This is a genomic window from Pleomorphochaeta caudata (genome assembly GCF_055395745.1).
Window position 1 is genome coordinate 1,095,761 of the sequence record NZ_AP042458.1, and the last position, 57,671, is coordinate 1,153,431.

Here is a 57,671-nt window from a genome sequence, read left to right on the forward strand (position 1 = left end):
AATGTTTCTGGTGGTCAAAAGCAAAGAATTTCTATAGCAAGAGCTGTTTGCCGTAATCCAGAAATCTATATATTTGATGATTCTTTTTCTGCCTTAGATTATAAGACAGATAGAGTTTTGCGAAGTGTTCTTAAAAAAGAAACCTCTAATGTAACTAGCATTATAGTTGCTCAAAGAATTGGAACTATAATTGATGCTGATCAAATCATTGTACTTGATGAAGGTAAGATTGTAGGAACTGGAACACATAAAGAATTATTGAAAAATTGTGATGTTTATAAAGATATTGCAATGTCTCAATTAAGTGAGGAAGAGTTAGTATCATGAGTGAAGATAAAGTAAAAACATCAAGCCATTCTCAAACAAGAGTCATGCGTGGCCCAGGTGGTGGTCATGGTGGTATGATGGCAAGTGGAGAAAAGGCAAAAGATTTTAAAGGCTCTTGGAGTAAATTAATTAGTTTTAGTCATAAATATTTACCAATAATTATAACAGCACTAGTTTTAGCTGCTATTAGTACAGTATTACAAATTGTTGGTCCCAATAAATTAAAAGATATGACTAATGAAATAGTTAAGGGCTTGCCTGCCTTAGTTAACGGAGCTCCAATAGTTGGTTCTATAGATTTTACTGCAGTATTTAATATAGGAATTATTCTTGCAATATTTTATGCAACATCAGGGATTTTAGCTTTTTCTGAAAACTATATTATGGCAACAATAACTGCAAAAATAGCTAAAGAATTAAGAACTGGAATTTCAACAAAAATTAATAAATTACCTTTTAAATATTTTGATAAAGTTAGTTATGGGGACGTTATAAGTAGAGCAACAAACGATGTAGATGCTATTGGGCAAACTCTTTATAGAAGTTTAGATAGCTTAGTTAGAGCAATTACAATGTTTGTTGGTGCTTTGATAATGATGTTCTATAATAGCTGGATCTTAGCTTTAGTAGCAGTAGGTTCTATATTATTAGGCTTTGTTTTAATGGCATTAATTATGTCTAAGTCTCAAAAATATTTTAATGTTCAACAAAAAGGTCTTGGTGATATGAATGGTCATATCGAAGAAATTTATACAGGCCATAATGTAGTTAAAGCATATAATGGTGGAGAAAAAGCAAAAGCTGAATTTGAAAGAATTAATACTTCTTTATATGAAAGTGGTTGGAAATCCCAATTCTTATCAGGCCTTATGATGCCAATTATGAACTTCATTGGGAACTTTGGTTATGTTGCTGTATGTATCGTTGGTGCAGTATTAGCTATGAATAATACAATTTCATTTGGTGTTATTGTAGCTTTTATGTTGTACATTAGACAATTTACACAACCTTTATCTCAAGTAGCACAAGCTATGCAACAATTACAAAGAACTGCAGCAGCAAGTGAAAGAGTTTTCGAATTCTTTGATGAAGAAGAATTAAGTGATGAAAGTCAAAAACTAGTAAGATATGAAAATATCAAAGGTGATGTTGAATTTAAAAATGTACATTTTGGATATGAAAAAGATAAACCAATTATTAAAGATTTCTCAGCAAAGATAAATGCAGGACAAAAGATAGCAATCGTTGGTCCAACTGGTGCCGGTAAAACTACAATGGTAAATCTTCTTATGAGATTCTATGAAGTAGATAGTGGTGAAATTTTAATTGATAATGTACCAATAAGTCATGTTCCAAGAGAAAGTGTTCATGAACAATTCTGTATGGTATTACAAGATACCTGGTTAATTGAAGGTTCTATTAAAGAAAACATTGTTTATAGTAAAAAAGGTGTAAGGGATGAAGAAGTTGTTGAAGCTTGTAAATTAGTTGGCTTGGATCATTTTATAAATACTTTGCCAAATGGCTATGATACAATTTTAAATGATAAAGCAAATTTATCAGCTGGACAAAAACAATTAATCACAATAGCTAGAGCTATGATTCAAAATGCTCCATTATTAATTTTAGATGAAGCAACTAGTTCCGTTGATACTCGTACAGAAAAACATGTACAAGAAGCTATGGACAAATTAACAGTTGGTAGAACTTCATTTGTAATAGCACACCGACTATCAACAATTAAAAATGCCGATTTGATTTTAGTTATGAAAGATGGTGATATTATTGAAAGTGGAACTCATACTCAATTATTAGAAAAAGATGGTTTCTATGCTGATCTATATAATAGTCAATTTGAGTTAGCTAGTTAATAAAATTATTATACTTATTTAGATATAATATGCTTTGCTTTTGCAGAGCATATTTTTTGCCGATTACAAATATTAATTTTTCCTTGACAGTTGAGATATATAGAGTAGAATATAAACATATACACACGTATGTATATTTTTTTTAACAATTATATACACACGTATGTACAAAACAAAAAGGAGTCGATAAATGAAAAAGGTATTAAGTATTTTTTTAGTAACTTTAGTTTGTATGGCAACCATATTTGCTTCAGGAGAAAAGGAAGGAACTGTTGAGGGAAAAACAGTAATCAAAGTAGCAAATTATGCCTTACTTGAAAGTGGTTATGAACAATTTTGGAAAGATGTAGAAACTAATTTTGAAAAAGCAAATCCTAATATTGATATTCAATGGGTTAGTGCACCATATGGTGAAATTATGAATCAAGTTATAAATATGGCAGGTGGCGGTGATAAAGTTGATGCAATATTTAGTGAAATAGATTGGATTCCTGGGTTTGAAGATGCAGGATTAGCAGCTCCAATTAGTGATATTTTACCAAAAGAATTTTTAGATCAATTATATCCTGATGTAATGAAAGCTTTTGAAATAGATTCAGTTGCTTATGGTGTTCCATTATATATATCCCCATATGTATTATATTATAATAAAGCTTTATTTGAAGCTGCTGGATTAGATCCAAATAAGCCACCAAAAACTTATGATGAAATGCTAATGATGGCTAAAGAATTATCAAAATTAAAAGATTCAAATGGAAATAAAGTATATGCTTTTGGTCAAACTACAGCTTCTGTTCCTGTATCAGGAAGTAGTATTAATGCTATGATTTTTAATTTTGGTGGAAGTGTTTTAGATGATAATGGTAATCTTTCTGTAGATAACAAAGGTTTTAAAGATGCTATCACAATGTTAAAAACATTAGATGATTATTCTTATAATCCTCAAAATGCTAAATTAAAAGACTTAAGAAATTTATTTGCTTTAGGCCAATTAGCTATGTATTATGATCAAAGTTGGGGATTCAATGGAGTTAGAACAATTAACCCTGATGCAGAAAATTTCTGTGCAAGTGCAGCACCTCTATCAGGTGGAAACGGTTCAGGACAATCCCTATTACAATCCCATTGTTTTATTTTGGTTGATAATGGTGATCAAAGAAAAGCTGCTTTAAGTAAATTTGTTCAATATGTTATTTCTGCTGATGTATTAGGCGATTATTTATCTAATTTAACTCCTGCATATCCTGCTATAAAGAGCATGGAAAACATGGATAGTATTATAAATAATCCAGTATTAAAAGGTGCAGCAGAATCTGCAAGTAATGTAAAAGCACAACCTTTTATTCCTCAATTGAAAGATGTTAATTTAGAATTATGTACTTTAGCTCAAGCTGTAACAGTTGGTGATGAAGATGTACAAACTGCTATTGAAGAATTCAAGAATAGAACTCAAGTTAAATTAAGTGAATAGATTATATAAAGGGTTCTTTGGTTTTCTTAGAACCCTTTTTTGGAGTTATAATGAGAAAAAGTAATCAGAAATTATCAAATAATAGTTATTCATTTGTACTGACAATACCAGCAACATTTTTAACTTTTATTTTTATAATTATTCCCATAATTCAATCATTGATAATGAGTTTTCAAAAGTATGGGGTAAAAAATATAATTAGTGGCAAGCCAGGAGTTTGGAATAATTTTAGAAATTATACAAAGTTGTTTGAATCTCATCAAATTCCTGAAGCAGCTTATCATACTTTATGGTTTGTGCTATTTGTTATAATTTTTCAATTTATTATTGGAATGGCATTAGCTTTAGTTTTAAATAAAAATTTTAGAGGTTCAAGATTTTTCAGATCAGTTATGATGACACCTTGGGTTGTTCCAACAGTTATCTCTGGACTTATTTGGATGTGGTTATTTCAACCTCAATATGGATTTATTAAATATTTTGTTTCAATAATTAGTGGTGGAACTATAACTGACCTAGCAGTATTGAATAACCCTAAAACAGCTTTAGGTGGTATTGCAATAGCGGCTTTATGGAAACAAATTCCTTTAACAACTTTATTATTGTTAGCGGGGTTACAAAATGTTCCTAATAGTACTATTGAAGCGGCAACTATAGATGGAGCTGGAGCAATAAGACGTTTCATATCAATCGTTTTACCTTATCTTGCTCCAGTAATTAAAATCGCAATGTCTATGGCCATTATAGAAAATTTCAAACAATTCCCATTGTTTTGGACTATGACAGGTGGAGGCCCAAATGGATCCACTACAAACTTTGCAATTTTAAGTTATAGGGAAGCATTTGTTTCAATGGATTTAGGTTCAGGTGCTGCAGTAACAACAATTTGGATGTTGATGATGATTCTAATTGTTGGAATTTATCAAAAGAGCTTTAAAGTTCAGGATATGAGTTAGGAAATTAAATTATGAAAATGAATAAATTATCAAAGGCTATAAGAGCAATTGTTTTATTAATAATTATGCTTTTTTTATTATTTCCTATTTATTGGATGCTTGTAACTTCATTCAAAACTAATATGGAAGCTTATTTATATCCACCTTCTTTTTTCCCAAAGAATTTTGTGTTAGATGGATTTAGAAATTTATTTACAGAAAACAATGAATTTTTTGTATATTATTTTAACAATTTTTTAGTTTCTTTTATTAGTGCTATTATAACTTGTTTCGTTGCAATTTTTGCTGGTTATTCTATTGCAAGATTTAATACAAAATGGTCAAAAGTTTTTGTAGCAATTTTATTATCATCACAAATGTTTCCTATTATTTCTAGAATGATTTCTCTTTATTCCATGATGTCAAAAATGGGAATTATAAATACCAGAACAGGCCTTATATTAGCAATTGTTGCGGCTCAAGTACCTTTTTGTTGTTTGTTGTTATCAAGCTTTTTTATAAATATTCCAAAAGAAATTGAAGAAGCAGCAGAAATTGATGGTGCTTCTCGTAATACAATTTTATTTAAATTATTAACACCTTTAGTAACACCAGGTATTTTAGCTGTTGGAATATATGCTTTTTTGATGACTTGGGATGATTATCTACATGCAGCTACATTAATCCAGAGTGACAATTTAAGAACTTTGTCTGTTGGAATAAGTTTAAGATATTTAGGTGAATTATCATATGATTGGTCTTTGATTAATAGTATTTCTGTAATTGGAACTTTACCAATGGTTCTAGTATTTTTCTTTTTCCAAAAGTATATGGTTAAGGGTTTAGTTGCAGGTGCCGTTAAAGGTTAATTTTTAATTTGGAGAATATGATGAAAGAGAAAAGACAAATAGTATTTGTAATGACTGATACAACTAGATGGGATATGCTTGGATGCTATGGAAATAAAAACATAAAAACTCCGAATCTAGATAATTTGGCAAAAGAAGGCGTTAAGTATAATAAAACTTATACTACACAACCTGTTTGTGGTCCTGCAAGAAGTGCAATATTTACTGGTTTATATCCTCATTCAAATGGAGGAATTACTAATACAGTTGAATTAAGGGCTGGAGTAAAAACAATAGGAGAATATTTAAAACCAAAAGATATTTGTAGTGCTTTTATTGGTAAATGGCATTTAGATGGTGGAGATTATTTTGGAAATGGTATCTGCCCAGAAGGATATGATGAAGATTATTGGTATGATATGCGATGTTATATCAATGAACTAAATGATGAAGAAAAGCTTAAAAGTAGAGACGAGGGGACATCATTAAGAGATGGAGGAATTAGTGAAGACTTTACATTTGCTCATAGAGTAAGCAATCGAGCTTTAGATTATATAGATAAACATTGTGATGATGATATGTTTTTATGTGTAAGCTACGATGAACCTCACCAACCATATTTATGTCCAGAACCTTATGCTTCTATGTATGAAAATTATGATTTTCCTAAAACTCCAAATTATTATGATAATTTAGAAAATAAACCCATGTATCAAAAATTATGGGCTGGAAAAACTCTATATGAAGATAAAGATGACTTAGTATTACGACCTCAATTATTCTTAGGCTGTAATAGTTTTGCTGATTATGAGATTGGTAGAGTACTAGATAAAGTTAAAGAAAAAATGCCTAATGCAATGGTAATTTTTACAAGTGATCATGGAGAAGCTTTAGGTTCTCATTCCTTAAACTTAAAAGGAGCTGCAGTATATGAAGAGATATCGCATGTTCCATTAATAATAAAGGGTGGGAAATATATGAAATCTCCTACTAATTTTGAATATGATCATGTTACCTCTCATATAGATTTAGTTCCAACTATTCTTGATTATTTTGATATTTCTCTTCCTCCTATTTTAGAGGGATTAAGTATGAGAAGTATTATTGAAACTCCTAATGAAAATATACTTAGGGATACTGTTTTTTGTGAATTCCATAGATATGAAATTGACCATGATGGGTTTGGTGGAATACAATTTATGAGAAGTGCTATAAGTGATGATAGAAAATTAGCAATACATTTATTGGACAATATTGATGAATTGTATGATACTAGTAAAGATAAATATGAATTAAATAATTTAATTGATGATGAGAATTATTTTGAAGATAGAAATAAATTACATAAAAAAATCTTAGATTGGATGAATGATACTCGTGACCCATATAGAGGCTATCAATGGAAATGCCGTTATTGGAATGATGAAAAACCAAATTGGGATTGTGATGGGTATACTAGACAAAAGCCAACAGCAAAAGATGAAATTAAACAATTAGATTATGATACAGCTCTTGAGATTAAAGAGAATGTTAGATATAAGATAAAAAAACAACTGGTTTAGAGGCGTTATGAATAAAACTATAAAAAGAGTTACTAGAAAAGATGTTGCAGAAAGAGCAAATGTATCTCCAACAATAGTTTCATATGTAATTAATAATAATAGATATGTTGATGCTGAAAAGAAAAAAAGAGTCCAACAAGCATTAATTGACTTAGGCTATAAACCTAATGCTATGGCGAGAGCTTTGAAGGGCAAACAAAGTAATCATATTTTATTTATTGTTGATGATTTACAAAGCGAACACTTTAGTAAAATTATGAAGCAAATGGATAATTGGGCTTTTGAAAATAACTATTTTATTTCTCTTTGTGAGAGTAGAAACAGTGATAGTTTTGTAAACCAGGTTTATCAAAGATATTTTGATGCAGTACTAATTGCTTCAGGTACTTTTAAACAAAAATATATTCAAGAGTTAATTGATACAAAAATTCCAGTTGTTATATTAGAGATGAGAAAATATGATAAATTAAAAGGTGATTTTGGTCTAATTAACACCGGTTTATATGAGGGATCTCGTTTATGTTGTAAGACATTAATTGAAAAATCTCGCAAGAAAATTGTTTTTGTTGATAGTTTTAAAACACTTTCTTTTGCTAAAAGTTCTAAAGATGATTTTAGATATAAAGGGTTTATTGATGAGTTAAGTGCAAATAATTATGTTGAAAATATAAATTATAAAATAATAAATAACTGCAAATCTGAAAAAGAATTATCATTAGAATTAGATAAAATAATAGAATCAGGATTTAAAATTGATGGAGTATTTGGAAGAACTGATTCTGTGGCGATTCAAGCTATGTATAAGTTAATAGAAAAAGGATATAAAGTTCCAAAAGATTGCTCAATAATTGGTGTAAATAATGCAAGAATATCAAGATATACAACACCTCAATTATCCACTTTAGATATTGATAGAGAAGCAATTGGTAAAGCTACAATAAGTATTTTAGAAAAATTATTTAATAATGAGAATGATATTGAATATAATATTTCATTAAAAACTAACTTAATTTACCGTGGAAGTCTATAAGACTTGTTTTTAATTTTATTTGTAGCTAGTATACTTCAAATATGGCTCAATTAGATAAAAATAGTTTACGATTCTCAAATAAATATTTATTTGTCTTAATTTTACCTTTGCTAGGAGAACAGTTTTTTTCCATTTTAGTTGGTATTATTGATTCAATAATGGTTTCCTCCTGTGGCGAAGCAGCTATTAGCGGGGTATCATTAATTGACACAATTTATTTCTTATTTTTTTATTTAATATCAGCTTTTGCAACTGGTGGAGCTGTTGTTACAAGTCAATATTTAGGAAGAAGAGACTATGATTGTGCAAAAGGAGCCGCTAAGCAATTAATATATATTACTTTGCTTTTTGGCCTTTTAATTGCATTAATATTTATTCCTATTCAATCACAAGTAATTTCTACAATATTTGGAGATTTAGATAAATCCGTATTTGATCAAAGTCTCATTTATTATGATTATGTATTTTTATCTATTCCTTTCTTGTGTTTATTTTCCTCTGGTTCAGCACTTTTTAGATCAGTGGGAAACAGTAAAATTTCTTTGCAAGTTTCAATATTGATGAATGTTTTAAATGTGATTTTAAATGCTATTTTTATTTATGGTTTAGGCTTTGGAGTTCGAGGTGCTGGTATTGCAACTTTAGTTTCAAGAATGGTTTCAGGCCTTTTAATGATAGTCTTTATTACAAAAATGGATACTGAGTTAAAATTAGAAAAATTATATAAAGTTAAATTTAATTGGGAATGCTTAAAGAAAATTTTTGCTATAAGTTTACCAAATGCTATTGAAAATAGTGTTTTCCAATTTGGTAAAATAGCGGTACAAAGTTTAGTTGCTAGTTTAGGAGTAGCATCAATTGCTGCAAATGTTGTTGTTGGTAATTTGTGCACTTTTGCTAATTTGCCTGGAGTTGCAATATCTTTAGCTTCCACTACAATCATTGGTCAATGTTTAGGGGCTGGAGAAAAACAACAAGCAAAACATTACACAAAGATACTATTAGCAATATCCATTATTTCTATATCTTGCTTCTCTTTTATTTTGATATTAATTAGAAATCCTGTAATTAAATTATATAATTTATCATTGAATGCTGCTTCTTTATCAAGTAATGTAAGTTTTGTTGTATTAATAATGACTGCAATTTTATGGAGTTTTGCTTTTGCTACTCCAAATATTTTAAGATCAGCAGGAGATGTTAAATATACTCTATTGTGGTCTTTAGTTAGCCTCTTTGTTTTTAGAATTTCGGGGGCATATATTTTTACTCAAGTTTTAAATTATGGGTTAATGGGTATTTGGCTTGCAATGATTATTGATTGGATATGTAGATCTACTTGTTATTTAACCAGACTAAAAGGTAATACTTGGCTGAGTAAACAAGTTATTTAATTTCATTTAATTAGCAATTTAATATTGCTAATTTTTTTTGCTCTTTTCTTTAAGAAAAAAATAATGTTGACAAATTCAAAATTGTCTATTAGTATTCAAATACAAAGTTTGTATACAAATTTTTATTTTGTATACAAATATTAAAGGAATAATATGAGTGAGTTTGTAGATAGTGCGACATTAATTTTTGAAACACTAAAAAAAGAAATATTAAGTTTAGAAATAAAACCAGGAGAACCAGTAATAGAAGCTGATATATGTAAACGTTTTTCTGCGTCCAGAACCCCTGTTCGAACAGCATTTCATAGATTATCCGATGCTGGTTTATTAGAAACTGTTAGATATAAAGGCTCTAGGGCTCCTTTGATAAATCAAGAAATCGTAAGACAATTAATCTTTATGCGTATTGCAATTGAAGAAAAAGTTTTACTCGAATATATAGACCTTTTTGATCAATATTCAATCGCTGATGCATATAACGCATTAAAGAAACAGGAATTAAGTTTAGAAATTGGTGATTTTTCAATACAACAATTTTATAAAGAAGATGCAGATTTTCATAAAATTTGGTTTCAAAGATGTGATAAGTATTATTTATGGACATTATTACAAGATTTAAGCATTGATTATACTCGATTTAAAACTTTAGATATTGTTACTAAAGAGCCTTGCGCTGAAATTTTAAAAGAACATAGAAATATGTTAGAAGCTATAGAAGCAAAAAATAAAGACGAAATAAAAAATTTAATTAAAAAACACTTAGAGGGTGGAATAAGAAGACTCGCATTAATGATGGAAACTGAATATGCATCTTATTTTATTCGTTAAGTAAAAATTTGGAGGATACAATGGATATTCGCTATTCAACTGGAAAAGAACCTTTTAAAACAATGACAACTGAACAACTAAGAGAAGAGTTCTTAATTCAAAACATTTTTATTGAAAATGACGTAACTGCAACATATTCTCATGTTGATAGAATAGTTACTATGGGTGCTATGCCTACAGACAAAGAAGTAGCAATTGATAAAAACATCGATGCAATGAGTGATTTTGGTGTTAATTTCTTTTTAGAAAGAAGAGAACTAGGAATTATCAATATTGGTGAAAAGGGCGCTGTTAAAGCAGATGGTAAAGAATATGTTTTAAATCATTTTGATGCTTTATATTTACCAAAAGGAACAAAAGAAATTTTATTCTCTAGTGCTGATAGCAAAGCTCCTGCAAAATTCTATATGAATGCAGCTCCAGCTCATACTGCTTTCCCTGCAAAATTAATTACATTAGATGATGCTAAACATTTACATTTCGGTTCAGCTGCAGAATGTAATGAAAGAACAATTAATCAATATATCCATCCAGATGTATTAGATACTTGCCAACTTTCAATGGGCTTAACTCATTTAGTTGAAGGTTCTGTTTGGAATACAATGCCAGCTCATACTCATGAAAGAAGAATGGAAGTTTATTTCTATTTTGATGTTCCTGAAGATCAAGCTGTATTCCATTTAATGGGTGAACCATCACAAACAAGACATATTGTAGTTCATAACGACGAAGCTGTAATTAACCCAAGTTGGTCAATTCACTCTGGTTGTGGAACTAAAAACTATACTTTCATTTGGTCTATGGTAGGTGAAAATAGAACTTATACTGACCAAGACTGGATTAAAACAGAAGACTTAAGATAGGAGAATTATTATGAGCGTTAACTTTTCTTTAGAGAACAAGGTAGCCTGGGTAACAGGAGCATCCTATGGTATTGGATTTGCAATAGCATCAGCATATGCAAAACAAGGAGCAAAGATAGCTTTTAATGATATTAATCAAGCATTAGTAGAAAAAGGTATTAAAGCATACAAAGAAATAGGAATAGAAGCAAAAGGGTACGTATGTGATGTAACAAAAGAAGCTGAAGTACAAGAATGTGTAAAAGCAATAACCAAGGATCTAGGAAGCATAGATATATTGGTTAACAATGCAGGTATTATAAAAAGAGAAAGCATGTTAGATATGAAAGTTGAAGACTTTAGAAAAGTAATAGACGTAGATTTAAATGCACCATTTATAGTATCAAAAGCAGTATTACCACAAATGATAGAAAATGGACATGGAAAGATAATCAACATCTGTTCAATGATGAGTGAGTTAGGCAGAGAAACAGTATCAGCATATGCAGCAGCAAAAGGCGGCTTAAAGATGCTAACAAGAAATATCTGTAGTGAATTTGGTGAATATAATATACAATGTAATGGTATAGGACCTGGGTATATAGCAACACCACAAACAGCTCCATTGAGAGAAAAGCAAGCTGATGGCTCAAGGCATCCATTTGATTCCTTTATAATAGCAAAAACACCAGCAGCAAGATGGGGAACACCAGAAGATTTGATGGGTCCAGCAATATTTTTAGCTAGTGATGCATCGGATTTTGTAAATGGTCATGTCTTGTATGTTGATGGTGGTATTTTAGCTTATATCGGCAAACAACCTCAATAAAATCTGATTTTACTCAACATATGATTTTAACTAGCTAATGAAGGATGATATTCATTAGCTAGTTTTTGTCTAAGGAGGTATGTGTGAGAAAACTCTTTATTGTTTGCATCTTTGTAGTTTTTCTGTTTAATGGTTGTAAGGAAAACTATGAAAATGAACTCTTAAGCGACGATACTGTTGTCTTAAGATATGCAGAAACAGAAAAAAAAGGGACATATTTATCTAATATAAGTGATTATTTTGCTCAATTAGTTCAACAAGAAAGTGATGGTAAAATAATTATAAAAGTATATTATGAAGGCGAATTGGGCTCAGAAGAAGAAGTTTTAACTCAATTGCAATTTGGTGGAATTGCTTTAGGCAGAGTTAATGTTTTAGCTGTATCAGAGCAAGTACCTTCTTTTATTACTAGTTTTTCTAAATTAATTGGTAACTCTTTTGATAGTTTTTTAGATTATATTGAAAATAATGATAATTATAATTTTGCTTTTCAAAATGAAAAGTTGTGTCCTTTAACAATTTTACCTCCAAGTAAAAGATGTATTTATAGTGATGAAAATATTGATTTTAATAATTATAGTCAAATAAGAGTTGGAATTGATAATTCTCAAATGTATCAGAATTTCTTACAAAGGTGGGATATTAATCCTATTTTTATAGGTAATATTGCAACATTCCCTTCTTTAAGAAATGGATTTATTGATGCAAAAGAATCTACTTTATCTTCTTTTGTTAATTGTGATGAATATCCATATATACAAGAAGTTGCGATTCTAGATCATGTTACTCTTCCTTCCATTATATTATTTAGTAATGAAGTCTTAAATCAGTTGTCTCGTGACGAAGTTAAAATATTAGAAGAGTGTGCTATTAAAACTTTAGAATATTCTAAAAATTATATTGCTCGAGAAGAATACTTAGCTATAGAGCAAGTAGCTAGAGATAAAAACATGAGGAGGTTTTAATGAAACGTACTCATGATTCAATATTTTTCTCCGTTGGTAACCAAATTAATTCTTTTTTAATATTAATATTTATTTTAGTAGTAGCTTTCTCTCTTTTTGTTAGAACTACTATGTTTGATTATATTAAAAAAAGTTCTAGTAATAATAATATTTCATATGAAATCATATCTCTTAAATCAAATATTTCAGCTTGTAATGAAAGTCTAAATATGTACCTTAGAACAGGAAATAGACAAAAATTAAATGAATTTAATATTGCAAGTGATAAATCAAAAGAAATAATTGGTGAATTAATTCAGTCTATTAATGATAGTGAGAATTTATATTTATTAAAATCAATTGAAACTTCTTTTAATAACTATTTTCTTGAAGGCTGTGCTGCATCTTTTAACTATAATACTAATAACTATGAGTATTATAGTAAAATGTACTTAGCTGAAATTATTCATGATTATTTACAAAAATATTGCGATGAATTATTAAATAATTTGATATATAGCGAAAGACAAACAAACCAATTTTTAGATAATAGTTTTCATCGTTATTCAACTTTTCTGATTTCTTTTTTAATAGCTTTTTTCATTTTCTTAATAGCCGTGTTTGTGCATATATATTCTAATATTACTCATCCTCTTATGTTATTGGTACAACAAGCGAAGAAAGTATCAAAGGGTGAATTACAAGCAAGAGTTAAAGAATTAAAACGTGATAATTCTATGGGTCTTCTAATTCATACTTTTAACAAAATGGTTGAAGATATTAAGAATATGATGCATGAGGTAGAAAAGAAGGTTACTCTTGAAAAGGAACTAGTTGAACAACAAAAAAAGAATGAAGAAAATTTAAAATTATTAAACCAAGCGCAGTTTTTAGCATTGCAATCACAAACAAATCCCCATTTTTTATTTAATACTTTAAATTCAATTTCAAGGATGATTACACTTGAAAGAAATGATGATTCATTAGTTATGATTGATTCTTTATCTAAATTATTAAGATACAATTTATCAGATGCTTCAGAACCTGTTTTATTAAAAGAAGAGTTAGATATTACAAGTGAATATATTAAAATACAACAAAAGAGATTTAATGAAAGATTAAAATATTTTATTTGTGTCCCTCAAGAATTACAAGATGAAGTCTTTTTACCTAAATTTACTCTCCAACCGTTAGTTGAAAATGCAATAGTACATGGTTTGGAGCCTAAAAAGGAAGGTGGAATAATTAGGATAAATGCTAGAGTAAAAGAAGATTTTGTAATTTTAGAAGTTGTAGATAATGGAATTGGCATAGAAGATAAAATAATCAAAGCTTTTGAGAATAGGGAAGAAATTTTTTGTAAAAATAGGAAGCATTTAGGCTTATCAAATACTCGAGATAGAATTGAAATTTTTTCTGAGACTAACGATTCTTTTAAGATTGAGAGAACAATTTTTGGTGGAACAAAAATTATTATTAAATTAAAAACAGATAGGGAGATTACAAAATATGTATAAAATATTAATTGCTGATGATGAAGCTTTAGAAAGAAAAGCTCTAACTTTGTTTTTAGAAAGATCTAATTTACCTATAGATACTATTTTAGTTGCAGAAGATGGTAATGATGCTTTTGTAAAGGTTGTTTGTGATAAACCAGATATAATTGTTTTAGATATTAATATGCCAGAGATGTCAGGTATTGAAGTCTTAGAGAAAATTAGAAATGAAAATATAGAGGCTAAGGTAATTATATCAACGGCTTTTGATGAATTTGATTATGCTGTTAAAGCTTTAAAACTTGGAGCTATAGATTTTTTAGTTAAACCTGTTCAGAGAAAGACTTTTTTAAATGCAATTGAAAAGACAATAGAGAGACTAAGAATTGAAGAAAAAAATAAGAGTAAGATGCAACAATTAGATAATGTAATTGAGTATTTTAAACAAAACCCTGTTGAAAAAAATATTAAAAATGATGAGGCTATTCCATTAGCAGTATTATCTATAAAAGAATATATTGAAAAACATTATACTGATTATATAAGTTTGGATGAAATAATTAGTGATTGTGGATATTCGAAATATCATATTTCACGTTTATTTAAGAATTATATGAACTGTACAATTATGGAATATTTATTAGAACATAGGATTAATATGGCTAAGAAATTATTAAAAGATACTTCAAAATCTATTAAAGAAATAGCTGGTGGAATTGGGTATAGTGATCCTAATTATTTCAGTCTGATTTTTAAAAGAGAAGAAGGTGTTAGTCCTATTCAATATAGGGCAGCACAAAGATAATTTATTTATCTATAAGATATTGCTGCTTTAGCAATATCTTATAGATTTAAAGCAATATGCTCTAGTGTGCGATTTGAAAACCCATTTTAACCTATATCTACTTTTAGGAGGATCTTATGTTTAAGAAATTATTATTGATCTCAATGGCATTGTTAGTAAGTACATCAATGCTTTTCGCTCAAGGTGGCAGTGAACAGGCAAGTTCAAATGGGGGACCTGATAAGGTTTATACAATGCAAATCGCTCATGCTCAACCTACTACTAATCCACGTCATATTTCTCTAGAACATTTCAAAGAAATTGTTGAAGAAAGAACTAATGGTGGAATCAAAGTTGAGTTATATCCAGCTGGTCAATTAGGTACAGAAAAAGAAATGTTAGAACAAGTTTGTTCTGGTGTTATTCAAGGTATGAGAGGTGGACAAATGGACTTTGTTCCAAAACTTTTAGTATTTACTCTACCTTTCTTATGTGAAAATAGTGAACAAGTTACTCGCTTAATGAATAGTGATTTAGCAAAAGATATCTGTTCTTCAAGTAAAGAAGACGGTGCTTTGATTTTAGGTCTTGGTGATGCTGGTGGATTTAGACAATATTCAAATAATGTTAGACCAATTCATACTCCTGCTGATTTAAAAGGCTTAAAAATGAGATCAAACGGTATGGATACTATTGATAGAACATTTAAAGCATTAGGTGCTTCTGTTGTATCAGTTCCTTATTCTGATTTATATATGGCATTAAAAACTGGTGTAGCTGATGGTCAAGAAAATCCATGGGTTAATGTTGAAGGTATGAAATTCTATGAAGTACAAAAATATTTTACAGAATTAAATTATCAATTCCATCCAGATCCATTCTATGTAAATCTTGATTGGTATAATTCTCTTCCAGCTGAATATCAAGAAGTATTAGAACAAGCAACTAAAGAAATGATGGAAGTTAATAACCAAGCAATTGCAGATAACCAAGCTAAGGCAAGAAGTGTTGTAGATGCTAATTGTGAAATTTATACTCCTACAAAATCTGAATTACAAGCATTTAAAGATGCAACAGAAGTAGTATATCAACAATATATTGATGAAGGTTTATTAACACAAAGTGAACTAGATCAAATGAGAGCTATTGTTAAAGGTAATTAATAATTAAAGCTGAACAATTGTTTTAACCGGCCCTATATGGGTCGGTGTTATTAAGATATTGGAGGTGTATTATTAATAGTCTAAAAAATATCTCAAAGAAAATATATAAAATATATTTTGGTATAGGTGTCTTTGCTGTAGCTTTAATCGCTTTTTGTGTAATTTTTTCAGTTATTGCTAGATACTTTTTTGGCATTTCATTTTTATTTCTAGAAGAATTTATTACAACAGTTTTTGCATTTACCACTTTCTGGGGAATGGGAATTTGTGTGATGGAAGATGAACATGTTGCAATTTTATCTATTTATGAAAGATTTAGTCCAAAATTTAAAGTCTTTGCAACAATTTTTAATTATATAGTTATGATAACCGTAGACATGGCAATGATTATATATGGTTTTAAATATACTGCTAAATTTGGGCATCAAATTTCAATGGGTATGGAAATACCAATGAAATATATGTATGGAATTATTCCAATTGGTTGTTCAATAGCCTTAATAACAATGTTGGTTAAGTTTGTTGAATATTTACTTAGTATAAAACAAAGGAGTAAATAATATGGCAGTAATATTTTTGCTATTATTCTTAATAATTTTTGCTTTAATGGGTACTCCTTTAGCTTTTGCTATTGGCGCTTCATGTATGAGCTTTATTCAGTCATTTAATCCAAATTTCATGCAAATGTTACCACAAAGAGTTTGGGGTGGTGTTTTTTCATTTGTTATGGTTGCTATGCCATTGTTTATGTTAGCTGGGGAATTGATGAATACTGGTGGTATAACAAAAAGAATTGTTGATTTTTCAATGTATTTAGTTCGTCCTTTCCATGGTGGATTAGGGGAAGTTAATATTATAGCATCAATGATTTTTGGAGGAATTTCAGGATCTTCTGTAGCAGATACTTCTGCTTTAGGGTCAATATTAATTCCTTCAATGGAAAAAGAGGGGTATCCATGTAAATTTGCATCCGGTGTTACTGTTGCTTCTTCCACAATGGGTATGATAATTCCTCCTTCTGTTCCAATGATTGTTTATGCTATGGCATCAGGAGCCTCAATTGGTAAATTATTTGTTGCTGGATTAATCCCAGGAGTTTTAATTGGGCTTTCCCAATTGATAGCAGTAAATGCAATCTCAATTGAAAAAGGTTATCATCCAGAAAAGACACCTTTTGTTAAGAAAGAATTTTTACATACAATGTTATATGGCATTCCAGCTATATTAATGCCAGTAGTAATTGTTGTATTTGTATCTTTTGGTATTTGTACAGCTAGTGAATCTGCAGGGATTGCTGTGTTATATTCATTATTGATTGGGTTTTTCTTTTATAAAGAATTAACAGTCAAAGATGTAATTAATGCTTTAAAAAAGACTTTAGTATCATCTGCAGCAATTATGATTATCATTGGTTTTACAACTATATTTACTTGGTTGTTAACTATTGCCAATATTCCAAGTCAAATTGCAGCTTTCTTTTTGGCTTTAGAATTACCTGTATGGGGTTATGCATTAATATTTGATTTGGTAATTTTAATTATTGGTACATTCATTGATGTAACACCAGCAATTTTATTATTAACTCCAATTTTACTTCCAGTTATGGAATCTGTTGGTATTTCAGCATTACAATTCGGAGCTATGTTAATTACTGGTTTAGCTATTGGATTAGTAACACCTCCTGTTGGAATGTGTTTAAATGCCTGCACAAAAATAACTAAAATGCAAATTGTAGAAATATTTAAAGGGGCTCTTCCTTTTATAATCTGTAATGTAGTTGTACTAATTTTGATTAGTTTATTCCCAGTATTTACAACTTTCTTACCATCATTGATGCATTAATTATTAAAGCATATGAGATATTTATTTCTCATATGCTTGTTTGAATTGTGATGGATTAATATTAAATCTCTGGCTAAAAACTTTGGAAAAATAAGCTGAATCCATATATCCAACGGCTTTAGCACTATCTTTAACACTAATACCTTCTTTTAATAATTCTTTTGCTTTATCTAGTCTTATATTTGTTAAATAATCTATGAAACTAATATTGTTATAAGTTTTAAATAATTTTGAAAAATATTTTGTGTTCATGTTTAACAAGGAAGAATAATACTCCATAGTTAATTGTTTATTATAATGTATTTCAATCTCTTTTTTTATAGCTAAAAATATTCTTTGATATCTATCACGTCTGTCTTCTATTAAAGCTTTTACAGCATTATCAATCATATTAAAGAAAGTGATTTCAATTTCTACTACTGATTTATGAGGCTTAGAGATAGTGAAAAAAGGTATTTTTTTAGTTAAAACATGATGTAATATTAATACGTTTTGATAATAAGTTTCTAAAAGGGCATTCTTTTCAAGATGGGAGATAGAATCATAAAATTTATGAGCTATTTCTCTTGCCTTTTTTTCATTTAAATCAAATATTGCAGTTTCTATTTCATCTATATAATTAATTGAGGAATTGTATAGTATGTTTTCATCAATATTGTTAAATTCATGTATTGTTTCATTATTTGTTCTAGCAATATTGTAAGCTATTGAGGCTTCCCTAATAGATCTAGGTAGTTCTTCAATTGATGTAAATACACTACCAATAGCAATTGTAATTTTGTTAAATTTGGAACTCATTATAGCATTAGTATTATAATTTAATTGTTTAAAAAATTTGCTTTTATTTTTTGGGAAAACAATTATGGTAGTTCTATCGGTAGTTGGAAAATAATAAAATCTACTGTTAATAAATTCCTTTTGGGTAAAAAAATGTTTTAACCTGTCTATATTAACTTCACTAACAATTAGGCTAACTCCTTCAAAAAAAGTATCAACTTTCAAATTGAAATATTTTTTTAATACTTTTGAATCTATTAAGCCATGTTTCATTGAAGCAAAAAATGAACGGGAGAATTGATTTATTACAGTTTTAAATTCTTCATTTTTTGTTGAGGTTTCGATTTCTTTTTTTTCGATAAAATCTTCTAAAACTTTATATAATTCTTTTTTATTAATTGGTTTTACTAGATATTCTAGAACACCAATAGATATTGCTGATTTAGCATAATCAAAATTGCTCCATGCAGTTAAATAAACAATAGGGGTAACTCTATCAGTCTCTCTAATAATATTTCCAACTTCAATACCATTAATTAATGGCATTTTTATATCTAGAATTATAAAATCAACAGATTCTTGATTATATATCTGAAGAGCTTCTTTCCCGTTTTTTGCTTTTAATACATTGAAAGGAAGTTCTTTTTTATTAATTAAAAATTCAATTGCATCACGCTCTAATTGTTCGTCATCTGCTATTAATAAGTTATACATTATTTTCCTCAAAAGGTATTTGAATTTCGACTTTACAGCCTCCAAATTCATTTAATGGTTTAAAATTGATAGTTGCTTCATTTTTAAAATATATATTTAATCTTTCGATAATATTAGAAATTCCTATATTATGGCCTTTATTATTTGTTTCGATATTATTGATTGTATTGGTAGGATTTTTGAAACCAATACCTGTATCACAAATATTAATAATTACTTGGTTTTTATTTTTGTAAGCTTCTATATCTACACGGCCACCTTCTTCTTTAGGCTCTATTCCATGGTTAATAGCATTTTCAACTAAAGGTTGTAAAATTAGTGGTGGAATTAATACTGTTTTACATAATTCCCCACATTTAATTGTGTATTCTAATCTTTCTTTAAATCTAGCTTTTTGTATTTTTAAGTATTGTTTTATAAAAAATAATTCATTTTCTATAGTTATTTCATCTTGATGTTCTAAAGAATATCTAAATATAACACTTAAGCTTTCTATTAATTTACCTGTTTGTTCTGCGTTTTCAAATAGAGCCGTTAATTGGATAGTATTTAACGTATTAAATAGAAAATGTGGATTTATTTGAGCTTGAAGAGATCTAAATTTTGCTCTCTCAAGTTCTTTTTGTAGTTTTAATTGATCTATTTCTTTTGTGTGGATTTCTTTTTCAAGAATACTGTTTTCATTTATTAAATCTAATCTGTCTTTTAAAGAAGTTGTCATATTTTTAAGTGATTCTTCTAAAAAGACTAATTCTTGAGGGCCTTCTATTATTTTATGTTCATTATCAAAATTACCTTCAGATATATCTTTTGCTGTTTTTACCATTTCATCTATAGGGTCCAACATTCTTCTTGTAGTTCTGGAGGTTGAAATAATATAACCAAGTAATAAAATACCAAATAAAATTATTGAAAATAATCTTAAGCTTTTTAGTTGTTGAGCTCTAGCTTCCATAATCTCAACATTTTCTTTTACCATAGCTAATAAATATTGGTTTGTTAAATATTTATATATATAGTCATAGGTATTACTAATTCTATAATAAATCTTATAAAATTCAGCATCATTATTTAAGGAGTCAGAATTTAATTGGTTCAATAATTCATTTATAGTATTTTTACCATTAATTATCCCACTATTTAAGAAATATCTTGTAGGGGAATCTTCATATTCAATTTGTAATTTTTCAATTTCATTATCTATATTTAATAAGATAGTTTTTTGTTTAAGTAATAATTCTTTTTGCCTTTGAGGAACTTTAGATGTTCTATATTCTTCAAGTAAAATTCTACTTTGTTCTATTTCTGTGATTATATTATGTACTAATAAATTTTCGCTTGAGTTTTTTTGTTCTTCATTGAAAATTGTATATATGTAGTTAAAAAGAAATAATGATATGACGAAGAAAATTACTACGGTAAAAAAGTTGTGCTTAAATAGTAATTGGTGTATGTTCTGTCTTTTATTAATTTTTCTTTTAATAGTTAAATTCTTAAAGATTTTTTTAGCCATAATTTATTATATCATGGAAAATTATTATTAAAAATTCAATAAACTTGTAAAAAAGGAAAAATAAAGGTGAAAAAAGGAATTTTTTCTCACTATGCAATTAACAGTTTATAAACAAATAATAATGTATAAATTGATAGAAAAATTATGGAGGACATAAGTTTTATGAAAAAATTGTTAACTCTAGCAGTTTTAGCTCTTGTAGCTATTACTCCTATGTTTGCTCAAGGTAGCGATGAGGCACAAAAAAGTGATAGCCCTATTGTATTAAGATTAGCAGATAACCAACCTATTGGATATCCTACAGTTGTTGGTGATGAAAAATTTGCTGAATTAGTTGAGGAATATTCTAATGGTAGAATTAAAGTTGAAGTATATCCTCAAGCAACATTAGGCGATGAAAAGTCTTGTATTGAACAAGTTCAATTTGGTGGGATTGACTTTACTCGTGTTTCAATTAGCCCTTTAGCTTCTTTTAACCCTTTATTAAATGCTTTACAAATGCCTTACTTATATAGAAATGCTGATCATATGTGGAACGTTTTAAATGGTGAAATTGGAGACTATTTCTTACAATCAATGGAAGACAGTGGATTCGTTGGTTTAACATATTTCGATTCTGGTGCAAGAAGTTTCTATAATACAATTAAACCTGTTTATACTGTTTCTGATTTATCAGGTATGAAGATTCGTGTTCAAGAATCAGATTTAATGATGGGTCTTGTTGAAGCATTAGGTGCAACTCCTACTCCAATGAGTTATGGTGATGTTTACTCAGCTTTACAAACAGGCGTTATTGATGGTGCAGAAAATAACTGGCCTTCATATGATTCTTCAAACCATTATGAAGTAGCTAAGTTCTATTCAATTGACCAACATACACGTGTTCCTGAAATGCTATTAGCTTCAAAGACAACTATGGATAAATTAAGTCAAGAAGATCAAGAAATCATCAAGAAAGCAGCTAAAGATTGTCAAGCAACTCAAATTGCAGCTTGGGCAGAATATGCACAAAAATCACAAGAAAAAGTTAAAGCTGCTGGTTGTCAAATTAATGAAATTACAGATCAAGCTGAATTCGCAAATGCAATGCAACCTCTATACGACAAGATGTTAGATGCTGATGGAAAAGCTTGGGTAGCAAAGATTAGAGCAGTTAAATAATAATTAATTAGCTTTTTAATTGAAGGGGTTCTTATGGAACCCCTATTTTAAGTTAGGTAGGAGCTCAAATGAGACAATTTAAAAAATACTTAGATAAGGTTTTCAATATAGTCTTATTTATAGGTATGTTCTTAATTATAGCAATGGTTTTAATTGTTTTTGCTAATGTTGTATTAAGATACGGATTCCAAAGTGGAATTAAATGGGGCGAAGAAATTCCATTGGTAATAGTAATTTGGTTTACTTTTATTGCAATGGCTTTAGGGGTAAAAGAAAATTTACATATTAGTATTACTTTATTGCCAAAACATCTTCCACCTCATATCGAAAGATTTTTAAGAATATTTAAGTATGTTTGTGAAATAATTTTAGGTGTTATATTATTTTATTATGGTTTAGGATTAGCAAAAAATGGTTTAAGAAGTTTCTTACCTGCAACTCATATCACAAATGCTATTAATTACATAGTTTTACCTATTAATGCAGTTTTCATAATATTATATGCAGTTATTTATTTATATGGTGCAATAACAACTAAAGATTTAGACAAAAGTGAGGTACTTCTAGATGATTAATTTAAGTTTAGCTTCAACAATATTAATTGGATCCTTTATTTTATTATTAATTTTAAGAATGCCAATTACTTTTTCTTTATTTCTTTCTTCAGTAATAACAGCTTTATATTTACATATTCCGCTATTAACTATTGTTCAAAGATTAGTAAGCGGGGTTAATTCTTTCTCTTTATTAGCTATTCCATTCTTTATTTTAGCTGGGGAAATGATGAGTCGTGGTGGTATTTCAAGAAGATTGATTGATTTTTCAAATGCAATTATTGGTAGATACAGAGGTGGTTTAGCTCAAGTAAATATTTTAGCTAGTATGTTCTTTGGTGGGATCTCCGGTAGTGCTGTAGCAGATGTTTCTTCTATTGGAACAATGATGATTCCAATGATGAATGCTAAAGGTTATGATGAAGACTTTTCTGTAGCAGTAACTGTAACAAGTGCTTGCCAAGGTGTTATTATTCCTCCAAGCCATAATATGATTATTTTCGCTTTAGCTGCTGGTGGTGGTGTAAGTGTAGGAAAATTATTCTTAGGTGGTTTAGTTCCTGGTGTTATTCTAGGTGTTGGATTAATGATAGTAACATATATTATTGCAAGAAAAAGGAATTATCCTAAAGAAAGAAAATATACATTAAAAGAAACTTTAAAAGTTAGTGCAGATGCAATTCTAGGTATGCTTACAATGATTATTATCATTGGTGGTGTAGTTACTGGTATATTTACAGCAACAGAAAGTGCTGCAGTAGCAGTTGTATATTCCTTTATTATTACTTTCTTTGTTTATAAAGAAATTAAATTAACTGAATTAAAAGAGATCTTATTAGCTTCATTAAAAACCTTAGCAATGGTTATGAGTTTAATAGCTGCTGCATCTTCTTTTGGTTATTTATTAGCTTTTTTAAGAATCCCACAAGCAATAACAAATGCATTAATTGGAATTAGTAGCAATAAGATTGTTCTTCTATTATTAATTAACATAATGTTATTATTATTAGGAACAATCATGGATATGGCTCCATTAATTATCATTTGTACACCTATTTTATATCCAGTTGTTGTTGGTGCTTTAGGTATGGATCCTGTTCAATTTGGTGTTGTAATGATCTTAAACTTAGCTATTGGCTTATGTACACCACCTGTAGGATCAGCTTTATTCGTTGGTTGTGCGATTGGAAAAATAAGTATAGAAAAAGCAACAAAGAGTATGCTTCCATTCTATTCTATTATGATTGTTGTACTTCTTTGTATTACTTTTATTCCACAATTAACATTATTGATTCCATCATTGATGGCATAAAAAAATAAATTATATTTATTAAATAGATAGGATTGCAAAATTAATGCAATCCTATTTTTTTTTATAGTTATTATTATATTATTAGTGATTTTTTTAGTTTTCTGTTTCTTTTGTTACTTCCATGTTTTTAGGAAGAGTTAAATCTAAAATTAGAGAAATAATAAATACTATTGCAACACAGTTGTTAGATAATTCTTCTGCAACTAAAGTTGGGAAGATATTAAATAAAGCAGCTTCTGAAGGGAATCCTAAACCAATTGCTAATGAGAAAGCAGCGATTAAAGTATTTCTTTGAGAGAAGCCTGATTTAGCTAACATTCTTATACCAGAGATTACAATTTGTCCAAACATAAGAATTGTACAACCACCTAATACTGCTTCTGGTAAAGTATTAAAAAATGCACCAATTGGTGGGAATAAACCAGCTAAAATTAATGCAATCCCACCTGTTGCGATTGTGTATCTATTTACAACTTTAGTCATTGCTATTAAACCAACATTCTGTGAGAAAGATGTAACAGGCAAACAGCTGAACAAACCAGAAATTGATGAACTATAACCATCACAAGCTAAAGATCCAGAAATTTCTTTTTCGCTTGGTTCTCTACCAATACCCATAACAGCACAAGCAGTTGTATCCCCAATGGTTTCAGTAGCTGAAACTAAGAATACTAAAGTTACAGATATGATAGCACTGATATTAAATTCAGGTTTTACAGGTAAGAATTTAGGTAAATCAAATAAAGCAATATTATGGAAAGCTGAGAAATCTACTTTACCCATAAATAAAGCAACAATATAACCAACGATTAAACCAAATAAAATAGCTAATTGTTTTAAATATCCTTTTGCAAAGATTGTAAATAATAACAATGATAATAGAGTAATTCCACCTAATAGCATGTTTTGTGCTGATCCGAAATCTGCTACATAACCACCACCAAAGCTTCTAGCTCCTACAGGTAATAGTGAAAAACCAATTGATAATACTACACAAGCTGATACAACAGGAGAGATAAATCTTTTCCAATATTTAGCTAATAGACCTAATGTTCCTTCAATTAAACCACCTATTATAATTGCTCCAACAACAACTGGATATCCAAAATTTGCTGCAACATAACTTAGAATAGCTACGAAAGTAAAACTAACACCCATTACAACAGGAAGTCCTGAACCGATTCTCCAAATAGGGAATAGTTGTATTAAAGTTCCTATCCCAGCAATGAACATACAGTTTTGTAATAATGCAGTTGTAAGATCTTGGCTAAGATTTCCGGCTCCAGCAACAATAACAATTGGTACGATATTAGCAACGAACATAGCTAGAACATGTTGTAGTCCAAAAGGTATTGCTTTTCCTAGAGGGACTTTCCCATCTAATTGATAGATATTATCAATTGATGAGGTAGAATTTGAGTTTTTCATATAAAAATTCTCCTAGATTAATATATATATAAATTTTTTTTGAAACAACGAATTGCAACAAAATATCCAAGAAGTTATGATATTGCAACTAAATGCAACACACAAGGATTTTTTAAAATTTTTAATCTAATTGGTAATAATTTATCGATTTTATCAAATATGTTTTATTCATAGTTTATTTATGTTAAGTAAAAATAATCACTAGATGTATCTCTAATGATTAAAATTTGATAATTAAAAAAAATTTATTTTAATTAAGATTATATTTGTTATAAAAGTCATGAAATTTATAAAAATGATATAATCTCTTAATTTTATTAATACTTTGCATAAATAAAAGAACTGCTACAGAAACTTTTACATTTTTGTAGCAGTTCAAGACATAATCTAAGAGGAGTTTATTTAAAGTTTGAATTTTAATGAATTTTCTATATCATTAATCATTCTAAAATAAGTTCCTTTTTTGCTAATTAAATTTTTATGATTACCCATTTCTTCAATTACTCCATTATTTAGAACTAAGATGTTGTCGGCATTTTTAATTGTATTTAATCTATGGGCAATAATAATTACAGTTTTGTTTTTGGTTATTATATCTAAAGCTTTTCTAATTTGAATTTCATTATCCATATCTATTGAAGCTGTAGCTTCATCTAATAGGATAATTGGGGCATCTTTAATTAAAGCTCTTGCTAGACTGATTCTTTGTCTTTCCCCACCACTTAATTTTGTACCACCTTCACCTACAAAGGTATCATAACCATTTTCAAGATTTAAAATATCTTCATGTACTGAAGCTAATTTTGCAGCTTGAATAACTTGTTCTTTAGTAGCTTTGGGATTCCCCATTAAAATATTATTATATACAGTGTCACAAAGCAGATAAACTTCTTGAAATACCATACTTAATTTTGATAAAAGTAATTCTGGTTCAATTTCTCTTATTTCTGTATCTCCTAATAATATTTGGCCATTATTTATATCATAGAAACGAGCTATAAGATTCATAATAGTCGTTTTCCCACAACCTGAAGGGCCAATTAAAGCTGTTGATGTGCCTTCTTTAGCTACAAAACTTAAGTTTTTGATGACAGGAGTTTTTTCTTCATATTCAAAGCTTACATTTTTAAATTCAATGGTGTTATTTTTGTTTTCTTTATCTTTTACAAAGGGTTGTGCTTTTTCATTTTCAATACTTAGTAATTTCTTTTGAGCAATTTTTAGATATTGAGTTTCAGGATATATGACAGCAAATTGTCTAAGAGTATTAACTAAAGCTAAAAGCATAAGAGTAAAACTAAAAAAAGTTATTTTTGTTATTTCATTTGCAATTAAAGCTTTTGTTGCAAATAAAAGTACAATAGGATAACTAATATCAATTAAGAAGTTGAAAGTCATAACAAAAGGCGCAACGCAAAGTTCAAGTTGAATACTTCTTTTATATAAATGTTTAAAGGATTCTTCTAATCGTTTAAAGTTTTTACCTACCATTGAATATGCTTTAAATACTTCAATTCCATTAAAAAATTCCAACATTCCACTTACAACAGTGTTTAGTATTTTCTTTTGTTTATATCCTGTTTTTTCAACAATAACTCCTGAAAAATATACTAATGGAAGTCCTATTATAACAAAAGCTAATTCTATTAATGCTAGTTTTAGATTGACGGTGAATAAAAGAACTATTATATAAATAATAATTACAACAAGTTTGATTAGATCTGAAACTCTATGTGTAATAATTTTTTCTAATGATGCCATATCATTGGTCATAATACTGCTTAAATAACCAATGTTCTTTTTGTTAAAATATCCTAAATGAAGTTGTCTAAGATGTTCTGCTAAAGAAATTCTAAGATGCTCAACAGCTCTGGCACCTCTGATTTGGATTTGTGAATATCCTTTGCCTCCAATAATTATTCTCAATATAGTAGCAAAGAGAATAATTAATGTATAATTTATTAATTTAGATTTTGTAATTGATGAATTAAATAAATCTATTATAGTAAAGTACATTATCATATATGGTATCATTTGAAATAAAGCATCAATAACTAGTAGAAGAGTTGGAGTTTTTAATGTGTTATAGTCTGCTTTTAATATTGATTTTAATTGTTTACGCATTGTTCTCTCCTTTATATATATTCCAAAGTTTTGCATATAGGTTATTGTTTTCTAAAAGTTTATTATGAGTTCCACTTTCAACAATTTTTCCTTTATCAATAACGATAATGTTGTTGGCTTCGCTAATGGTATATAATTTATGAGCAATAATTATTGCAGTTTTATCTTTTAATAATATCTTTAAAGCTTTTTGAATTTCTAATTCATTATCAATGTCACTGTATGCAGTAATTTCATCTAAAACGACAATTTTAGTGTTTTTTAGAAAAGCTCTAGCAATAGCAATTCTTTGTTTTTCACCACCACTTAGTTTGACTCCATTTGGACCAAGCATAGTATCATATTTGTTTTCTAGAGAATCAATAAATGTGTGAATTTGTGCTTTTTTTGCTGCTTCAATAACTTCTTCTTTTGAAAAATCTCTTCCCATTTTTATATTTTCAAATATAGTATCATTTAACATAAACACATCTTGAAAAACAAAAGCTGTTTGTTTCATTAAAGATTCATAACCATAAGCTTTAATATCAATACCATCTATTGTAATAGATCCTTTTTCAATATCATAAAATCTACCTACTAATTGACCTATTGTAGTTTTCCCTCCACCACTAGGACCCACTAAGGCTGTTATTGTGTTTGCTTTTGCACAAAAACTAATGTCTTTTAGAACTTCTTTATCTTCATATTTGAAACTAACATTATTAAACTTTATTTCACCTTTTTTAATTGGGATATCCATTTTGCTATCATATTGTGGGGCTTGTTTCAGAATAGAGTTAATTTTGTTTGCTCCTTGTAGAAGCATTTGAAAACTAGATCCAAATTCTAATAAATTTTTAAAACTTGAAAAGAAAGTCATAGATAAAACAATAAATAAAGCAAAAGCTGCAATTGTAATTTTATTAGTGAGTAATAGGGCACCACCTACAGGAATAATAAAAATTAGTGAGGAGTCAATAACAGCTAAAAAATATACCCACCATTTAGCTCCCATGATTGTCATATCTTCCCAAAGATCTGCATATTCTTTTGTTACTTCTTTGTACCTTCTGAATTTTCTTGCACTCATATTGAAAGCTTTAAAAACAATCATTCCGTTAATATATTCCATTAATGCACTATTAAGCCTTAATACTACATCATTGTATTTCCCCATTCGAGTTTCATATCCTTTCATCATCATATATTGGAAGAAAAGAGAAAGAAGTAAAGGAATAAATAAAAATATTCCTAACTGCCAATTTATGACTATTAAAAAAATAATTATTGCTAGAGGAGTTACAATTGCAGCTACTAAATCCGGTATTTGATGGGCTATAAATAATTCAAGTTTTTCAACATCTTCATCGATTATTCTCTTTATGTTTCCACTAGTGTGGTTCTTTATAAATCCCATTGGTAAAAACCCTAATTTTTCAACAACTTTCATTCTAATTTGATATAAAATTGTAAAAGCTGCGACATGTGATAACATACCACTTAAAAATTGAAAAACTATCCTAAGTAAAGATAATATAATTGTTGCTATAACTAGGGAGTAGATATATGAATAATTAACTGAATCCCTTAATAAAGCCTCAATTATAAAATAAAATAAAACAAATGGTGTAAAACTTAATAAAGTTGAAACAACAGAAAAAAAGCCACTAAAAATTAATTTTATTTTATGGCGTCCAGAATTTTCTAATAGAAATTTTAATCCTGAATTTGTCTGAGTAGACATACTAAAAACTCTCCTTTATTAGCGAAAGCTAACAAATTAGAGATTAGCATATAAATTTTGCTATTACAATAGTAATTTTTGTGAATTATTACACAAATTTAATTTTTTTATTTTAAAAATAATTAGCAGTGAATAACAATATTAAATTTTATTTTGTTGATATTTAATATCCTTAGTAGTATATTTTTTAAAATATTTTAAATTATATTATGTTTTGACTTTACAACTAATATATTAGAATGTTAGAATATTTGTAATGATGTAATGGAGGAAATATGAAACTAAATTTAACTGAATTACAAAATAAAAAACAATGGACAGAAAAAGGGTATTCACTATCAAGTTATGATAGGGAAAAAATGGTAAAAAATACTTTAGAAAATCCTAAATGGGTCCATTTTGGTGCTGGGAATATTTTTAGAGGCTTCCCTGCTGCATTAATGCAAAATTTATTAGAAAAAAATATTGAAGATACAGGAATTATTGTAGGTGAAGGTTTTGATTTTGATATTATTGAGAAAATTTACCAACCACATGATAATTTAAATCTATTAGTTACTTTGAATGCTGATGGATCAATTGATAAGAAAGTAATTGATAGCTTAGCAGCTTCTTACAAATGTGATTATAAATTTAGTTCTGATTGGGAAAACCTGTTAAAGGTTTTTGCAAATAAATCATTACAAATGGTATCATTTACAATTACAGAAAAAGGTTATTCTTTAGTTGATGGTAAAAATAATTATTATCAAGTTGCTTTAGAAGATTTTAAAAATGGCCCTGAAGCTTCAAAATTATTTTTATCAAAATTAACTGCTTTAGTTTATAACAGATATAAAGCAATTGATTGGCCTTTAGCATTAGTTAGTATGGATAACTGTTCACACAATGGTGAAAAACTTGAAAATGCTGTTAAGACAATTGCAAAAGAATGGGCTAATAATGATTTGATTGATAAGAATTTCTTAACCTATTTAGATGAAAAAGTTTCATTCCCTTGGTCAATGATTGATAAAATTACACCTAGACCTGATGCTTCTGTTGTTGAAATGTTAAAGAAAGATGGATTTGAAGATACTGAAATAATTGTTACAGATAAAAACACTTGGATTGCTCCTTTCGTTAATGCTGAAAAACCTCAATATTTAGTAATTGAAGATGACTTTCCAAATGGAAGAGTAGCATTAGAAAATAGTGGAGTATTTTTTACAACAAGAGAAACAGTAAATAAAGTTGAAAAAATGAAAGTTTGTACTTGTTTAAATCCATTACATACTACTCTTGCTATTTATGGCTGTTTATTATCATACAATTTAATTTCAAAAGAAATGGTAGATCCTCAACTTAAAAAATTAGTTGAAATAATTGGACATGAAGAAGGAATGAAAGTTGTAGTAGATCCAAAAATCATTAATCCAAAAGATTTTATAGAAGAAGTTTTAAATGTTAGATTCCCAAATCCATTTATGCCTGATACTCCTCAAAGAATTGCTTGTGATACTTCTCAAAAATTATCAATTAGATTTGGTGAAACTATAAAAGCATATATAGAAAATCCTGGGCTTGATGTTAATTCTTTAAAATTTATTCCATTAGTTTATGCTGGTTGGTTAAGATATCTTATGGCTATTGATGATAATGGAGATAAATTTGATTTGTCCCCAGATCCATTACTAGAGTCAGTTACTCCTTTTGTGAAAGATATAAAATTAGGAGATAAAGGACCTTTTGATGTTCAATTAAAAGAATTATTAAGTAATGAAAAAATATTTGGTGTTGATTTATATGAAGTTGGATTAGCTTCTTTAGTTTTATCCTATTTTGAAGAATTAATTGCCGCTAAAGGTGCTGTAAGAGCTACTTTAGTAAAATATTTAAAATAATAAAGTAATAAGAGATAAGAGATAAAAATAGCTGTTGTTTAATTACAACAGCTGTTTTTGTTTTCATTTTAATTAAATTATAAGGATAATTTTTTTCTTTTAATTTCTGTTTTAAAATATGTAGGATATTGTTCAACTAATTTAGGAATTTCACTATCAATTTTATTAATATGTTTTTTTATTATGTTTTCTACTAGTAATTGATTATTGCTACTTATTGCATCAATAATTTCATTATGATGTCTTAAAATAGTGTCTTTGTCTAAATTATTTCTAAATGATAAAAATCTTAATCGATCATAGTTAATACATCTTTTATTAATAATTTTCCAACATTCTTTTTTATTTATTAAATCAAAAGTAATTTTATGAAAAGAAATATCAGAGCTAAAGAAATTATATAAATCACTATCTTCTTTTAATATTTCTTGATCTAAGATAGCTTTTTTATACTTTTTGATTTCAGTTTCATTGATTAAAGGCATAACTTGTAAGAGAGCCTTTTCTTCAAGGCTACTTCTTAAGAATTTTTCTTCATCAACTAATTGTAAATCAATTAGTGAAACCCTAGTACCGCGTTGTGGAAAAATATCGACTAGTCCATCAGCAGATAATTTCATAAGTGCATCTCTAACAGGAGATCTGCTAACTTGGAGCTGTTCACATAATGTATTAATTTTTAATTCTTTTCCTGGTAAAAAGGATAAAGATAATATTTCTTTTCTCAATATGTTAAATATTTCATCACTTGCAGTACTTCGTAGGGTTCTAGGCATATATAGTTCCTTTATTTGTTACTTTTTTCTATAGCCTCGATTAATCCGTTTATATATGTTGCGCCTAAAGCTCTATCATATAAACCATAACCTGGCATAGCTTTCTCGTCCCAAATCATTCTACCATGGTCTGGTCTAATTGGGCCTTTGAAGTTTATATCATACAATGCTTTTACAATTTCATAAAGGTCAAATGAACCATCTCTAGATAAATGTGCAGCTTCTTCAAATATTCCAGGTTTATAGTGATGAAGATTTCTTACGTGAGCAAAATGTATTCTACCAGGAAGAGATCTTATGATATCTGGTAAATCATTGTTTGGATTTGTTCCAAAAGAACCTGCACAGAAAGTTAATCCATTAAATGGAGCATCAACTGCTTTCATTACTTTTAATATTTTTTCTTTTGATGTGATGATTCTAGGTAAATTAAATACAGGCCAAGCTGGATCATCTGGGTGAATTGCCATATTGATACCATATTTTTCACAAGTAGGTTGGATTGCTTTTAAGAAGTATACTAAATTGTTAAATAATTTTTCTTCATCAACATCTTTATAAGCTTCAAATAATTCTTGAACATGAGCAAGTCTCTCTGGTTCCCAACCAGGCATAGCAAAACCTTGTGAAGATTCATTTGTATTGTCAAAGAAAGCCTTAGGATCAATATTATCAATTACACTTTGATCGTAAGCTAATACTGTTGAACCATCTTCTCTTTCTTTTGCAAGATCTGTTCTAGTCCAGTCAAAAACAGGCATAAAATTATAACAAACCATATTGATGTTTAACTTTCCAAGATTTTCTAAAGTTTCAATATAGTTTTTAATGTATTTATCTCTATCTGCATTACCGATTTTTATTGAATCATGAATGTTTACAGATTCAATACCTGATAAATTTAAGCCTGCAGCTTCAATTTCATCCTTTAAGGCTTTAATTGCTTCTAAACTCCAAACTTCACCAGCTGGAACATCATATAATGTAGAAATAACACCTGTTACACCAGGGATTTGTTTAATTTGTTTTAATGTTACTGTATCAAATTTTGAACCGTACCATCTTAAAGTCATTTCCATGATTTTCTCCTAAATAACTTGATGTTGTTATTCTAACATACTAATATATTAGTTGTAAAGGTTTAGTTTATTCTATTTGTTATTTTATTAAAAAAAACTATTTATTGTTTTTGATTTGTTCTATTACAGCTTTAAATTTTTCTTTTTTATCAGCTTTAGTTAAAGTTATTTTAGAATGAAATGTTATATTAATTTTAGTGAAGGGTAGAGGAATTTTAAAATTATCCCAACGTTTTTTTATTTCAATTTTGTTTTTTACTTCAATTGTTACAGGGACTATATTTTTCTTTAATAAATAAGATAAAGCTATAGTGAAATATTTTGGTTCATGATTAGGACCTAACGGACCATCAAGTGCAATTGCCATATCTGCATCGTTATTGTTCATTGTATCTACTATTTTATGGATATATGTACCTCCATCAGGATTGTCAGGGAGTCTAAATGTTTTGTATCCAAAACTATGACAGGTTTCACTGATGAAATCTCCTCTTCTATCTTTTGTAGTAATAATATATAAAGGATTCTTTTTAAAAGCTGGATATAAAGAGAAACTATCTCCATGCCAAAAAAGAAATACTACTTTTTCTCTATTTTTAGAGTTAAATTCATCAAAGCCTATTTTATTTATTCTACTTGTTTTATAAACAAAACTAATATATCCATACATTGTTTTTGATATAATTTTTGAAACGAATTTTTTTTCTATGCTCATTGTTCTAAGTCCCTTTTTTGTTTAATTATAGTTTTATAAAATGTTTCAAGTTTAATCACTAAGTTTTCTATAGAATATTTTTTTGCAAAATCTTTTGCATTAATACTTAATTTTTTAAGAAGAGTATTATCTTCTAGTAATTTAATAACACAATTTGACCATTCATCAAGGTCTTCTAAGGTTTTAAAGCCATTGAAATTGTTGATAATTACATCATCAATTCCGCTTGATCGAATACTGATAATTGGACATCCCCCAGCCATAGCTTCTAATAAAACCATTCCTTGTGTTTCAGATTGAGACGAGAAAACAAAAAAATCTGAAGCTAAATAATATTTATAAATATCTTTTGGTGGTACGTTTCCAACTAGAATGATATTTTTTTCCATTTTTAAAGATGTAATTTGATCATTTAATTGTTGTTTTTGTGGACCATCTCCTATGATTATACATTTGAATTCAACTTTAGTTTTTTCTTTAACCTTTTTTAATCCTTCAATTAAAAATTTACCATTTTTTTCTGGAGATAATCTAAATACTGAACATAATAAAAATTCATTATTAGGACAAAATTGTTTTTTAATTTTAAAAATTTTTTTTTGGTCAATTTCATTGTAAGCTTCAATGTTAATTCCAGTTGGCATTATTAGTTTTGGTCTACTTACTCCAATATTTTCTAGATATTCTTTTGCTGATTTTGTTGGAGCAATTATTCCATCACATTTTTGAGCAAATCTTTTTATCATTTTATGAGAGACCATATTTTTAAATAATAGTTTTCCAAAAGGTAAGTTTTCAGAATACTTTTCTAGACGAGTGTGATAAGTAAGTATAATTGGCAGATTTTTTTTCTTAGCAAGTTTTAATCCTTTTTTTCCCATCCAAAAAGGATGATGTACATGAACTATATCAAAAGTATATTTATCAAAATCTTTATTAATTTTTCTAGAAAATATATTTGCTATTGCAAAAGGGAATTGCCCAGAATCACTAAATTTTAATAGGGAGCATCTAATAATATTCTTTTCTGTTTCTTTGTGATTTGGATATTGCGGAGCAAAAATTATAACTTTATTTTTGTTTTTTATTAGAGCAGAAGTGGTTCTATATATTGAAATTGGGACTCCCCCAATGAAAGGGAAATAATTATTTGTGAACATTGCAATAGATAATTTTTTGTTTTTTAAATCATCAATATTGTTATCAAGGAAATTTTTATAATAGTTTTTTTCAGTTGAAATATTTATATATATTAATAGGCTAATTAAAATTAATGCCGATAAGATAATTATAATATTAATGAAATGCACATAGAATAATGTATGAATTCCATACCATAAACCAAGCCAGAGTTTTATTATTGAATTTTTATATTTTGTATTAACTTTAATATAATTTGCTGTGGTTTCGTTATTATTAACAGAAAATTTAACATAGCCATAACTGTTTGTATTAGAAATACCTCCAGCTTTTCCACAAGAATAATATTTTATATTATCCACTAATTGTAAATTATATGTATCTCCAGAATAAAATACGGCTGTAACTTTATATTCTTTAAATAAATTAGTTAAATCTTTTTTTAAATTATTTATATCCTCTAAAGGATTTTCATCAATAATTATAAAAGTATGATTATATTTTCTTGAAATGGTTAATTCATTATTTAACCAACTAAGAATCACTTCATTAGAAGTGGTATTTGTTGAATCTAAAAAAATATAATAATCATTATTATAATCTAAAGAAAAATATGCCTGTCCAAAATGTTTATAATATCTAGTATATCCTTGGTCAGAAACTTCATTTTCTCCAATTCCAAATATACTTGGTTTTTGTAAATTATTTAATGTTTTATTAAGTAGTCTATATTTTTCTTCTGCTCCATCTAAAACCGCTTGACCTGTTGAGATTATAAAATGAATATCTTCATCATTATTAATTTCATTTATAATTTTTGATTTAAATATATCATCAGAGTTTTTTATTGAACTTACAATTGCAAAAGAATAGGAAGTAGTAGATGTTGAATTTTTTAGTTCTTGAATATTGAGAAAATTATGATCAATAAAATCTTTTTCATAAATCATTAAATAAATTTTATATGAAACACTTATCCCTAGTAGGATAATTAGCAAAACAATAAATCTTTTAATAATCTTTTTATTCATATAATATCTCCCAATAAAAACCTACAAGAAAGATTTTATAAAATTAAATATAGCATTAGTTCCAATACTAAATATTGCTATAGATAATGGTTTCCCAAGTAAAATAACAATTAAGAAATATTTAAATTTCATTTTTGTTAATCCTGCTATATAGCATAAATAATCATCTGGAGCTCCAGGAACAAAAATTGCAATTGAAAATAATTTATTAAATTGCTTTTGACTACTAGATGAGTTTATATATTTATCAATTTTTTTCTTACTTACTAATTTTTTTACAAGTTCTGTACCATATTTCTTGGAAAGTAAAAAATCTATACAAGAGCCTGTACAAATTGCTAAATAGTTATATAAAAAACCCAAGGCTGGCCCAAATAGAATTGATCCAACAATTAAGCCTAAGGAAGAGGGCATAAATGGAAGTATTACTTGTATAATTTGAATGCCTATAAAAATTACAGCCTCCCAGATTCCAAAACCGGCAATATAATCTTCAAAAGCTTTGGTTGATGAAAAAATGCCTTTTTTAAAGCCGTAAAAAACAAAAATAAAAATTAAAATAAAGAGTGATGAAACACAAATATTTATAAATAGTTTTTTCTTAGTCACCTTTGTCTTTTCCATAATTTAAAAATAATTTTTAAATTTAATTAAAAAAAAAATTAAAAGTTTTAGTAATTAAAATTATTTTAATCAATTTTGACATTTTTGATACTCAAATTCAAGCTTATATGTATGTAAAAAATATAATTTAAAATTTATATGATGGATAATTAATATATTTTTTGTAAAAAAAATAATAGAAATTTTGTTTTTTATTTTATTGAGATGAAAACATATCTATAATTTCATTAAATTATAAAAAACTATATTTTTTGTAGAAAAATTTTTAACAATGAGTTAAAATACATATAGAGCAAGGAGAAACCTAATGATTATTGAACGTAGAATGACTAGACACCCAATAACATGTAATCCAGAGATGTCTTTAGCAGATGCTTCAGCATTGATGAAACAGGAAAAAGTTCATCGTTTACCTGTATTAAATAAAGAAAAAAAATTAGTTGGGTTAATTACTGAAAAAGATATTTTATATGCCTCTCCATCTCCAGCGAGTTCACTTTCAATACACGAAATGGCTTATTTGTTAAGTCGTTTAACAGTTAGCAAAATAATGAATAAAAATGTTGTAACAATAGAAAAAAACACTACAGTTGAAGAAGCAGCAAGATTAATGGTAGACCAAGATTTATCATGCCTTCCTGTTTTAGAAAACGGTAGATTGATAGGCATTATTACAAAATCTGATATGTTTAAGATTTTATTAGAGTTATTTGGAGCTAGACATTTTGGGGTTAGAGTTTCTTACCTTGTAGAAGATCAACCAGGTACTATTGCACATATTACTACTGCATTAGAGAAAAATGGTGTTGATATTATTACATTTGGGACATTTATGGGAACTGATCCGACAAATGCAATTTGTACTATGAAAGTACAGGGAGCTTCAATGACTAAAGTCATCGAGATTATAAAACCGTTTGTTTCCCAGATCCTTGATATACAGGAGGTCTGATGGCTAGAAAACGAAAAAAAAGTCCTCAGAATCGACAAAATGCGGCTGGAAACAGTCGCATTTCTGTCATGAGTGAAGAAGACGATACTTATAATCCATTTAAGGATATTAAGAAAATAGACGCTGTTACAAAAATAAATACATCAAATAAAAGCAAAACTGTAAAAAATAAATCTAAAAACAATGATTTAGTTGTTGAAGATTTAGGAGATGTTTCTTTTGCTCAGGTTTTTGAGCAATGGGAAAATGGTGGTGTTGTAAATAAAAAATCAATAGATAAGAAAGATGAAAAAAGTGAAGATTTTTCTTCTATTTTTGAACAATGGGAAATTAGCCAAGGTTTAAAACCAAAATATGGTAAGAAGGTAAAGGATAATCCAAATAGGAAATCTAGTAATTATTCACCAACAAAAGATTTTGGTCAAATATTGAATGAGTTTGAAAAGGGTCCTACAAAGTCTCCTTCTAAAAAGCAGAAATCAAAAAATAAAGAAAAGTTTGATGCTATGAAGGATACAACAAAAGTCGTGAATACTACTTTAGAGACCAAAGAAAAACCTTCTAAAGAAAAAAAAATAATAAAAGATAGTAGAGTTGATATTGCTTGGCCAATGGAGAACTCTAAGGATGTTTTTGTGTCTGAAAATAAAGAAATATTGGTAGAAGTAGAAAATAAAGAGGAATTAGCGAAGAATACTTCCCAAAAATATTATAAAAAGAATAAATGGAAAGATCAGAAAGGTGATAATTCTAACAAAGTTAAATGGGACTTTAGTGATATTTATAATTCATGGGAAGCTAAGCATGATGACTCTAAATCAATTGAAGAAAAGAAAAATAGGGAAAAGAAAGAATCTAAAGGTATTTCAATTTCCTATTTACGAAGTATGTCTCCTGAAGCTGAATTAGATTTGCATGGAGAAACTAGTGATATTGCAGCTTTAAAAGTTAGTGAATTTTTAAATAATTCTAGAAATCGAGGACTAAAAAAAGTTAGTATTATTACTGGAAAAGGTTTGCATAGTGAAAATGGTAAATCAGTTTTAAAAGATATCGTGCTTGAAGAAATAAGATGCTCAAATATAGTTAGAGAAGCTTACCATCCAAAGGCTATTAGTGGTGGTTCCGGTGTTATTTGGGTTATTTTTAAGTCAATAAGTGAGAAAAAGATTTATTATTAAAAAATATTAAAAGCAAGAAAGGAAACATCCTTCTTGCTTTTACTTATTAGCATTATATAGAATATAAACTAGTTTTTATCTTTCTCTGTAGATGATTCGACCTTTTGTTAGGTCATAAGGAGAAAGAGCTACTCTAACAGTATCTCCTGGAACGATTCTAATGTAATGTTTACGCATCTTACCTGATAAGTGTGCTAAGATAACATGTTTGTTTTGTAATTCTACGCGGAACATAGTATTTGGTAATGCTTCTTTTACTAGTCCTTCTACTTCAATTGCTTCTTCTTTGGCCACATAGCCCTCCATTTTTATATTTTTAAAGAAACTTTTCAGTATATATTAACTGAAATTCTAATTTTAATTTATTAATTTAAACAAGTTTTTTTTAACTCACAAAAAGAAATATACTTCTTTTTTAGAATAATATCAATATTAGTGGATGGCATAAGTATTTATTATAAAAATTGGAAACTAGAATTTTTTATAAAATTTAGTTATATTACATTTATAAGAGAATATTGTTAGTAAAAATATTTGAATAATGAAATGGACCTTTAGAAAAAAACTAAAGGAGTAATAATTTATAATGGAGAAAATTTATGATTATATCTACAAAAGGTAGATACGCTTTAAGAGTAATGCTTGATTTAGCACAAAATGCTAAAGAAAATTACATTTCTTTAAAGGCTATATCAGAGAGGCAAGAAATCTCACTTAAATATTTAGAATCAATTATAGGCGCTCTAAATAAAGCGGGGTTTGTAAAAAGTTTGCGCGGTGCAAATGGTGGTTATAAATTATCAAGAATTCCAAAAGAATATAATGTTGGTGAAATATTGAGAGCTACAGAAAATAATGGAATGGAATTAGTTAAATGTACTGGATGTAAATCTGATACTTTATGTTCTCGTGCTGATAATTGCTTAACACTACCAGTTTGGATTAATTTAAATAATATTGTTAATTCTTATTTAGATAATTTAACTTTGTTAGATATATTGAATCAAGATTATAAAGTTTAAGTTTAATTTTTTTTAATTTTATATCCTATTGACTTAATAGGATATATTTGTTATCTTTAATTCATATAAAAGTAATAGGAATTAAAATAATCAAGAATAATGAGGAGTGATTATGAAAGTATATAAGAGGATAGATGAATTAATTGGAAATACCCCATTATTAGAATTATCTAGAATTAAGAAAGAGTATAATTTAGCTGGAAATATTATTGCAAAATTAGAATATTTTAATCCATCTAGTTCTGTTAAAGACAGAGCTGCTAGAGAGATGATAGAAGACGCTCAAAAAAGAGGATTATTGAATAAGGATTCAGTAATCATCGAACCTACAAGTGGTAATATTGGTATTAGTTTATCAATGATGGCTGCAATTAATGGCTATAGAGCAATTATGGTTATGCCATCCACAATGAGTGTTGAACGCCAAAAACTTATGAAAGCATATGGTGCTGAAATAGTTTTAACTGATGGTGCATTAGGAATGAAAGGTGCTATTGATAAAGCAAATGAATTAGCAAAAGATATTGAGAATAGTTTTATTCCAAGTCAATTTGATAATCCAAACAATCCATTAGCACATTATAAATATACAGCCAGAGAGATTTGGGCTGATACAGTATCCGATATAGATATATTTGTAGCTGGAGTGGGTACTGGTGGTACTTTAAGTGGTACAGCGAAGTTCCTTAAGGAACAAAATAGTGACATACGAGTTGTTGCAGTGGAACCTAGTGGTTCACCTGTAATAAGTAAGGGAGAAAAAGGTCCTCATAAGATACAAGGTATAGGCGCTGGCTTTATACCAGGTAACTTAGACGTTACAGCTATTGATGAAGTAATAGTTGTAGATGACGCTGATGCTTTTGCTTCTTCTGCTGCGCTAGCTAAAACCGAAGGCGTTTTAGTAGGTATTTCTTCTGGAGCTGCACTTAAGGCGGCCATAACAGTGGCTTCTCGATCAGAGAATAAAGATAAAAATATCGTGGTATTATTACCAGATACAGGCGAAAGATATCTTTCAACAGCTTTATTTGAATAAATATGATTTATGCTGATAACGCGGCTACAACAAAAATGAGCAATGAGGCTCTAAAAGTTTTAAACGATTATCTAATGGATAATTATGGCAATCCCTCTAGTTCTCATTTATTAGGAAGAAGAGCTAAGGATGCTTTAGTAAAAGCTAGAGAAATAGTTGCAAAAGAAATTAATTGTTTTCCGAGTGAAATTCTTTTTACTTCAGGAGGCAGTGAAAGTATTACACAAGCAATACTTTCTGCTGCTGCTTGGGGAAAGCAAAATGACAAGATGCACATTATTTCAAGCAAAATAGAACATAAAGTAGCTTTAAATGTCTTAAGAAGTTTAGAAAACGAAGGCTTTAAAGTTGATTACATATTACCTGATAACAAAGGTGTTATTAGAGTTGAGGATATAAAAGAGAGCATTAATGACAAGACAGCTCTTGTCAATATAATGTATGTTAATAATGAAATAGGATCTATACAGCCAATTGATGAAATTGGCTGTATTTGTTGTGAATATGGAGTCCTTTTTCATAGTGATTGTGTTCAAGCTATAACTCATTTAGATCTAGATGTTAAGAGAAGCAAATTATCTTTTGCTTCTTTTTCTGCTCATAAATTTCATGGCCCAAAAGGTGTTGGTTTTTTATATTATAATAAAGGATTAACACTAAAAAGTGTTGTTTATGGTGGTAGTCAAGAAAGAGGTTATAGAGGTGGAACAGAAAATGTCGCTAGCATTTTATCTATGGCTGAAGCTTTGAGATTTGAAAATTTAAATAGAAATGATAACTTAGAATATATTAAAACTTTAAAGCAAAATTTAGAAAAAAAATTATTAACTATAGAAGGTGCTTTTTTAAATGGTGGAAAAAATAGCAGAATTCCTACAATAATTAATATTGGTTTTAAAGGTGTTTTAGCTGAAGATTTATTACTAATTTTGGATAAGAAAAAGATTTTTATTTCAGCTGGTTCAGCTTGTACTTCAGGTTCTATTGAACCTAGTCATGTCCTATTGGCTTTAGGCTTGAATAAAGCAGAAGCTAATAATTCTATTAGGATTTCCCTAAGTCGCTTTAATGAAGAAAAAGAAATTGATGAAATTTATAATTCTATAGTTGAAGCAGTAAATTTATTAAGAAGTTATAATTAAATTTGGAGTGTGAATGGAAAATTTACTTATCGCAATGAGTGGCGGTGTAGACAGTAGTGTTGCAGCATATTTAGTAAAATCAAAGGGATATGATTGTAGTGGTGCTACTATGAAATTATATGAAGATTCTTCAAGTGGCTGTAATATAAATACTAAAAGTTGTTGTGCTTTATCTGATATTGAAGATGCAAGAAGTGTCTGTTCTAGATTGAATATTGATTATCATGTATTTAATTTTAAAGATTTATTTAAAGAAAAAGTTATAGATAAATTTGTTGATTATTATGAAAATGGTTTAACTCCAAATCCTTGTATTGATTGTAATAGATATTTAAAATTTGAATTTTTATATAAAAAGGGTAACCTTTTAGGTTTCGATAAAATAGTAACAGGGCATTATGCAATTATAGAGGAAATAGATGGTATTTTCTATTTAAAAAAAGCTGTAGATAATACAAAAGATCAAAGCTACTTCTTATATGATTTAAATCAAGAACAATTATCAAATATTCTTTTTCCTTTAGGTTCTTTATTAAAAAGTGAAGTTAGAGAAATTGCTTTAGAAAATAATTTTATTAATGCCAAAAAAAGTGAAAGCCAAGATATATGTTTTGTATCTAATGGGAAGTATTCATCATTTATTAAAAATTATACACAAAAAGAATATGAAAAAGGTGATTTTGTTGATACCTCTGGTAAGAAAATTGGCACTCATTCTGGGATTATTAATTATACTATTGGACAAAGACGTGGCTTAGGAGTCAGTTATATTGAACCTTTATATGTTTCAAAAATTAATAAATTTACTAATACTATAACTCTTTGTACAAAACAAGAATTATTTAAAAGGGAATTTGATGTGAAAAATATAACTTATATTTTTTATAAAGAATTAACAAACCCAATTAGGATTCAAGTTAAAACAAGATATAGACAAGTTGAAAAACCAGCTACTTTAATCCCTACTTCATCTAACACAGCTCATATTATTTTAGATGAAAGTCACGATGCAATAACACCCGGCCAAGCTGCAGTATTTTATGATGGAGATATTGTTGTGGGTGGAGGCCAAATAGTATAAAAAAATAGCTACAAATTTGTAGCTATAATTTTTTACTATGTATATTACTTACTAAAAGTTGTTATATAACCTTGAACAAAGATAATTAATACAATAATTGGTAGTATATATTTTACATATAATCTAGACCATTTAGGGAATTTAATCCCTTTACCTGTGTCAGCTTCTTTAATAAAATTATTAAAACCCCAACCATATCTTTTATTACAACAGAATATTAAGAAAATCATTGAACCTAAAGGTAATAAAGTCGTGCTTACAAAGAAATCTTCTATATCTAGAATATTTAAACCATGACCAAGTGGGTGAAAATCTGCTAGTACATTGAAGCCCAAGATACAAGGCATGGATAGAATTATTACAATAAATATATTAATTATGGCAGCTTTTTTTCTTTCAACTTTCCAAACATCAATCCAATAAGAAATGATATTTTCAAATACAGCAATAAGTGTTGATAATGCTGCAAAACTCATAAAAATAAAGAATAATGTTCCCCAGAATCTACCACCTACCATTTTATTAAAAATATTAGGTAAAGTTACAAATAAAAGGCCTGGACCAGCGCCTGGATCAATATCAAAAGCAAAACAAGCTGGGAAAATAATTAATCCGCTTACTATTGCAACAAAAGTATCTAAGCCAATTATTCTTAAACTCTCCCCTGTTAGTGAATGTTTTTTATCAATGTATGAACCAAAAACTGCCATTGAACCAATACCAATACTTAGTGTAAAGAAAGCTTGTCCCATTGCTGCAAAAATAGTTTCAGAAATACCATTTTTTACCATATTGGAAAAATTAGGTGCTAGATAAAATTTTAAACCTGTTGAGCCACCTTCTAATAATAAGGAATTAATAGCTAAAATTACCATTAGTCCTATTAAGGCACTCATCATAATTTTTGTAATCTTTTCTACACTGTTTTCTAATCCCCCTGCAACAATTACTAAGGATAAAATAACTGCTATAATCATCCAAAAAGTTTGAGAAAGCGGATTCGCTAACATATTATTAAAATATTGACCAATTTGATCAGTATTTAAGGAAGAAAAACTTCCTTTTGCTGTATGGAACATATATGAAAATAACCAACCTGAAACTGTGGTATAGAACATCATAAGAAAATAGTTACCTAAAATAGCTATATGTCCATAGTAGTGCCATTTGGTACCTTTAGGTTCAAGAGTTTTTAGAGCTCCTGCAATATTTTGTTTGCTAGCTCGACCAATGGAAAATTCCATAACCATAATAGGTGTTCCTAATATTATTAGAAATAGTAAATAGATTAAAACAAAAGCTCCTCCGCCATATTTTCCTGTTATTGCAGGGAATCTCCAAACATTCCCAAGTCCGATAGCGCAGCCAGCCGAGAGTAGAATGAAACCTAGTCTACTCCCAAGAGATTCTCTCTCTTTTTCCATGATTAAAGCTCCTCAATTTTTTTTAGTTTTTTAGTCATTGATAATTAAAATTAAATTTAAGCAATGTATTAATTTATAGAATGTAAAAAATGCTAAAAGCAAAAACATTCTAGTTATAGTAATACGCATATGTAAAGAAATCAATAAATTGTTTAGAAAAAAAATCGGGTTTTTCATACATAATTTTATTTTATTTATTTTAAGATGTTGACACTTTTTTATATAGAAAAGAAAATAGGAATATAAATTTAGTAGGGGGGGCAAAATGGCCAAGATACTAGATGCATATCTCAAAGAGAATATGGATAAGGGATTAGATTCAAAGATGGTTGCATATGTAGCATCTCTAGAAACTGTAAACGAAGTTTCACCATCTGTAGCAGCTTATATTGTTAATGAATTAGCTGATCAAAGATCTAATTTAAAACTGATTGCTAGTGAAAATTTTTCAAGTGAAGCAGTTCAGTTGGCTATGGGGAATTTATTAACTGATAAATACAGTGAAGGATTTCCTTATCACCGGTTCTATGCTGGTTGTGATAACGTTGATGCAATTGAGGCTGAAGCAGTAGAAAAAGCTTGTAAGTTATTTAATTGTGATCATGCATATGTACAACCTCATAGTGGAGCAGATGCTAATTTATGTGCTTATTGGGCAATCTTAAACCATAAAGTTCAAGTTCCTAAATTAGAAGAAATTGGGATTACTAATCCTTCTGAATTAAGCAGAGAAGATTGGGATAAGGTTAGAAAAGCTGTCGGTAATCAACGTTTATTAGGTATGGATTATTATAGTGGTGGTCATTTAACTCACGGCTATAGACAAAATGTTTCTGCTCAAATGTTTGATGCATATAGTTATACAGTTAATAAAGAAACTGGTTTATTAGATTATGATGAATTAGAAAGAATGGTTAAAGAAATTAAACCATTAATTTTCTTAGCTGGTTATAGCGCTTACCCTAGAAAGATTAATTTTAAGAGATTAAGTGAAATTGCTCACGATAATGGTGCAGTATTTATGGTAGATATGGCTCACTTTGCAGGTTTAGTTGCAGGAAAAGTATTTACTGGTGAATATAGTCCATTCCCTTGGGCTGATGTTGTTACTACTACTACTCATAAGACTTTAAGAGGTCCTAGAGGTGGTATGGTTTTATGTAAAGAAGAATTTAAAGAGGCTGTTGATAAAGGTTGTCCTTTAGTTATTGGTGGACCATTACCTCATGTTATGGCTGCAAAAGCTATTGCATTTACAGAAGCTTTGGATGATTCTTATGCACAATATGCACAAAAAATAGTTGAAAATTCTAATGAAATGGCTAATGCATTTATTGAAAGAGGTGTTAAGGTCGCAACAGGTGGTACAGATAACCATTTGATGTTATTAGATGTAACTAATTTTGATTTAAATGGTAAACAAGCAGAATATGTTTTAAGAACTGCTGGTATTACTTTAAATAGAAATGCTTTACCTTTTGACCCTAATGGCCCTTGGTATACAAGTGGTTTAAGAATTGGTACCCCTGCTGTAACTACTTTAAATATGGGCAAAAAAGAAATGGTTGAAATAGCAGATATTATTACTACTGTTTTGAAAAATTCTACTCCTACTATTATCCAAAAAGGTAAAAATGCTGGTAAACCTTCAAAAGCAAAAGCCGTTTGTAAAGAAGAGGTAAGAATCGAAATGAAAGCTAGAGTTAAGAGTTTATTAGATGAATTCTTATTATATCCAACTCTAGATTTGGATTTCTTACAAAAGAATTTTCCACTTAACTAGTTAAGTAAAATTGTTATATTAAAGAGGTTGTTGTTGTGGCAATAACCTCTTTTTCGTTTAATAACAAGAGTGAAAATTATTTCTCAAAAATAGTGATTTTTGCTTTTAAAACATAAAGAACAGTAGTATTATATTGGCATGAGTACATTATTAATACAAGGTGGTCTATTGGTTGATACTGAATGGACTAGACATGCAGATATTTTAGTAGATGGACCTAAGATTGTTAAAATTGCAAACAAGATTAGTGAAGAAAGCCTTCCTGATGGAACAGAAATTGTTCAAGCTGATGGATTATGTGTGCTTCCTGGACTTATAGATGCGCATACACATTATCATTTGATTAGCAGAGGAACAGTTACTGCAGATTCTTTTGAAGAAGGAAGTAAATTAGCAGCTTTTGGTGGTGTCACTACCGTAGTAGATTTTGCTGACGATGACAAAAAAGGTGATTTAAAAGCTTGTGCAAGAGCTAGAGTCAATGCTATGAAAAAATCTATGGCTATTGATTTCTCTCTACATCAAGGAGTATATGCTTATAGACCTGGAGTTGAAAAAGAACTTGAGGAACTAAAAAAAGCAGGAATTCGTACAATAAAAATATTTACAACATATAAAAATGTTGGCTACTTAATTGATAACCCAGATGAGTTAAAAGAATTATTCCAAAAATGTAAAGATTTGGATATGCTAGTTTGTGTTCACTGTGAAGATGATGCTTTAGTTACAAAAATTAGTGATGAATGGAAAGGTACTTATTTACCTAAAGATCATGCTGATTTGAGACCAAGCGAAGTTGAAGCTCGTGGAATAGAAACTGTAGCAAAGATTGCTCTAGAGTTAGATATGAGTCTTTATATTGTTCATTTATCTTCTAAAAAAGGATTAGAAGTAATAAGAAAATATAGAGATGAAGGATTAGATATTCTTGTTGAAACTACTCCTCACTATTTATTTTTAGATAGAAGTAAATTAGAAGGAGATAAAGGTCCTTTATATGTTATGACTCCTCCTTTAAGAGATAAGGAAGATAATTTAGCTTTACAAGAAGCTTTAATGCATGGTGAAATTCAAGTTGTAGCAACTGATCATTGTACTTTTACTTATGATCAAAAACTAGAACAAACAGATTGTAGATACACTTATCCTGGTATTCCAGGTACTGAAGAGCTATTAGTTTTATTAAATACATTTGCATTTAATCATGGTGCTTTTGGTTTATCACAAGTTGTAAATCTATTATCAACAGGACCAGCAAAAGCTTTTGGACTTTATCCTCAAAAAGGTAATTTAAGAGCAGGTGCTGATGCAGATATAGTTCTATTTAATCCAGATGAAACTTGGACTATAACAAATGATAATATTCATTCAGCTTCAAATTATTCAGTTTATGATGGATTTAAAGTTACTGGTAAGGTAAAGGCTACTTATTTAAGAGGCCGCTTGATTATGAGCGACGATGTTTATTTAGGAATTCCTGGTGATGGATTGTTTGTAAAACAACAAGAAGTTCATCAAGAAAAAAATTTTTGGAAATAATAGAAATTATTAATAAAATTAGCCAAGGTTAATTAACCTTGGCTTATGTTATCTAAAGAGGTAAAAATGGATATTAAAGCAATTTTGTTTGATTTAGATGGGGTGTTAGTTGATTCAGAAAAAGTAATTGGAAATATAGCAATTCAAGTATTTAACGAATTAGGTGTTCCCGCTAAAGAGAAAGATATACTCCTTTTTATGGGAGGAGGAGACCGTTATTTTGTTGATAATATTGCAAACCTATATAATAAAAAAGTAGATTTCCAAACAACATATAATAAGATATATGATAAATATTATGAAAGCGAAATTCCATTAGTAAATGGGGCTCTCAAATTTATAAAACAAGCAAAAGCTGCTGGTTTTAAAATTGCAATTGTATCAAGTGCAAAAAAGAAAAAAATCTTAAAGAATTTAAGTGCATTAAATCTTGCTGAAGATTATTTTGATTTAGTTGTTTCAGGAGAAAATATTGTAAGAAATAAACCTAATCCTGATATTTATCAATATGCTGCTTTGAAATTAAAAGTTCCTTATGAAAACTGTTTAGTTTTTGAAGATAGTCTTTTAGGAGTTAGAGCAGGAACTGCAGCAAAATGTAATGTAATTGCTTTATCTACTAACGTAGAAGCTAAGAGATTAGAAGATCTTGGAGCTTTATTTGTTTATGATGATTTTGAGTCAATAGATGATTTTGAAACTAAACAACAGTTGATAGATTTTATTGAAGAATGTACAAAAGACGAAAGAAAAAAATTTGGTGCAGTTAAATGTTTTGAAAGAGAATATCCTTTGCCAAAAGAAGCATTAGTTGATAGTGCTATTAAAATGGCTTACAAAGCGCAATCAAATGCATATACTCCTTATTCAAAATATAATGTAGGGGCAGCAGTAGTCAGTGCTTCAACTAATAATATTTATTCAGGTTGTAATGTTGAAAATGCTAGTTTTGGAGCTACTATTTGTGCAGAAAGAAGTGCGGTTATGAATTTAATATCAACAGAAGGGCCAACAGGAATTAAAATTGTTGTAGTCATTACTAACGATGATCCACCTTCTCCTCCTTGTGCTGTATGTTTACAAGTACTGAGTGAATTCTGTAATGAAGATACCGAAATACATATGCTAAATAGAGAATATGCAAAAGATAAAACAAAAGGATCCCATGAAGTGTATAAGTTTAAAGACTTATTACCTAAACCTTTTGTATTAGAATAAAGAGTAAAAATAGTGCTAAATTTAGCACTATTTTTTTTAATCTAACATCCCAAAAAATATAACAAATGTATAAAATTCTAAATAGTTTTTTTCCTTATAAAAACAAATGTAATAATAAATATTAATCTATATAATTATTTGTATAATAATAAATTATCTATAAAAATGTGATTATTATTAAATAATGTTTTATGTAAGCTGATAATGGATAATAATTTATTAGTTGCCTATTCAACATTTGTGTACTAAACTAATAATCTACTTGAAATTTTTTGGGGGCGGAAAATTAATAAGCAAACAACAAAAAAGCAAATTGCTATTACTTTGATAATTTTTTTGACTATTTTCTTAATAGCTCAAATTGCACCGATATTTACACAAAAATATAAGAAAAGTGCTATTTTTACTCAAGAATTTGTATTAGGAACTGTTACAGAAGTCTTAGAAGATAATACTGAGGCTGATCCATTTGTAGAAAACAGATATAGAGGTTATCAAAAGTTTGTTGTTAAAATCGAAGAAGGAAGTCAAAAAGGGCAATCATTTACCATCAATCATACTTTAAGTTCTGTAAGAAGCGCATATGCATATAAAGGGTTAAAAGCTATCTTTACAGTTAGAACAGATTTAAATGGGGAAATTGTTGTCTGGTTATATAATTATAGAAGAGAGTATGGAGTTTATTTCTTAGCATTATTATTGATTATTTTAGTATTGCTTATTGGAAAGAAAGAAGGACTAAATAGTTTATTAGCTTTAGCTTTTACAGCAACTATTTTAATTTATATAATTGTTCCTGGTATGTGGATGCCTCATCCTATTTTTATAGCAATAATAAGTTCAATTGTTATTTGTTTAGTTAGTTATTTATTAATTGCAGGGTTTAGTAAAAAAGCATTGATTGCTTCAATTGGCACTTTATTTGGAATTTCTTTAGCAGGTTTTCTAAGTTATTTTATGGGTCGTATTCTTAATTTGACTGGTGTCGATATGGAAAAGGGCGAGGCTCTATTATATTTAGCTCAAGATCGCAGTTTTAAAATAAAAAATCTATTATTTGTTTCAATTTTATTTTCTTCTTTAGGTGCAACTATGGATATTGCAATTTCAATTGCAAGTAGTAGTGAGCAGTTAATTTTGGCAAATCCCAATATAGTCAAAAATGATTTATTTAAGTCTTTAATGGCTGTTGGAAAAGATATAATTGGGACAATGACTAATACTCTCGTTTTAGCATTTTGTGGGGCTTCATTACCACTTGCTATGATGATTTGGGGCTATGATATGTCTTATAGGCAATTCATAAACATTCCTATTATCGTAATAAATATTTTACAAGCTTTTTGTGGTTCGATTGGAATGGTATCAAGTGTTTTATTTACAGCAATATGTGCAGTATTGCTTAATTATAGGAGGAGAAAATGAAAAAATCAAAGTTTAGATTCGCTCTATTGTTACTTCTTTCGCTGTCGCTTTTATTCAGTTGTACAACAAAAGAACCTGTTGAAGTTCAAAATGTTGCTACAGTTCAAGAATTTGATTATGTAAGAAGTGGAGAGGTTGTAAAAGGGGAACCTACTCAAGCTGATGAACTAACAATTGCTGTTGCTGCTACTGCTGATGTTCATGGTAGAATTTATCCTTATGAATATGCTATTGATTCTGTAGATGATGATGCAGGATATTCAATGACATATCCAATTGTAAGTGCTTTAAGAGATAAATATCCAAATGCTTTAGTAATTGATGTTGGAGATACTGTCCAAGATAATAGTGCAGAGTTGTTTAACGATATGGATATTCATCCAATGGTAGAATGTATGAATTATATGGACTATGATGTTTGGGTCCCTGGTAATCATGAATTTAATTTTGGATTACCATTTTTAGAAAGAAATTTTGAAGCTTTTAATGGAAGAGTTGTTTGTGCAAATATTAAATATGCAAGCGATCATAGTGACTATTTACTTCCTTATCAAATTTTTGATATTGAAGGGGTTAAAGTTGCTGTTATTGGTGGTGTTGCACCTCATGTTCCACAATGGGAAGCTTCAGCTCCAGAACATTTCCAAGGGCTTGAATTTATTTCTCCATTGCAAGCAACAAAGGATACAGTTGCCCAATTAAAAGATAAAGCAGATGTTATTATTGCAGCAATGCATATGTCAAGAAATGGTCAATATGAAGAAGAAAATATTAGTGGTGTATTCCAATTAGCACAAGAGATCCCTGAGTTAGATTTAATTATTGCTGGTCATGAACATGCAACTTATTGTGAAAAAATAAATGATACATTTGTTATGGAACCAGGTTGTTATGGTAATAAAGTTTCTATGAGTACAATTAATTTAAAGAAAGAAAATGGAAAGTGGAAAATTTCAAACATTGCAGCTGAAAATGTTGTAACTAAAGGTGGAGATCCTTCTAATGAAATTCTTGATGAGTTTGATTGGGTTCATAAAACTAGTATTGATGATGCAAATACAGTAATTGGTGAAATTGATAGTGATTTCTTAGCTGATGGAGTAGACTATATTACTGGTGAATCAAAAGTTACTACTATGCCTAGAACACAAATTGAAGATACTCCTGTTATTGATTTAATTAATACAGTCCAAATGAAATATGCCAAAGCTCAAATTTCTTCTGCAGCATTATTTAATTTTGGATCTACCTTAAATAAAGGCGATTTCAAGAAGAAAGATGTTGCTTTTATATATAAATATAATAACACTTTAATGGGTGTAAATATTACTGGTAAGAATTTATTAGACTATATGGAATGGAGTGTAAGTTATTATAATACTTTTAAAGATGGAGATGTAACAGTATCATTCAATCCAAAAGTAAGAGGTTATAATTATGATATGTTTGCGGGCATTGATTACAAAGTAGACATTAGTAAAGAAGCCGGACATAGAATTGTTAATCCTACAATAAATGGAGCACCAATTGATCCAAATGCAGTTTATAAACTAGCTTTGAACAATTATAGATTTGGTACTTTAAAATCTAATGGTTGGATTAATGATGAAGATGTTTATTATGATAGCTATAACGAAGATCAATTAAATGCTGAAGTTAGAGCTTTGATTGCTAAATATGTTCAAGAAGAATTAATGGGCGTATTGAAACCAGAATGCGATCATAACTGGGAATTAATTGGTATGGGTGATACCTTTAATAGAGCAGATGTGATTGAAAAAATTAGAAATGGTGAGATTTCAATACCTACTTCTGAAGATGGTAGAACATTAAATGTTGAAGCTGTTAATATTTATAATCTATAAATTTTAACTAATAAAAAAAGGGGTATTCAATATTGAATATCCCTTTTTCATATATATCTTTTATTATTATTTTTCCAAATTCATCATTTTATCTATACGTCTTTGATGTCTGTCTCCAGCGAATTTCTCATCTATAAAAGCATCAAGCATATCTAAAGGATTTTCAGGATAATCAATTCTACCACCAAATGCTATAAAGTTAACATTGTTGTGTTGTTTTGCCATTTGTGCTGCAAAAATATTTTGAGGAAGAGCACATCTAATGCCATCAATTTTATTCGCGCTAATTGAAATACCAATTCCAGTTCCGCAACATACAATACCAAATTCATAACCACCTTTGAGATATTCCTCACAAGCTAATTTTGCCATATCAGGATAATCTACAGATTTTTCTTCTGTTACTCCTAAGTGATTTACTTCATAACCTTTTGTTTCAAGATGTTCTTTAATCTTTTTAGATAACTCTACTGCACCATGATCATTTGCTAATACAATTTTCATTTACTTTCTCCTAGAAACAATATAGCAAAAGATAAAATCTTTGTTAATAATTCTTTTTAATAATTAGATAAAATATTAAAAAACTTTATCTTCAGTTGGAATTGAGGTTAAGGCTCCATTTTTACTTACAGTTATAGCTGCTGCTTTTGTAGCAAAAAATAATGCTTCTTTATGGTTGTATCCTTTTATTAATGAGGCAATGTAATATCCCATAAAAGTATCTCCTGCAGCTGTAGTATCAATTACAGGGGCTTCAATTATTTCTTGGAATATCTCATTCTCTTTATAACAATAATATGCACCATCTTTTCCAATAGTCATGATTATATGTGAGGTAGGGAATTTTTTATTAATTTTCTTTAAAATTTGTATAAAATCTTTGGTGTCTTCAGTTTCAGAAATTTGAGCTGCTTCGACTTCATTCACAAAAAAGTATGAAATTTTTTCTAAAGGTAACTTAAGAATATCTTTTGTAAAAGGAGAGGGGTTAAAGCAGATTTTTAAGCCTTTCTCATATCCTTTGTTAATTAGATATTCAATGTTGTTAATTTCATTTTGTAATATTAAGTAATCGCCTTTTGAGAAATTTTCTAAAGTTTTGTCTATTTCTTTAGTGGTATTTTCATAATTAGCTCCAGCACTGAGTATAATAGAATTTTGCCCTGAGGTCGAAACTTGTATTATTGCTTGTCCTGTTACTTCAGAATTGGTATTAATAAATTCGGTATTTACCTTAAAACTATTCAATAAATCTAAAAGGAAGAGGCCATCTTTTCCAATCTTTCCAGCCATATATACGTTACAACCAGCTTTAGCTAAGGCTCCGGCTTGATTACAACCTTTTCCTCCAGCATTTATTTTAAAGCTATGAGATGAAATGGTTTCTCCTGGCATTACAATATGATCAAGTAAAAAAGTTTTATCTATGTTTAAAGAGCCATAATCTAAAATTTTATTCATTTAATTTACCTTATAATAATATAGCACGGAGAAAATTCTCCGTGCAAAGTATATACAAACTGAAAGAATTAACTTTCGAGTTTTAATTTAATGATAGGGAAAAAGCTTTAATAATTAATGCTGCAACTAAAGCTCCTGGATCCAAAAGTTTCCTTGAAGCTTCTCCTCTTGTTGCGGCTCTTCCATGTACAGCTATCATTCCATTAGTATTTTGATATCCTTGATAAGCTGCTTCTGCAGCTTCATTTGCACTATCTTTTAATGATTTATCAATAGTATTTTTTAAAGTTTCTACAGCAGGATATAAACCATCAACAAAAGTTTTTTCACCAATTTTTGCTTTTCCACGATTTATAACACCGTTTAGATATTCTTCAAAAATAGCTACAACATCTTCTCTAGATAATTCAGTTTTGCCTTTAAGAACTTTTCCTGCTTGCATTAATCCGCTAGCCATAAGAGTTCCCATTGTTGATGGTACTTTGATACTCATTGCTTTGCCTGCAAAATATAAAGCTTTACCACAATCTGTTTGAGGATTATCTAATAAACTTTGATAAGCAGCTTCAAAACCATCACTCATGGTTAAGCCTAAATCTCCATCACCAACAATACTATCTTCTTCAATTAAGTGAACTTTTTCTTCACTCATTATCTTAGCAGTTTCTTTTAGAAAATTTACAATAATTTCTACGTCCATATTTAATTCCTATAATTGTACAAAGAAAGGTGTTTGAGCTGGAGCATCAAGATATTTCTTAAGTTCATCATCTAATTTCATCATAGAAATTGAAACACCAGCCATTTCAATAGCAGTTGCAAATTCGCCTACATAATATCTATGTACTTTGATTTGTTCTCTTTTTAGAATTTCATCAATTTTTCTTACAATAATATATTGTTCATCTAATGGTGTAGCACCTAAGCCATTTACCATTACTGCAACTTCATCATTAGCTTCAAATGGAATATCCCCAATAATTTTTGCAACCATTTCTTCAGCTACTTGATCAGCAGGTTCTAATTTACCTCTTCTAATACCAGTTTCTCCGTGGATACCCATTCCGATTTCCATCTCATCTTCACCGATACTAAATCCTGGTTTTCCTACTCTAGGAACAATACATGGTGTAAGAGCTACACCCATTGTTCTAACATTGGCACATGCTTTTTCTGCAACTCTTTTTACTTCGTCTAAACTAAGCATTGCATCAGCTGCTGCACCAGCACATTTATATACAAATATTATACCAGCAACTCCACGTCTAGTATTTTTTTCACCAGGAGCTGAAGGTCCAGCAGAAGCTACATCATCACCAGCAACTACAGATTCTACTCTAATATCTTCTTCAAAATCTGCTTGTTCTGCAGCCATATCGAAATTGAAAATATCACCATTATAGTTACCGTAAATGTAAAGAACACCAGCACCACTGTCTATATATTTTGTACAAGCTAGCATTTGATCTGGACTTGGGCTTTGGAATACATCACCAACTGAACAAGCATCAAGCATACCTTTACCAACATATCCTAAGAATAATGGTAAGTGACCGGAACCACCACCTGTTGCAATTCCAACTTTTCCTTCTTTTTTATTTGCTGTTACTAAACAGTGTACGTCATCGTTGGTATAAGTTATCAAATCAGGATGAGCAATATATAACCCCTCAAGCATTTCTTTTACATAATTTTCTGGTTTGTTAATTAATTTTTTCATATTTATTCCTTATCTATAATACTATTTCGAATTTTTCATTTTCATCTAAAGTGACCATTACACAATCATTTTTATATGTTCTTTGTGGAAGAGCTACCATAACATGACCTTCTGCTTTTTCAATTGAGAAAGGACATAAATGAGTTACTCCAATGTTTAATTTTACAATTGTTCCTTTTGGAACTATAAAAGCTTGTACTTCTTCAATATTCATGGTGTTGCTTGGTGGAGCTACATGAATTACTACATCTGTATCAAGTGGTAATAAGACTTCTGAACAATGATTATGATATTCAACTTCATCAACAATCATATTTTCTTTTTTATATACGATTAGTGATGAGAACCCATAAGACATGTTTGTTGTATTAGCAACATCTAAATGATCTGGGAAAAAATCTCCGAGATTATAACCTTGTGGATTGTTTAAATTATAAAATGCTCCAAATTCTTTAAAGTCATCATTTGATAATTTTTTTGCCCTAATTTTTTTCATATCTCCTCCAATTAATCATTTTTTTTATTTTTTTGGTCTATATAAATACTGGAAAGCATTGTTACTACTAAAATTAATCCGAAAACAAATGTTTTCATAAAGGAACTAATTCTCATGATGTTGAATGCACTAGAAACAAGTTGAAGTAAAATAACAGCAAGTGCTACACCAATAACATTAGATTTACCTCCATCAGGATCCGTTCCACCTAATACAACGATTAAAAGAGTAAGTAATGTATATGATTTACCATAATCACTTTTTGCAGAATTGTAGTGGCTGGATATTAAAATACCCCCAATAGCTCCTAAAATACCGCTTGTCATATAAGTTAATAAGGTAACTTTTAAGTTATTTATACCAGCATATTTTGATGCAATTTCATTTGTTCCCATGAATTCTAACTGATGTCCATAAACAGTTGATCGAAGTAAAAATGCTATTACTATCGTAACTACTAAGAACACATAGAAAGGAATTGGAATACCAAATAAAACTCCATTTGCAATTTCTCCATAAGCTTCAGGTAATCCTGTAATTGCAGGACCTTTAGTAATTGCTAAACCTAAACCTTGATATAATTGTAAACCACATAAAGTGACTAGCATTGCAGGTATTTTTAAATATCCAATTAAAAATCCATTGAAAAGCCCACATAATGCACCAACAAAAAGTGCAATTAAAATTGCAAAGAAAATTGAACCTGTGGTTCCACCTCTTTGAATCATATAAGTAGCTCCAACAATGCTAGCTAAGTTTGCAATACCAACAAGAGATAAATCAATCCCTCCTGAAATCATAGCAATCATCATACCAAAACATAGAATTCCGTATTCTGGTAATTGAACAAACATTCCTCTAATATTAGCGATTCTTAAAAAAGCTCTAGGTTCTAAAATGCTCATTATTACAAATATTGCTATACCGATTATTATAATCATTAAATTGTTTTTATTTATTTTTTCAAAACTAGTTTTTGTCATATTTAACCTCGTTATACTTTTGCACTATTTGCAATACGTTTTGCTTTGATAGATGTAATTCCTGTACCTAATACAATAATTAATCCAACTACAAAAGTTTGTAAGTGAGTAGGAATTCCAACAAGAACTAAGTTGTTTTGAACAATTGCAATTAAGAGAACCCCTAATATTGTTCCAAGTACTGTTCCATGTCCACCTGTTATTCTAGTACCACCAACTACTACAGCTGCAATTACCATCATCTCTGATCCCATTAAGTTTTGAGGACTTGATTGACGCATTAAAATTGTGTAAGTTACACCACCAATTGCAGCTAATACTCCACCAATCATATAAAGGCTTGATTGAATTTTCACAACATTGTATCCAGCAATTCTAGCAGCATTTTTATCTCCACCAATTGCATAAATTCCTCTACCATAAATGGTAAATTTTAATACAACATATAATACAATTAAGAAAATAACTGGAATAAGTATCAGACTAGTCATTTGATATGTTATTCCTGCGCTATTTGTGTATGAGAATAAGAAACTTTTTGAAAGACTATCTATATGCTCTGGGATATTTGAAAATTCCTTTGTTCCTAAGAATGCTAAAGTTGCACCATTGGC

Annotated in this window: 51 protein-coding genes (2 of these 51 running past the window's edge); 32 read left to right on the plus strand and 19 right to left on the minus strand. The window is 28.8% G+C overall.

The annotated features are described in order from the left end of the window. The 17 genes from ACZ5RS_RS05035 to ACZ5RS_RS05115 form a co-directional block, all read left to right on the plus strand. Positions 1 to 327 carry the end of an ABC transporter ATP-binding protein gene (locus ACZ5RS_RS05035; protein WP_464638083.1) on the plus strand. Its footprint begins 1,434 nt before the window's first position, so 327 of the gene's 1,761 nt are visible here — the last part of the coding sequence; the start codon falls outside the window, past its left edge; the stop codon is at positions 325 to 327. Then, positions 324 to 2,198 (plus strand): ABC transporter ATP-binding protein, encoded by a 1,875-nt coding sequence (locus ACZ5RS_RS05040; protein WP_464638085.1) that lies wholly within the window; start codon positions 324 to 326, stop codon positions 2,196 to 2,198. The genes ACZ5RS_RS05035 and ACZ5RS_RS05040 overlap by 4 nt, the downstream gene beginning before the upstream one ends. A gap of 190 nt (positions 2,199 to 2,388) precedes the next feature. Beyond that, entirely contained in the window at positions 2,389 to 3,669 is a 1,281-nt protein-coding gene (locus tag ACZ5RS_RS05045; protein WP_464638087.1) for an ABC transporter substrate-binding protein, read from the plus strand. Between the two features lie 50 nt (positions 3,670 to 3,719). Next, positions 3,720 to 4,625, plus strand: a complete 906-nt coding sequence (locus tag ACZ5RS_RS05050) for a carbohydrate ABC transporter permease (protein ID WP_464638089.1) — start codon at positions 3,720 to 3,722, stop codon at positions 4,623 to 4,625. A gap of 11 nt (positions 4,626 to 4,636) precedes the next feature. After that, a complete protein-coding gene (locus ACZ5RS_RS05055) occupies positions 4,637 to 5,473 on the plus strand; it encodes a carbohydrate ABC transporter permease (protein WP_464638091.1) in 837 nt (278 codons plus the stop codon). A 20-nt stretch (positions 5,474 to 5,493) separates the two neighbouring features. After that, positions 5,494 to 7,014, plus strand: coding sequence for a sulfatase-like hydrolase/transferase (locus tag ACZ5RS_RS05060; RefSeq protein ID WP_464638093.1), 1,521 nt, complete (start codon positions 5,494 to 5,496; stop codon positions 7,012 to 7,014). A gap of 7 nt (positions 7,015 to 7,021) precedes the next feature. Next, entirely contained in the window at positions 7,022 to 8,044 is a 1,023-nt protein-coding gene (locus tag ACZ5RS_RS05065; protein ID WP_464638095.1) for a LacI family DNA-binding transcriptional regulator, read from the plus strand. A gap of 41 nt (positions 8,045 to 8,085) precedes the next feature. Further along, positions 8,086 to 9,438, plus strand: a complete 1,353-nt coding sequence (locus ACZ5RS_RS05070; RefSeq protein ID WP_464638097.1) for an MATE family efflux transporter — start codon at positions 8,086 to 8,088, stop codon at positions 9,436 to 9,438. A 153-nt stretch (positions 9,439 to 9,591) separates the two neighbouring features. After that, on the plus strand, positions 9,592 to 10,266 hold the full coding sequence (locus ACZ5RS_RS05075; protein ID WP_464638099.1) for a GntR family transcriptional regulator: 675 nt from the start codon (positions 9,592 to 9,594) through the stop codon (positions 10,264 to 10,266). Positions 10,267 to 10,286: 20 nt separating this feature from the next. Beyond that, positions 10,287 to 11,129 carry a 5-dehydro-4-deoxy-D-glucuronate isomerase gene (kduI, locus tag ACZ5RS_RS05080; protein ID WP_464638101.1) on the plus strand — a complete coding sequence of 281 codons (843 nt, stop codon included), beginning with the start codon at positions 10,287 to 10,289 and terminating at the stop codon, positions 11,127 to 11,129. A 10-nt stretch (positions 11,130 to 11,139) separates the two neighbouring features. Continuing rightward, positions 11,140 to 11,937 (plus strand): gluconate 5-dehydrogenase, encoded by a 798-nt coding sequence (locus tag ACZ5RS_RS05085; RefSeq protein ID WP_464638103.1) that lies wholly within the window; start codon positions 11,140 to 11,142, stop codon positions 11,935 to 11,937. Positions 11,938 to 12,020: 83 nt separating this feature from the next. Then, positions 12,021 to 12,902, plus strand: a complete 882-nt coding sequence (gene dctP / locus ACZ5RS_RS05090; protein ID WP_464638105.1) for a TRAP transporter substrate-binding protein DctP — start codon at positions 12,021 to 12,023, stop codon at positions 12,900 to 12,902. Then, the gene (locus ACZ5RS_RS05095; RefSeq protein WP_464638106.1) at positions 12,902 to 14,398 is read left to right on the plus strand and encodes a sensor histidine kinase; all 1,497 of its coding nucleotides are present in this window, start codon (positions 12,902 to 12,904) and stop codon (positions 14,396 to 14,398) included. Before dctP ends, ACZ5RS_RS05095 begins: the two co-directional genes overlap by 1 nt. After that, entirely contained in the window at positions 14,391 to 15,182 is a 792-nt protein-coding gene (locus ACZ5RS_RS05100; protein ID WP_464638108.1) for a response regulator transcription factor, read from the plus strand. The genes ACZ5RS_RS05095 and ACZ5RS_RS05100 overlap by 8 nt, the downstream gene beginning before the upstream one ends. Before the next feature lie 116 nt (positions 15,183 to 15,298). Next, complete coding sequence (locus tag ACZ5RS_RS05105; RefSeq protein ID WP_464638110.1) at positions 15,299 to 16,324, plus strand: TRAP transporter substrate-binding protein; 1,026 nt, start codon at positions 15,299 to 15,301, stop codon at positions 16,322 to 16,324. 44 nt (positions 16,325 to 16,368) lie between these two features. Continuing rightward, on the plus strand, positions 16,369 to 16,884 hold the full coding sequence (locus ACZ5RS_RS05110; RefSeq protein WP_464638112.1) for a TRAP transporter small permease: 516 nt from the start codon (positions 16,369 to 16,371) through the stop codon (positions 16,882 to 16,884). A gap of 1 nt (position 16,885) precedes the next feature. Further along, positions 16,886 to 18,166: a TRAP transporter large permease gene (locus ACZ5RS_RS05115; protein WP_464638114.1), complete on the plus strand. Its 1,281-nt coding sequence runs from the start codon at positions 16,886 to 16,888 to the stop codon at positions 18,164 to 18,166. A gap of 21 nt (positions 18,167 to 18,187) precedes the next feature. On the opposite strand, the gene ACZ5RS_RS05120 is transcribed toward ACZ5RS_RS05115, so the two are convergent. Next, positions 18,188 to 19,657 carry a response regulator transcription factor gene (locus ACZ5RS_RS05120; RefSeq protein ID WP_464638116.1) on the minus strand — a complete coding sequence of 490 codons (1,470 nt, stop codon included), beginning with the start codon at positions 19,655 to 19,657 and terminating at the stop codon, positions 18,188 to 18,190. Continuing rightward, entirely contained in the window at positions 19,650 to 21,170 is a 1,521-nt protein-coding gene (locus tag ACZ5RS_RS05125; protein ID WP_464638118.1) for a sensor histidine kinase, read from the minus strand. Before ACZ5RS_RS05125 ends, ACZ5RS_RS05120 begins: the two co-directional genes overlap by 8 nt. 162 nt (positions 21,171 to 21,332) lie before the next feature. Between ACZ5RS_RS05125 and ACZ5RS_RS05130 the strand changes: the two genes are divergently transcribed. From ACZ5RS_RS05130 to ACZ5RS_RS05140, 3 genes are all read left to right on the plus strand, one after another. Further along, positions 21,333 to 22,331, plus strand: a complete 999-nt coding sequence (locus tag ACZ5RS_RS05130) for a TRAP transporter substrate-binding protein (protein ID WP_464638119.1) — start codon at positions 21,333 to 21,335, stop codon at positions 22,329 to 22,331. Between the two features lie 68 nt (positions 22,332 to 22,399). Further along, on the plus strand, positions 22,400 to 22,906 hold the full coding sequence (locus ACZ5RS_RS05135) for a TRAP transporter small permease (RefSeq protein ID WP_464638121.1): 507 nt from the start codon (positions 22,400 to 22,402) through the stop codon (positions 22,904 to 22,906). Beyond that, positions 22,899 to 24,197 (plus strand): TRAP transporter large permease, encoded by a 1,299-nt coding sequence (locus tag ACZ5RS_RS05140; RefSeq protein ID WP_464638122.1) that lies wholly within the window; start codon positions 22,899 to 22,901, stop codon positions 24,195 to 24,197. The genes ACZ5RS_RS05135 and ACZ5RS_RS05140 overlap by 8 nt, the downstream gene beginning before the upstream one ends. A gap of 93 nt (positions 24,198 to 24,290) precedes the next feature. Here ACZ5RS_RS05140 and ACZ5RS_RS05145 read toward each other — a convergent pair whose 3' ends face one another. From ACZ5RS_RS05145 to ACZ5RS_RS05155, 3 genes are all read right to left on the minus strand, one after another. Next, positions 24,291 to 25,625 carry a uracil-xanthine permease family protein gene (locus tag ACZ5RS_RS05145; protein WP_464638124.1) on the minus strand — a complete coding sequence of 445 codons (1,335 nt, stop codon included), beginning with the start codon at positions 25,623 to 25,625 and terminating at the stop codon, positions 24,291 to 24,293. A 402-nt stretch (positions 25,626 to 26,027) separates the two neighbouring features. Beyond that, entirely contained in the window at positions 26,028 to 27,749 is a 1,722-nt protein-coding gene (locus tag ACZ5RS_RS05150) for an ABC transporter ATP-binding protein (protein WP_464638126.1), read from the minus strand. After that, positions 27,742 to 29,475 (minus strand): ABC transporter ATP-binding protein, encoded by a 1,734-nt coding sequence (locus tag ACZ5RS_RS05155; RefSeq protein ID WP_464638128.1) that lies wholly within the window; start codon positions 29,473 to 29,475, stop codon positions 27,742 to 27,744. Before ACZ5RS_RS05155 ends, ACZ5RS_RS05150 begins: the two co-directional genes overlap by 8 nt. A 275-nt stretch (positions 29,476 to 29,750) precedes the next feature. Between ACZ5RS_RS05155 and ACZ5RS_RS05160 the strand changes: the two genes are divergently transcribed. Next, a complete protein-coding gene (locus ACZ5RS_RS05160; RefSeq protein ID WP_464638129.1) occupies positions 29,751 to 31,358 on the plus strand; it encodes a mannitol dehydrogenase family protein in 1,608 nt (535 codons plus the stop codon). Positions 31,359 to 31,435: 77 nt separating this feature from the next. Here the strand turns inward: ACZ5RS_RS05160 and ACZ5RS_RS05165 are convergent, their stop codons facing one another. From ACZ5RS_RS05165 to ACZ5RS_RS05185, 5 genes are all read right to left on the minus strand, one after another. Beyond that, the gene (locus ACZ5RS_RS05165) at positions 31,436 to 32,134 is read right to left on the minus strand and encodes a GntR family transcriptional regulator (protein ID WP_464638131.1); all 699 of its coding nucleotides are present in this window, start codon (positions 32,132 to 32,134) and stop codon (positions 31,436 to 31,438) included. An 11-nt stretch (positions 32,135 to 32,145) separates the two neighbouring features. Then, positions 32,146 to 33,213, minus strand: a complete 1,068-nt coding sequence (gene uxuA, locus ACZ5RS_RS05170) for a mannonate dehydratase (RefSeq protein ID WP_464638132.1) — start codon at positions 33,211 to 33,213, stop codon at positions 32,146 to 32,148. Positions 33,214 to 33,310: 97 nt separating this feature from the next. Beyond that, on the minus strand, positions 33,311 to 33,928 hold the full coding sequence (locus ACZ5RS_RS05175; RefSeq protein ID WP_464638134.1) for a lysophospholipid acyltransferase family protein: 618 nt from the start codon (positions 33,926 to 33,928) through the stop codon (positions 33,311 to 33,313). Next, positions 33,925 to 36,099: a glycosyltransferase gene (locus ACZ5RS_RS05180; RefSeq protein ID WP_464638135.1), complete on the minus strand. Its 2,175-nt coding sequence runs from the start codon at positions 36,097 to 36,099 to the stop codon at positions 33,925 to 33,927. The genes ACZ5RS_RS05175 and ACZ5RS_RS05180 overlap by 4 nt, the downstream gene beginning before the upstream one ends. 21 nt (positions 36,100 to 36,120) lie before the next feature. Beyond that, positions 36,121 to 36,723: a TVP38/TMEM64 family protein gene (locus ACZ5RS_RS05185; protein ID WP_464638137.1), complete on the minus strand. Its 603-nt coding sequence runs from the start codon at positions 36,721 to 36,723 to the stop codon at positions 36,121 to 36,123. Positions 36,724 to 37,030: 307 nt separating this feature from the next. Here ACZ5RS_RS05185 and ACZ5RS_RS05190 point away from each other — a divergent pair, with 307 nt between their 5' ends. Together ACZ5RS_RS05190 and ACZ5RS_RS05195 are read left to right on the plus strand one after the other, a co-directional pair. Beyond that, the gene (locus ACZ5RS_RS05190) at positions 37,031 to 37,675 is read left to right on the plus strand and encodes a CBS domain-containing protein (RefSeq protein WP_464638138.1); all 645 of its coding nucleotides are present in this window, start codon (positions 37,031 to 37,033) and stop codon (positions 37,673 to 37,675) included. Next, positions 37,675 to 38,856: a Smr/MutS family protein gene (locus tag ACZ5RS_RS05195; protein ID WP_464638140.1), complete on the plus strand. Its 1,182-nt coding sequence runs from the start codon at positions 37,675 to 37,677 to the stop codon at positions 38,854 to 38,856. The genes ACZ5RS_RS05190 and ACZ5RS_RS05195 overlap by 1 nt, the downstream gene beginning before the upstream one ends. Positions 38,857 to 38,931: 75 nt before the next feature. Here the strand turns inward: ACZ5RS_RS05195 and infA are convergent, their stop codons facing one another. Next, positions 38,932 to 39,162 (minus strand): translation initiation factor IF-1, encoded by a 231-nt coding sequence (gene infA, locus ACZ5RS_RS05200; protein ID WP_464625604.1) that lies wholly within the window; start codon positions 39,160 to 39,162, stop codon positions 38,932 to 38,934. A gap of 293 nt (positions 39,163 to 39,455) precedes the next feature. On the opposite strand from infA, the gene ACZ5RS_RS05205 reads away from it, so the two are divergent. The 4 genes from ACZ5RS_RS05205 to mnmA all read left to right on the plus strand — a co-directional run bounded on the left by ACZ5RS_RS05205 (position 39,456) and on the right by mnmA (position 43,140). Beyond that, positions 39,456 to 39,878: an RrF2 family transcriptional regulator gene (locus ACZ5RS_RS05205; RefSeq protein ID WP_464638141.1), complete on the plus strand. Its 423-nt coding sequence runs from the start codon at positions 39,456 to 39,458 to the stop codon at positions 39,876 to 39,878. A gap of 112 nt (positions 39,879 to 39,990) precedes the next feature. Beyond that, positions 39,991 to 40,917, plus strand: a complete 927-nt coding sequence (cysK, locus tag ACZ5RS_RS05210; RefSeq protein ID WP_464638143.1) for a cysteine synthase A — start codon at positions 39,991 to 39,993, stop codon at positions 40,915 to 40,917. Between the two features lie 2 nt (positions 40,918 to 40,919). After that, complete coding sequence (locus tag ACZ5RS_RS05215; protein WP_464638144.1) at positions 40,920 to 42,059, plus strand: cysteine desulfurase family protein; 1,140 nt, start codon at positions 40,920 to 40,922, stop codon at positions 42,057 to 42,059. Positions 42,060 to 42,072: 13 nt separating this feature from the next. Then, a complete protein-coding gene (gene mnmA, locus ACZ5RS_RS05220) occupies positions 42,073 to 43,140 on the plus strand; it encodes a tRNA 2-thiouridine(34) synthase MnmA (RefSeq protein ID WP_464638146.1) in 1,068 nt (355 codons plus the stop codon). Between the two features lie 44 nt (positions 43,141 to 43,184). Here mnmA and ACZ5RS_RS05225 read toward each other — a convergent pair whose 3' ends face one another. Further along, complete coding sequence (locus ACZ5RS_RS05225; protein WP_464638147.1) at positions 43,185 to 44,564, minus strand: sodium-dependent transporter; 1,380 nt, start codon at positions 44,562 to 44,564, stop codon at positions 43,185 to 43,187. Positions 44,565 to 44,829: 265 nt separating this feature from the next. On the opposite strand from ACZ5RS_RS05225, the gene ACZ5RS_RS05230 reads away from it, so the two are divergent. The 5 genes from ACZ5RS_RS05230 to ACZ5RS_RS05250 all read left to right on the plus strand — a co-directional run bounded on the left by ACZ5RS_RS05230 (position 44,830) and on the right by ACZ5RS_RS05250 (position 52,394). Beyond that, positions 44,830 to 46,347 carry a glycine hydroxymethyltransferase gene (locus tag ACZ5RS_RS05230; RefSeq protein ID WP_464638149.1) on the plus strand — a complete coding sequence of 506 codons (1,518 nt, stop codon included), beginning with the start codon at positions 44,830 to 44,832 and terminating at the stop codon, positions 46,345 to 46,347. Positions 46,348 to 46,485: 138 nt separating this feature from the next. Beyond that, positions 46,486 to 47,886: a dihydroorotase gene (locus tag ACZ5RS_RS05235; protein ID WP_464638150.1), complete on the plus strand. Its 1,401-nt coding sequence runs from the start codon at positions 46,486 to 46,488 to the stop codon at positions 47,884 to 47,886. 66 nt (positions 47,887 to 47,952) lie between these two features. Next, a complete protein-coding gene (cdd, locus tag ACZ5RS_RS05240) occupies positions 47,953 to 49,104 on the plus strand; it encodes a cytidine deaminase (RefSeq protein ID WP_464638152.1) in 1,152 nt (383 codons plus the stop codon). Between the two features lie 336 nt (positions 49,105 to 49,440). Continuing rightward, positions 49,441 to 50,529, plus strand: a complete 1,089-nt coding sequence (locus tag ACZ5RS_RS05245) for a YibE/F family protein (protein ID WP_464638153.1) — start codon at positions 49,441 to 49,443, stop codon at positions 50,527 to 50,529. Further along, a complete protein-coding gene (locus ACZ5RS_RS05250) occupies positions 50,526 to 52,394 on the plus strand; it encodes a bifunctional metallophosphatase/5'-nucleotidase (protein WP_464638155.1) in 1,869 nt (622 codons plus the stop codon). Before ACZ5RS_RS05245 ends, ACZ5RS_RS05250 begins: the two co-directional genes overlap by 4 nt. Before the next feature lie 66 nt (positions 52,395 to 52,460). Here the strand turns inward: ACZ5RS_RS05250 and ACZ5RS_RS05255 are convergent, their stop codons facing one another. The 7 genes from ACZ5RS_RS05255 to ACZ5RS_RS05285 form a co-directional block, all read right to left on the minus strand. Continuing rightward, positions 52,461 to 52,898, minus strand: coding sequence for an RpiB/LacA/LacB family sugar-phosphate isomerase (locus ACZ5RS_RS05255; RefSeq protein ID WP_464638156.1), 438 nt, complete (start codon positions 52,896 to 52,898; stop codon positions 52,461 to 52,463). A 75-nt stretch (positions 52,899 to 52,973) separates the two neighbouring features. After that, on the minus strand, positions 52,974 to 53,858 hold the full coding sequence (locus tag ACZ5RS_RS05260) for a ribokinase (protein ID WP_464638158.1): 885 nt from the start codon (positions 53,856 to 53,858) through the stop codon (positions 52,974 to 52,976). 82 nt (positions 53,859 to 53,940) lie between these two features. Beyond that, complete coding sequence (locus ACZ5RS_RS05265; RefSeq protein WP_464638159.1) at positions 53,941 to 54,558, minus strand: dihydroxyacetone kinase family protein; 618 nt, start codon at positions 54,556 to 54,558, stop codon at positions 53,941 to 53,943. A gap of 9 nt (positions 54,559 to 54,567) precedes the next feature. Continuing rightward, positions 54,568 to 55,578 (minus strand): dihydroxyacetone kinase subunit DhaK, encoded by a 1,011-nt coding sequence (locus ACZ5RS_RS05270; RefSeq protein WP_464638161.1) that lies wholly within the window; start codon positions 55,576 to 55,578, stop codon positions 54,568 to 54,570. 13 nt (positions 55,579 to 55,591) lie between these two features. Then, positions 55,592 to 56,074, minus strand: coding sequence for a DUF4867 family protein (locus ACZ5RS_RS05275; protein ID WP_464638162.1), 483 nt, complete (start codon positions 56,072 to 56,074; stop codon positions 55,592 to 55,594). 11 nt (positions 56,075 to 56,085) lie between these two features. Next, positions 56,086 to 57,057: an ABC transporter permease gene (locus ACZ5RS_RS05280; protein ID WP_464638164.1), complete on the minus strand. Its 972-nt coding sequence runs from the start codon at positions 57,055 to 57,057 to the stop codon at positions 56,086 to 56,088. 11 nt (positions 57,058 to 57,068) lie between these two features. After that, positions 57,069 to 57,671, minus strand: partial view of an ABC transporter permease gene (locus tag ACZ5RS_RS05285; RefSeq protein ID WP_464638165.1) — the 3' portion only. It continues 396 nt past the right edge of the window; 603 of the gene's 999 nt are visible here — the last part of the coding sequence; the start codon falls outside the window, past its right edge — the gene reads right to left on this strand; its stop codon occupies positions 57,069 to 57,071.

Coding starts and splice junctions, on each gene's coding strand:
- ACZ5RS_RS05040 (WP_464638085.1), top strand. CDS start 324: ATGAGTGAAGATAAAGTAAAAACATCAAGCCATTCTCAAACAAGAGTC.
- ACZ5RS_RS05045 (WP_464638087.1), top strand. CDS start 2,389: ATGAAAAAGGTATTAAGTATTTTTTTAGTAACTTTAGTTTGTATGGCA.
- ACZ5RS_RS05050 (WP_464638089.1), top strand. CDS start 3,720: ATGAGAAAAAGTAATCAGAAATTATCAAATAATAGTTATTCATTTGTA.
- ACZ5RS_RS05055 (WP_464638091.1), top strand. CDS start 4,637: ATGAAAATGAATAAATTATCAAAGGCTATAAGAGCAATTGTTTTATTA.
- ACZ5RS_RS05060 (WP_464638093.1), top strand. CDS start 5,494: ATGAAAGAGAAAAGACAAATAGTATTTGTAATGACTGATACAACTAGA.
- ACZ5RS_RS05065 (WP_464638095.1), top strand. CDS start 7,022: ATGAATAAAACTATAAAAAGAGTTACTAGAAAAGATGTTGCAGAAAGA.
- ACZ5RS_RS05070 (WP_464638097.1), top strand. CDS start 8,086: ATGGCTCAATTAGATAAAAATAGTTTACGATTCTCAAATAAATATTTA.
- ACZ5RS_RS05075 (WP_464638099.1), top strand. CDS start 9,592: ATGAGTGAGTTTGTAGATAGTGCGACATTAATTTTTGAAACACTAAAA.
- kduI (WP_464638101.1), top strand. CDS start 10,287: ATGGATATTCGCTATTCAACTGGAAAAGAACCTTTTAAAACAATGACA.
- ACZ5RS_RS05085 (WP_464638103.1), top strand. CDS start 11,140: ATGAGCGTTAACTTTTCTTTAGAGAACAAGGTAGCCTGGGTAACAGGA.
- ACZ5RS_RS05095 (WP_464638106.1), top strand. CDS start 12,902: ATGAAACGTACTCATGATTCAATATTTTTCTCCGTTGGTAACCAAATT.
- ACZ5RS_RS05100 (WP_464638108.1), top strand. CDS start 14,391: ATGTATAAAATATTAATTGCTGATGATGAAGCTTTAGAAAGAAAAGCT.
- ACZ5RS_RS05105 (WP_464638110.1), top strand. CDS start 15,299: ATGTTTAAGAAATTATTATTGATCTCAATGGCATTGTTAGTAAGTACA.
- ACZ5RS_RS05115 (WP_464638114.1), top strand. CDS start 16,886: ATGGCAGTAATATTTTTGCTATTATTCTTAATAATTTTTGCTTTAATG.
- ACZ5RS_RS05120 (WP_464638116.1), bottom strand. CDS start 19,657: ATGTATAACTTATTAATAGCAGATGACGAACAATTAGAGCGTGATGCA.
- ACZ5RS_RS05125 (WP_464638118.1), bottom strand. CDS start 21,170: ATGGCTAAAAAAATCTTTAAGAATTTAACTATTAAAAGAAAAATTAAT.
- ACZ5RS_RS05130 (WP_464638119.1), top strand. CDS start 21,333: ATGAAAAAATTGTTAACTCTAGCAGTTTTAGCTCTTGTAGCTATTACT.
- ACZ5RS_RS05135 (WP_464638121.1), top strand. CDS start 22,400: ATGAGACAATTTAAAAAATACTTAGATAAGGTTTTCAATATAGTCTTA.
- ACZ5RS_RS05140 (WP_464638122.1), top strand. CDS start 22,899: ATGATTAATTTAAGTTTAGCTTCAACAATATTAATTGGATCCTTTATT.
- ACZ5RS_RS05145 (WP_464638124.1), bottom strand. CDS start 25,625: ATGAAAAACTCAAATTCTACCTCATCAATTGATAATATCTATCAATTA.
- ACZ5RS_RS05150 (WP_464638126.1), bottom strand. CDS start 27,749: ATGCGTAAACAATTAAAATCAATATTAAAAGCAGACTATAACACATTA.
- ACZ5RS_RS05155 (WP_464638128.1), bottom strand. CDS start 29,475: ATGTCTACTCAGACAAATTCAGGATTAAAATTTCTATTAGAAAATTCT.
- ACZ5RS_RS05160 (WP_464638129.1), top strand. CDS start 29,751: ATGAAACTAAATTTAACTGAATTACAAAATAAAAAACAATGGACAGAA.
- ACZ5RS_RS05165 (WP_464638131.1), bottom strand. CDS start 32,134: ATGCCTAGAACCCTACGAAGTACTGCAAGTGATGAAATATTTAACATA.
- uxuA (WP_464638132.1), bottom strand. CDS start 33,213: ATGGAAATGACTTTAAGATGGTACGGTTCAAAATTTGATACAGTAACA.
- ACZ5RS_RS05175 (WP_464638134.1), bottom strand. CDS start 33,928: ATGAGCATAGAAAAAAAATTCGTTTCAAAAATTATATCAAAAACAATG.
- ACZ5RS_RS05180 (WP_464638135.1), bottom strand. CDS start 36,099: ATGAATAAAAAGATTATTAAAAGATTTATTGTTTTGCTAATTATCCTA.
- ACZ5RS_RS05185 (WP_464638137.1), bottom strand. CDS start 36,723: ATGGAAAAGACAAAGGTGACTAAGAAAAAACTATTTATAAATATTTGT.
- ACZ5RS_RS05190 (WP_464638138.1), top strand. CDS start 37,031: ATGATTATTGAACGTAGAATGACTAGACACCCAATAACATGTAATCCA.
- ACZ5RS_RS05195 (WP_464638140.1), top strand. CDS start 37,675: ATGGCTAGAAAACGAAAAAAAAGTCCTCAGAATCGACAAAATGCGGCT.
- infA (WP_464625604.1), bottom strand. CDS start 39,162: ATGGAGGGCTATGTGGCCAAAGAAGAAGCAATTGAAGTAGAAGGACTA.
- ACZ5RS_RS05205 (WP_464638141.1), top strand. CDS start 39,456: ATGATTATATCTACAAAAGGTAGATACGCTTTAAGAGTAATGCTTGAT.
- cysK (WP_464638143.1), top strand. CDS start 39,991: ATGAAAGTATATAAGAGGATAGATGAATTAATTGGAAATACCCCATTA.
- ACZ5RS_RS05215 (WP_464638144.1), top strand. CDS start 40,920: ATGATTTATGCTGATAACGCGGCTACAACAAAAATGAGCAATGAGGCT.
- mnmA (WP_464638146.1), top strand. CDS start 42,073: ATGGAAAATTTACTTATCGCAATGAGTGGCGGTGTAGACAGTAGTGTT.
- ACZ5RS_RS05225 (WP_464638147.1), bottom strand. CDS start 44,564: ATGGAAAAAGAGAGAGAATCTCTTGGGAGTAGACTAGGTTTCATTCTA.
- ACZ5RS_RS05230 (WP_464638149.1), top strand. CDS start 44,830: ATGGCCAAGATACTAGATGCATATCTCAAAGAGAATATGGATAAGGGA.
- ACZ5RS_RS05235 (WP_464638150.1), top strand. CDS start 46,486: ATGAGTACATTATTAATACAAGGTGGTCTATTGGTTGATACTGAATGG.
- cdd (WP_464638152.1), top strand. CDS start 47,953: ATGGATATTAAAGCAATTTTGTTTGATTTAGATGGGGTGTTAGTTGAT.
- ACZ5RS_RS05250 (WP_464638155.1), top strand. CDS start 50,526: ATGAAAAAATCAAAGTTTAGATTCGCTCTATTGTTACTTCTTTCGCTG.
- ACZ5RS_RS05255 (WP_464638156.1), bottom strand. CDS start 52,898: ATGAAAATTGTATTAGCAAATGATCATGGTGCAGTAGAGTTATCTAAA.
- ACZ5RS_RS05260 (WP_464638158.1), bottom strand. CDS start 53,858: ATGAATAAAATTTTAGATTATGGCTCTTTAAACATAGATAAAACTTTT.
- ACZ5RS_RS05265 (WP_464638159.1), bottom strand. CDS start 54,558: ATGGACGTAGAAATTATTGTAAATTTTCTAAAAGAAACTGCTAAGATA.
- ACZ5RS_RS05270 (WP_464638161.1), bottom strand. CDS start 55,578: ATGAAAAAATTAATTAACAAACCAGAAAATTATGTAAAAGAAATGCTT.
- ACZ5RS_RS05275 (WP_464638162.1), bottom strand. CDS start 56,074: ATGAAAAAAATTAGGGCAAAAAAATTATCAAATGATGACTTTAAAGAA.
- ACZ5RS_RS05280 (WP_464638164.1), bottom strand. CDS start 57,057: ATGACAAAAACTAGTTTTGAAAAAATAAATAAAAACAATTTAATGATT.